Below are 57,671 nucleotides of genomic sequence, written 5' to 3' on the forward strand. Positions count from 1 at the left end.
AGAACAGACAGCTGAACCAGTTGAAACAGCTGTTTTTTGGCTAGGTTGGGGTGGCTAACTTCATTATAGAACTTTCGAAACTAGAAAGTTTATCACCGCCGTTCAATCCGAAACTGCTTGCGTTCGACCAACCGTTTAGACTGCTCTAACTTGCGCTGTTGAATGGTCTGGATAAGGCTCTTTACATCCTTCAACTCCTGATCAGTTGGCAATCCATAGATCTGAAAAGATGGATCTTGCTGCCAAGGATAATCATGGCAAATAACCAGATCATAAGATTGGTCTGATTGGACAGGCTCGATTTGAATTGACCGATTTCGTTCTAAGGACTGACATAAGACATGTAAAATGGGAGAGCTAATGACAGACGGATAACTGGATGCCCACCCAATTTTCACCATGGTTGGCTCCACCTGCATAAAATATGAAAATAATTGTGTCAAAGATAGCAAATGGCTGGTGGCTGGGGCTTGCCTTCGCCCAAAAATCTCCTCAGATACATGGTGCAAGATACTAGAAGCAGCCTCTTGCATGAAAGTATCATAGCTAGCCAACTCATCAAAGCCACTATCGATGCAGGAAGTGAAAAAATAGAGCTGACTAAAGACCTGATTGAGATGATAGAGTTCGCCTTCTTCCACTGTCAAATCTGTCTTCAAGAGAATTTTTACCCGTTGAAAGGCCCAACTAGTTGCTTCCATAATGGGTCCACCGAAGCCCAAGACCTGTTCTAATTGATGGGCTGCCACTATCCCTTGACTAAACAAGAAGGCAAAAACAGACATGGCGTCTCCCTCTTGAAAGGAAGCGGAAGCTTGCTGGCGTAAGGTTAAAAAGAGCTGGCGTAGGTGACGGTAAAATTTATGTTGCTCATAGGGAGCCATTAACTGATAAACTGCCTGGAAATCCAAATCCTTCAATCGCATTCTTTTCTGAACAATCATCAACCAGAGAGCTAACTGATGGGCCTGTCGAGGATTAAATTGTGATTGATAAAAGCGTTCAAAAATCGGCAGATGAGCAAGTTGCTCCCTAAAGACCCGATCTTGTTCTAATTCCTTGAAAGGCCTGGTCAGCCAGAATAATTGATAATAAAAATAGCGAATTTGCAACTCACTACCCCGCAAACGACCGTTCCGTATGCTCACCTGAAACTCTTTCAGGACTTTGTTTAATGTCGAAAGGTGTCTGTTCAAAGTAGCTTCACTCAGCAATAAATCTTGAGCTAGCATGGGGATGGAGCATTCATTTTTATCAAAAAAATAAAGTAAAATCTGGTACTTGATACTAGTTCTAAAGAGATAGGCAAACAGGTCTTGTCTGGATAAATTAGCTCCGCGTTGTAAGACAATTTCTTCTTCTCTAATTTGAAAAACTAGACCAAACTGGCCCTCTTCAACCTCTTCAGAGAAACTTTCTATATAGCGTAACAAGGTAGATTTAGACAGATGGAGCTCCTGGGCAACTTCCTTTATTCCAATAGGTGTAACGGACTTGCGCAAGAGAAGAAAGAGCTGGTAAATAGCGCGTTCACGTTTTTCCAATAAGTCTAGAATATGCACACAATCACCACCTATTCTTGGTCATTTTTTTGCCACAAATACTGATTGGCTGCTTCCATAATGAATGGTTGCAGATCGGTTCTACCAGGCAAACAAAGCCAGGATTCTTGTAACAAGTCCTCAACTGTCATATTTTTTGAAATAGCTAGTGCCAATACATTCATCTGTGCCATGTGGTCAGAGGAAGATACCAATTGACCACCAAGAATACGTCCATCTCTTCGACTGACTACCATTTTAAAGTCTATTTCATGTTTATCCCATTGACTGAATGGATGACGGATGCGAATAGTGTCTGTGTCTAACCACAGGTTTGCTTCCCTTTCTGTCAATCCTACGCTAGTCAGATTATAGCCAAACACATGGGTGGAGACAATGCGTTGAACAGGCTTTAAGCTCTTCTGCTTAACCAGTAGATTTTCAGCAACCAGACGCCCTGTCAACATAGCGTGGTTGATCATGGGCAGGTAGGCCTGCCCAAACATGGTAACAGGCATCCGAATTAAATCCCCTACCGCAAAAATTCCAGCTTGGCTGGTTTCAAGATACTCATCCACCAGAATACTACCATCTGTATGCAGGTCCACTAGTCCTTCCACCAAATCTGTATGGGGTCTAAAGTTGGTACCCAAAAGCACCAAGTCCGAATGATATGTTCCCTGCAAACTGCGTAACTGGACTTGACCTATCTCATCCAAGTTAACTTCATTAACTGTTTCCGAAAAATGATAGTCGAGTCCAATTCGGTCAAACTCTCCCCAGATAAAATCGACCATTTCTTGATCGAAATATTTGGCTAAGGGCCATTCTTGTGATTCAATCAACCTGATCTTAATGGATGAACGACTGAGAGCCTCCAAACTTTCAAGACCAATTTGACCAGCTCCTATGACTGTTACCCTTCCGGCCCCTTCAATCTTTTCGAAACTCTTTTTAGCTTCTCCAATAGATTTACTTGTCAAAATCTTTTCCGATAGATCAACCGACTGGTGTCCCCAAACTTGTTGAGCACCCATAGCTAAAATGAGATAGTCGTAGGATAATTCCCGTATGCTTTCTTCTTTTTTTAGTCTTATTTTTTTAGATACAGCTTCTATAGAAATGCATTCCCATCCAAGTAAGAAATGAACGGCCGACTGCTCTAGCCCTTCAAAATAGCCAACCCTCGCTTCTTCCCAGCTTGAAATTTCCCCTTTTACTTTCCAATTGAGTGCATTGGGAAAGTAGCCTGTACTTTCTTCCTTGTCAATCACATAAATAATCGCTTGTGGATAGCGTTTCTGGCATTCCATTGCAGCTGTCAAACCAGCGAATGAAGCACCAATGATCAAAATATTCATCCCGCTTCCTCCCTTCTCCTCCATTATAGCATTGACAAGGCAAATTCTTATTGAAAAGGTTTACACATCCAAACAAAAAAGCACACCTATTTTATGATGTGCTTGAATAAATTTAAATAAAAGGTCGAAAATGGCAGTTGATGCCCTAATTATCTTTGCTCGGGTTAAAAATATCCCCCGGACATTTTTAATAATCCGGTCTAACAACTCCTGTCACTGTGGCTTTGGTTGCTTCGTAGTCGCCGTCAACGACGACTTTGATAATGCGTTTGGCGTCTTCTTCTGGACAAGGTACCAATGGTAAGCGGAGTGGTCCAACTTCAAATCCCATGTAATTGAGAACTGCCTTGACTGGTGCAGGACTAGGATAAGAGAATAGAGCATTAACTTTGGGAATAAACTTGCGTTGAATGGCTGCGGCTGTTCGGATATCTTGCTGCTCAATGGCTGTGAACATCTCAAACATTTCATCGCCATTGGTATGGGAAGCAACTGAGATTACACCATCAGCACCCAAGTTCATAGCATGGAAGGCATCTCCATCCTCACCTGTATACACCAAGAAATCCTCAGGCTTGTTCTCAATCAAGTAAGCCATATTAGCAAGGCTGGTACACTCTTTAACACCGATAATATTTGGATGCTCCGCCAAACGCAACATGGTTTCTGGCGTCATTTCGACCACGACACGACCTGGGATATTGTAGATAATGATTGGCAAATCAGAAGCATCCGCAATAGCCTTGAAGTGCTGGTACATGCCTTCTTGAGAAGGTTTATTGTAATAAGGAACAATGGCAAGACCTGCTGCAAATCCACCGAAAGCAGCTACTTCCTTAGCGAACTCGATGGAGTCGCGAGTATCATTGGTACCGATACCAGCAATCAAAGGAACGCGACCATTAACGATTTTTTGCACGGCTGCAAACAATTCTAATTCTTCCGCGTGTGTAAGGGTTGGACTTTCAGCAGTTGTTCCTGCCAACAAAATCCCTTCGGTATGATGAGCCAACAAATGTTCGACCAATTCTGGCAACACATCATAGTTAATTGCACCATCTTCTTTAAAGGGCGTAATCATAGCCGTAATGATTTTTACATCTCGTAAATCTTGAATAGACATAGAACCTCCTAATCAATAAATTCGTATCCAGCTTTCTGAAGAACTTCAATAGCTGCTGGGAAATTATTAGCTTTAGTAAGTATGTAATCAGTATTGAAAGTAGATACTGCAAAGATACTGATTTTTGCCTCTGCTAATATTTGACTAATCTGTGAAAGGATACCTACTAATGAAAAGTCAAGTACCCCTACAACACGAAAAGCTATCCAATCTTTGTCCTCTTCTATAACATTATCAGGAACTTCTTGACTCAGACAAACCAGTGAGTTTTCTTCATCCGTTTTACCGATAAAAACATAAGAACTAGTCAAGTTAATCTTTGAATAATCTTCGAGTTTACAAACTGAAAAATTACCTTTAATAATTTTAAGTTTCATTTGTTTATATCTACTTCCTAAAATAGCAAGGATCTGGCTGTTTGGTTAGACAAGCTTGTAACTTGGATAAGAGGTAATAGATGATTTTATTTCAACTCAAATTTCAAGTCTGCAGTTGGACGAACAAGACCACGTTCGTGGAGAGTTTCAGCGATTTGAACAGAGTTCCATGCCGCACCCTTGAGCAAGTTGTCAGAAACAACCCACATGTGAATACCGTTTTCCTTGTCCAAATCCTTACGAATACGACCCACGAAAGTATCACGGCTACCAACTGCGTTGACTGCTTGCGGATAAATTTGGTTGGCTACATCATCTTCTAAAACAGCACCTGGGAAGGCTGCGATAGCTGCTTTGACTTCATCAATCGGTGCAATTTCTTTGGTTTCAATGTAAACAGATTCAGAGTGTGCAGACAAGACAGGGATACGGACACAGGTTGCAGAAACGGCAATGCTGTCATCTTCCATGATTTTCTTGGTTTCTCTGGTCATCTTCATCTCTTCATAAGTGTAGTCATTTTCAGTGAAGAGGTCAATTTGTGGAATCGCATTGAAACCGATTGGGTAGTGCTTCTTATCGCCACCTGAAGGAAGAATATTTGCTTCTACCGCTTTTGGTTCCACGCCATCATTCAAGACAGAACGAAGCTGAGCTTGTGTTTCCAAGATTGCTCCCATACCAGCACCAGAAACTGCCTGATAGGTTGATACGATAATCCGCTCCAAGCCCCATTTCTGACGAACAGGCTCCAATGCAACCATCATCTGAATAGTTGAGCAGTTTGGACAAGCAATGATACCATTGTGGGCATCAAGCGCGTGTGCATTAACTTCAGGAACAACCAACGGTACATCTGGATTTTGACGGAAGTAAGAGGTATTGTCAACCACTACAGCTCCTGCTTTTACTGCGTAAGGAGCGTACTTGGCAGATGTAGAACCACCAGCTGAGAAGAGGGCAATATCCACTCCTTCAAAGGCTGTTTCTGTTGTTTCTTCAATGACAATGTCCTGTCCCTTAAACTGCAAGGTCTTGCCTGCTGAACGGGCAGAAGCAAGGAAACGCACTTTCTCGATTGGAAGTGTTGACTCTTCCAACATTTTTATCATTTGGGCACCAACTGCACCAGTTGCACCAACAACAGCTACTACATAAGCCATAGAAATCTCCTTTAGGTTAATTCTTCAAAATTTTCTAAAAATTTGTTATTTCATAATTATACCACAAATTTCCTGAATGAAAAGCTGGAATGTGCTAAATTTACAATCAATCTGCCGAAAATTCCACACTAGACTGAGTAAATTGTCATACGATTTCGACTTGTGCTTATCACCATTCAAAAAAGACAGAAATGACCCAAAACAAGTCATAACTGCCTTATTGTATTTTGTCCACTTGCATTATCCGACTCTGGAGCAGGTAGGGCAGCCGGTACTTGTCAGTCATACACTTCAAAAACTCGTGCATTTCCTGGGCATGACTCTCCAGAAATAGGTCCAATTCCTTGAAGCGTTCCCTTTCTTCATCACTTGCACACTTTTTAAAATAACCCCAAATATGCTGATAGGCAGTGCGCAAAGTTTTTATACTAGGATTGTGAGCTAAAGCCTCCGCTAGCAAACGTTCAAATTCAAGTTCTTTGTCAACTGACCAAACATTTCCCTTAAAAAGCTGACGCAAGGCATTATAATGATGCTGAGAATGAGCCATGACCAGATATTTCTCTCTTGCCCATCTCTTCTGAAAGTACTTGAGATTTGTCACCCTTGTCACCTCCTCCTATTTGTCAAACCTAGACCATCGCCAGCCACAGACCCAAACAGACCACCATATATAAATAATGCAATCCTATCAGCAAATACACTAAACCTTTGGACAAAATCGTAATATGCCGATGGACGTAGGGCTGCTTTGGCTTAAGTGGATTGTAGTAAACATCGACGCTAGAACCAATGGAAAAAGGTCCAGCAAAGAACTGGACGTTAGACTGAACAGACTATTCTTATTTCGATAAATAATTAAAGAATCTGGTAAATATTTTCTATCTAGCAAATTATATGCTGTCCCGTTACCAAGCATGATAAGGGTGTTAAAACCGTGACGTATCGACAGGATTGGAAATGTGGACCAACAGCCCAATAATAGCTTTGTCTCACCCAGTAGCCACGACAGGCAGGATAAGGCCATTGTAGGACATGAATGAGTAGTCTTTAATACAGCCTGTCACCTTTGCAGTACAGAGTTCACTTTTCCGCTTGCTAAGGTAGTAAAACACATAGATGAGAATGGGGGATAGACTTAATAAAACTATGGTAACAGCTAGTACAATCCAAACAAATAGTTGGCTCCACACTAGTCCTCCTTGCTAATCGGAGCTAGGCTGGCCAAAACTTTTTTCAGACCCATTTCTGGAAAATTGATTTTGAGTTCTTGGTTGCTGCCCGATCCTGAAACTTCAAGTACAGTACCGCGACCCCATTTTCGATGGACAGCAATGTCGCCAACGGACCATGTTGTGGCTGAACTAGATGGATTGGAGCTAGCAAAAGGCATGGTCCCCCCAAATCGAGTGGACTGTTGCACAGAAGATTTCCGACTTTGGAGAGCCTGCTGCAAACTCATCCCTTGTCCAAACTGGGTCGCTTTGCCATTGACATAAGAAGCCTTAAAGCTGGTATTAGCAGGACGGGCCAGACCTTGATAATCCAAGAGATCACTTGAAATCTCACGAATAAAACGACTAGGCTGGTTGTAATTGCTCCGACCGAACAAGAGGCGGGAATTGGCATTGGTCAAATAAAGAATATGCTCGGCACGGGTGATGCCAACGTAAGCCAGACGGCGCTCTTCTTCTAACTCAGCTTCTTCTTCCGCTGCACGACTGAGAGGAAAGACATTTTCCTCCATACCAATGAGAAAGACAACTGGAAATTCCAAGCCCTTGGCCGCATGAAGGGTCATGAGCGTGACTTCCGACATTTCCTTGTCGCCGTCATCTGTATCAGCGATCAGGGCCAAATCCAGCAAGAATCGACTGAGTCTATCCACCCCTGTCTCTTCTTCCTCTACCTCTTTTTCATCGAAATTTTTGGTCACCGAAAGAAATTCCTGAATGTTTTCAATGCGGGCATTGGCCTCAATCGTTCCTTGTACAGCCAAGGCATTGAGGTAGCCAGTCTTATCTAAGACCACCTCGGCCAATTCGGTCACTGTCATCTCATCCAGTCGATTGCGGAGATTGTATAGCAGGGTTGCAAGGTCAAAAACGGCTTGAGCAGCCTTACCCTTGACACCAGACAGCATAATATCCTGTGATGCTTCAAGCAAGGACATGGCATGCGTCGTCGCAAAGTCCCTAATCTTATCGACTGTTCCCGGTCCTACTCCGCGTTTGGGTTCATTGACAATGCGCTCGTAAGAAATATTGTCTGCAGGGTTGGCAATAATATTCAGATAGGAAATCACATCTCGGATTTCCTTACGGCTATAGAACTTGGTCCCGCCCACCATAGTGTAAGGAATATTGGCCTTGAGCAGGGCCTCCTCAATGGTACGAGACTGGGCATTAGTCCGGTAAAGAACGGCGAAGTCCTTATAAGGCTTGCCTTCACGATGGTGTTGGTCAATTTGACTGGCAACATAAATCGCCTCATCGCCCTCATCGCGCGCACGATAGTAGGTAATCAAATCTCCCTGAGCATTTTGCGTCCACAGCTTCTTCGGACGGCGGTTGCGATTGTTCTCAATAACCTCATTGGCTGCCTGAAGGACTGTCTTGGTCGAGCGGTAATTTTCCTCCAGCAAAACCACCTTGCTTTCTGGATAATCCTTCTCAAAATCCAAGATATTTTGCATATCCGCCCCACGCCAGCCATAGATGGACTGGTCCGCATCACCGACCACACAGATATTCTTAAAGCGTGACGCTAAGAGTTTGACCAGCTGATACTGGGCGTGGTTGGTATCTTGGTACTCATCGACATGGATATATTGAAATTTCTGCTGGTAGTAGGTCAGGACGTCAGGATTTTGGTCAAATAGGCGGAGCGTCAACATGATTAGGTCATCAAAATCGACTGCCTCTGACTGACGGAGTTCTTTCTGATAAGCCTTGTAGCATTTGGCAACAATCTGCGTATAGAGATCGCCTGCCTGCGCCTCATAAGCCACATCATCAATCAAATCATTCTTGGCATTGGAAATGGTTGCCAAAATGGTCCGCTCACTCCACTTTTTCGGGTCCAGATTTAGAGCTTTCAAAATCCGTTTCATCAGCGTGCGTTGCTCACCCGGATCTACGATGGTAAAGTTACGGTTATAGCCAATGTGATCCGCATCCCGACGCAAAATCCGTACACACATGGAGTGGAAAGTGGCAATCAAGCAGTCTTGCGTAGCAGGATTGAGCGCATAGGCCCGCTCCTTCATCTCCCGCGCAGCCTTATTGGTAAAGGTAATGGCCAAAATATTCCAAGGATTAACCATTTTTTCATCAATCAGATAAGCAATGCGGTGGGTTAGAACACGAGTCTTGCCTGAGCCCGCACCTGCCATAATTAAGAGCGGACCTTCCGTTGTCTGAACAGCCTCCGCCTGTCTATCGTTCATTCCGTTTAATAAAGGGTTCATATTCTCATACTTTCTCAAAATGTAATTACTCTCCATTATACCAAAATATACTTCATTTACGAAATGTCAGACCAGTAAAAAAGCCCAGAGAAAACTCTGGACCTTATTTTATCAATTAAGCTTATTCCGCACCAAGTGCTGCCATTGTAATGTAGTTGTATGGCTTGTTGAAGTGTGGCAAGAAGAAGAGATCCATCAATGCCAACTCTTCGATTGTCACTTGTTTCATGATAGCAAGTGAGAACATGTGGATACCCATTGACATATCTTCGCGTGATACCATTTGGCAACCAAGAACTACACGTGTATCTTTGTCAAAGACAATCTTGATTGCTACTTCGTGGTTGTTATGTTTAATAAATTCAGGTTTTTGAAGGTCTGTGAATGACGCTACTGCTGCGTTGAAACCAGCATCTTTCGCGCGCTCTTCTGTCAAACCAGTTGAAACCATGTTAAGACCAAAGATTGAGATACCGTTTGAACCTTGAACACCAACTCCTTCCAACTCATGGCCAGTTGCGTTGTGAGCAGCTACGATACCTGTACGAACAGCGTTTGATGCCAAAGCGATATAGCTTGTATCTTGACGAGCATTGTCGTAGATAGTTGCACAGTCACCGATTGCATAAACGTCTTTCATGCTTGTTTCTTGTTTCTTGTCAACGATCCATGCACCGTTACGGAAGGTTTCCAATTGACCTTTAGCAAGACCTGTGTTAGGACGGAAGCCTACACACATGATAACCATGTCAACGTCAAATGTTTCTTTATCAGTCACAAGACGCTCAACTTTACCGTCACCTTCAACAGCTTGAACAGCTTGACCAAGAGCCAATTTCACACCGTTTTCTTCAAGGTTTTTGTTCATCATTTCAGTAAAGTCACGGTCATAGTATGCACCCATAACTGTTGGAGCGATATCAACAAGAACAACTTCTTTACCTTTACGCTTAAAGCTTTCTGCAAGCTCAACACCGATGTAACCACCACCAACAACAGCTACACGGTTAATGTCTGGATTTTCAAGCTTGTTAATAACGTCTTCAGCGTTTTGGTACAATTTAACAAATTGAAGGTTTTCAAGAGTTGCTTCAAAGTCAGTTGAACCTTCTTTGATTTCCACACCTTTGATTGGTGGGATGATTGGTTGTGAACCAGTCGCAAGAATCAATTTTTCGTATGATTCTACGTGCTCTTTACCGTCAACAATTGCAGTAACTTCTTTTTTCTCGAAGTCAATGTCTACAACTGGTGATTGCATGTGAACGGTTGCGCCCATGCTTTCCAATTGCTCTTTATCTGAGTAGAAAAGACCTTCTGGACCATCGATTTGTTCACCGATCCAAAGTGCCATACCACAACCCAAGAAAGAAATGTTTGAGTTTTGGTCAAATGTTACGATTTCATTTTCAGCACCGTAGTTTGACAACATTGTTTTGATACATGCAGTACCAGCGTGGTTTGTACCCACAACGACGATTTTAGCCATAATGGAAAATCTCACTTTCGAAAATATATTTTTTTACACTATCCATTATACACATGACTGTTACCGATTTCAAAAATAATGCTCATAAAATCACAAAAATTTTAAGATTCTTCTTCAAAGGTTCCCGTCACAAACATGGTGAAGCTAGCTCTGACTAATTTTTGACCTTTTTCATTGGTAACAACTGCTTCTACCAACTTGGTTGAACGACCATCGTGAACAATTTCTGCCGTGATAGTCAACTTGTCTCCCAGATGGCCCGCCCTTGTAAAATGAACATTGGACTGGAGGGTCACACACTTGTATCCCTGAGAGAAAACAGCCAGTCCAGCAACATTATCACAAAAGGTAAACAGATAACCTCCGTGGGTCATGCCATAAATATTCAAGGAAGACTCAACTACTCTTGTCTCAATGACCACTCGACCATTTGAGACCTCAACCAACTCATAATTTTCAAACACCAAAACCGGTGGAATATGATATTTATCCATGTTTACTCCTCGTGTTTTTTTCTCCATTTTACGGGAAAAAATCCTTTCTTGCAAATACTTACTATATCAACAATCAACTTTCTACCCATTTTGTGAGGATTGTGCTAAAATATGGAAAACTCAAGGAGAACAACTATGTACGAATTTGTCTTAGAATACGGGTCCTTCCCTGTAAAATTGATTGATGGTTTTGTCGACAACCGTGTCGAAATCCCTGAATGGCTGGAAGGGGATGAGGAGATGGTTGCTAGACTTCATGCCATCAACGAGCTCTTCCACCAACTCTTTCACACCGTAGAATGTAAATTTGACTACATCGGCAAGCAATTCCCTGACAAGATTGAACAACTAAGAGCACTTTATCATCCCCTGGCAGAGGATTTACTGGTCAAGTACGGTGATGCAGTCGAATTGAAGATTGAACCCTTTATTTTGTAAGACAAAAGAGATGACCGCAATCATCTCTTTTCTTCTATCCTGTATTCCAAACCATACTGGTCACGCGACAGGTAGCCGTAGTCCACCAAGTAGCGTCTTAAAATTGCATAGTCATCGTAAATCTCAGCTAGAAAGGCATTGACTTCTTTTTCGGTGAATGTCGAGCCCTTCTTAGCCAATTCCTCCTGTAAGTATGCAAACAAGACCTGCTTACTTTTTAATTTCTTCGGAATGACAAGCAACTTCCCTTCTCGGAAAAATTTTTCTTGAATATCTTGAACATTCATATCACCCTCCCAAAAATCCCAGCCCGCAGGCTAGGATTTCACAATATTTACAAATTAACGAATTTCAGCACCAAGCTCTACCAAAGCCTTACTGATTTTCTCCATGTACTTAGCCACTTCCTCATCCGTCAGGTTATCCGCAGGATTTTGGAAGGTCAGGTTATAAGCCATAGACTTCTTACCGGCCTCAATATTGCTACCCGCATAGACATCAAAGAGGGTCACCTTGGTCAAGCGTTTCACGCCGCCACCAGCAATGGCATCCAAGACATCCTGATGCTTGACATCACTGCTCAAGAGCAGGGCAATATCACGGCTAACCGCTGGGAATTTGGAGATTTCGGTAAATGGCTGAGCAGGCTGGAGGGCTTCTTCAATCGCATCCAGATTGATTTCAGCCACATAGGTTTCAGGAATACCGTAGTCCTTGGCCGTTTGAGGATGTACCTGACCGACAAAGCCGATAACTGCCCCATTCAAATGGATTTCAGCTGTACGACCTGGGTGCAAGGCAGCAATCTCACTAGTCGCCACAAAGTCAACTGCCAACTTGTAATGAGCAAAGATAGCTTCCAAAATTCCTTTGGCATGGAAGAAATCAACGGGCACAGCAGGTGTCTGGAAGTCTTTTTCAGCCACCAAACCAGTCAAGACAAGGGCAAACTTATTGATTTCTTGTGGCAAGTCCTCTTTTGGATTGCCAGACTGTTCAAAGATTTTACCGATTTCGTAAAGAGCCAAGTTCTTGTTCTTACGAGCCACGTTGTAGGCTACTGTTTCCAGCATACCAGACACCATGTTCTGACGAAGGGCTGAGCGGTCAACGGTCATTGGCCACATTAGTTCAGTGACTGTGGTTGGACGAGCCGCAAACTCCACAGCCTTTTCAGGCGTTGTCAAGGCATAGGAAATGATTTCTGTCAGACCTGCACCTTCTGCCAGGCTACGCACTTGGCGACGGATGTTCTGGGTCAGGGTTAGCTCACCTGCTGTTCCGTCCTCTTTCGGAAGAGTGGTCGGTAGATTATTATACCCATAGATACGTGCGATTTCCTCTACCAAGTCTGCTGGAATGCGAATGTCCCAACGGCGACGTGGTACTGCGACAGTAAACTGACTTGCATCGCCAGTTATTTCCATACCTAAACGACGGAAAATATCAGCGATTTGGTCATAATCAAGGCTGGTACCAAGCGAACGGTTGACATAGTTAATAGTCGCTGTAACGGGAACATCAGAGGTGTCCACGCTACCTGCTGAAACGATACCAGACAAGACCTGACCGCCAGCCAGTTCCGCAATCATAGCAGCTGCTGTGTCCATAGCCTCCGTCAAGGTCGCTACGTTGATGCCCTTTTCAAATCGAGAAGAGGACTCAGAGCGAAGGTTGAGGCGACCTGAGGTCTTGCGGATAGACTTGCCGTCAAAAAGGGCAGCTTCCAGCACGACGGTCTTAGAGCTATTGTCAATCTCTGTATTAGCACCACCCATAACACCACCGAGGGCAACTGCCTTGTCCGCAACGGAAATCACGATGTCATCGGTAATCAAGTCACGCTCTTCGCCGTCAAGAGTTACCAGGCTCTCACCCTCTTTTGCCTGACGAGCCACGATTTTCTTATCGTCAAACTTGTCAAAATCAAAGGCGTGCATTGGCTGACCAAAGTAAAGCAAGATATAGTTAGTGATGTCCACTACGTTGTTAAGCGGGCGAATGCCAGCGTTCATGAGCAGATTTTGCAACCATTGTGGACTTGGTGCGATGGTCACATTTTCGATGACACGAGCCGTGTAGGCAGGCACCTTGTCTGACTCAATGGCCACTTCAATCACATCGCTGGCCTTCTTGTCACTTTCCTCTAAGACCACAGGCTTGAAGTTGACCTTGCTGTCATAGATAGCTGCCACTTCATGAGCCACGCCACGCATGGAGAGGGCGTCGGCACGGTTTGGTGTGATGGACAGCTCGATAATCTCGTCGTCAAGGTCTAGGTATGAAAAGACTGGCTCACCCACCACTGCATCTTCTGGCAGGTGGTAGATTCCATCCGCATAGACCTTTGGCACAACTGAGTCGGACACGCCGATTTCGCTCAATGAGCAGAGCATCCCCAAGGACTCAACTCCGCGGATTTTGCCTTTCTTGATCTTGTAGTTGCCAGCGATACGAGCTCCTGGCAGAGCGACGATCACCTTGATACCAGCTTTCACATTTGGAGCACCGCAAACAATTTGCGTGATTTCTTCGCCCACATTGACCTCGCAGATGTTGAGGTGGGTATCTGGAATTGGCTCAGCAGACACAACCTGACCGACAACCAACTTAGAAAGGCCAGCACTCTTTTGCTCAACCCCTTCTACTTCAATTCCTGTTGTTGACATTTTTTCAGACAAGTCATGACTTGTCGCATCAAAGTCAACCAGTTCTTTTAACCATTTGTAACTTACTAACATATTATCCTTTCTGGTGCAAAGGCCGCTTTAATAGCCAATCCACATCAATCTTATCACCGACCGCAAATTCATGCTGGCCATATTTTTCAAATCCGTATTTGGAATAGAATTTCTGAGCCTTGTAATTATGTTCCCAAACTCCCAGCCAGACCCAATCACAGCTTGACTGCTCTGCTTTTTCCAAAGCAAACTCAAAAAGTTTCTTACCCAACCCCTGACCTTGATAGGCCTTTAAGAGATAGATACGCTGGATTTCAAAGGCATTTTCCAACTCCTGCTCCGTCTGGGCAGGACCTTGGTTGAGCTTGAGATAACCAGCCACCTGATCACCAATCCTCAGAAAATAATGCTGGCAATCGGGATCAGACAACTCCCTTGTCAAAACCTCCACGGAATAAGCCTCCTCGAAGAATGCTTCCAGTTCCTCTGGATCATTATCATGGGCAAAGGTTTCAGCAAAGGTCTGCTTGGCCAACTCCTGCAAAACGGAAACCTCTTCCAAACGTATCGAATCTATCTGCATCTCAATGCCTTTCATTATCTAAGTGGACTAGGTAAACCGCTAGAACAGCTACCATTTCTCGTACTGAACACCTAACAAACTACCTAAATTACGACGACTTTCAAGCGGAACGACACTTTCCGCTTGAAAAACTAGTGAGGAAGCTAGGGAAGTCGCATTATAGCGATTCCCGTCTCCTTAATAGCTGACTACGTCAGCAATAAGGAGTACCGAATCAAAATTGTTCACTAAAGCGTACATCGCCTTGATAGAATCCACGGATATCGTTGATTCCGTAGCGGAGCATGGCAATGCGTTCCTGACCAAGACCGAAGGCAAATCCAGAGTACTTGCTTGAGTCAATGCCACTCATTTCCAATACTTGTGGGTGGACCATGCCGGAACCGAGAATTTCAATCCATCCTGTTTTCTTACATACATTACAGCCGTCACCACCGCACTTGAAGCAGGAAACATCCACCTCAACAGAAGGCTCAGTGAATGGGAAGTATGATGGACGTAGGCGAATCTGACGCTCTTCACCAAACATTTTCTTGATGATCATTTCAAGCGTACCCTTGAGGTCACCCATGGATACATTTTCACCGACAACTAATCCTTCAATCTGGTGGAACTGGTGGCTGTGGGTCGCATCGTCCGTATCACGACGGAATACACGCCCCGGAGAAATCATTTTCAGCGCTCCCTTTGAAAAATCATGCTGGTCCATGGTCCGAGCTTGGACTGGCGAAGTGTGAGTCCGCATAAGAATTTCTTCGGTAATATAGAAAGTATCCTGCATATCACGCGCTGGGTGGTCTTTTGGCAAATTCATGCGCTCAAAGTTGTAGTAGTCTTTTTCCACTTCAAATCCGTCAACGATTTGGAAGCCCATACCCAAGAAAATATCTTCGATTTCTTCCGAAGTTTGGGTCAAGACATGACGTTTTCCGACCTTGACCTGACGACCTGGCAGGGTCACATCAATGGTTTCTGATGCTAATTGTTGTTGGATTTTTGCCGCTACAACCTTTTGAGCTGTCTCTTCAAAGGCAGCTGTCAGCACATCACGTACTTCATTGACCTGCTTACCAACGATTGGTTTCATGTCGTTAGACAAGTCTTTCAGCCCCTTCAAAAGGTCTGTCAGAGAACCTTTTTTACCCAAAACTTCGACCTTCAAATCCTGCAAGGCCTTTTCATTTTCATGGCTAATAGCCTTTAACTTTTCAAGTGTAGATTGGCGGAGTTCCACCAGCTGTTGTTCAATAGTATTTGACATCTTTCCTCCAATAAAAAAAAGCATGACACCACCCACATCGGAGCGTTGTCACGCGGTACCATCCGTTTTCATCTGCCTCTGCAGACCTTCATTCTAAGTCCTTGCGTGAGTGAATTCGACCAACTTTCACTGATTGAGCTTGCAGTCACGGCTCAACTCCCTGGGCAGTTTCCATAGGTGTACTAGTCTCACAGACTTCTATTCAATTACTATTCATTCTACCAAAGATTCAGTATTTTTGCAAATAATATTCTATTCGTTAACAGTAATTTCCCCACTGTGGTAGTTGATACTGAGTCCACTCTGAACATTTGGCACAAAGACGTTGAATTCCAGGCTACCGTCTGACGATTTAGCCTCCAGGTGACTTCCTAGAGCAATCAGGTCATCATCATCCGCATAGATCAGTGTGACACGGTAGCGGACACGTTTGTTCTTGTCCAAGGCCCGGCGGACTTTTGTTTCATAGTAGTTTTGCCCAGTAGAATAATCCTCATAGGCCTGATTGGACCAGGCCGTTTGAGTGGCAATATTCTTGGGATTACTGGTTGAGGCGTCAAATCCGTCTAAGCCACCAATCAAGGCATAGCCAAGCAAGTGCCCACGGTCCACCGCATGGTCGTATTCTCCTGGCAAATCATGAACCTGATGCCAACCAGCCGGCGTCCAGGAGGTTCGCCCTTGGCCTGTCTGATCACGGTCCTTGTACTGACGCGTAGATTTAGCCATGAGGGCATTAGCGACAGTTGGAATCTCCTCGCCCTGCACCCGCTTGGTCTTATTATCCGCATAAGGCATACTGGAAACTGACGCATCCAAGTTGGTTTTATTATTATTGATAATGAAGGCACCGGCCCCATTCCATTGGATCGAGCCACCCAGTTGTTTCTTGGCCTCATCCGTCAATACACTGGACGCCAACTCCTTGTCGGGTGTTGATTGACTTGCACTGGACTGATTGACATAGTAGGACAAATCCTGACTTGTAGATGACGGCTGATTAAAAAAGTAACCTCCGCCGACCACCAAAATAGTCACCAGCAGGCTCAGCAAACTAGTCGCCTGTTTTTTCGTTTTATTATTCATCATTTCTCCAAAAAGAAAGTAGGCTACCCTACTTCCCTGTAAATTTATTAATCAATTCCTGCCATTTTTCAGGCGAAAGGACAGACCAAATATTGTCACCATCACCAATGACGCCATAGCCAATCATCAAGCCCACTGCAAACAGAAGGAACATGGTCAAGATGACCAGCAAGACAATCAATAATTGTTTTTTGATATACCCAAACTGTTCTTTATCCATTTTCTACTTCTCCACTCACGCGCTCAATATCTGCTCCCAATCTAGCTAATTTCTCATGGAAACGATAGTAGCCCCTGTCCAGATGACTGAGACGGCCAACAATAGTTTCACCTTCAGCAACAAGTCCAGCTAGAATCAGAGCAGCACTGGCCCGCAAATCAGTCGACATAACTTCAGCACCTTGAATTGGCTGACCACCAGTGATAATCGCTGTATCTCGCAAGATTTCTGAAACAACGTCCATCCGGCGCATTTCTTCCAGGTGCTGGAAACGATTTTCAAAAACAGTCTCAATCATGGTTGACTCACCTTTGGCAACGGCCATCAAAGCCGTAAATTGAGCCTGCATGTCCGTAGGAAATCCTGGATGTGGCATGGTTTTGACCGTCACAGGCTTGAGTTGTTCAATCTGCGAACGCACACGAATACCTGCATCCTCTTCTGTCACTTCCACACCCATTTCAAGCATTTTAGAAATAAGGGGTCGATTGTGCTCCCAGACGGCGTCTTTGACCAGGACATCACCACCAGTAATAGCAGCAGCCACCATAAAGGTACCTGCCTCAATACGGTCCTGAACAACAGGATGCTCTGCACCAGTCAATTCCTCCACACCGTGAATGGTCACCGTTTCCGTACCAGCTCCCTTGACCTTAGCCCCCATCTTATTGAGGAAGTTAGCCAAGTCAACGATTTCTGGCTCTCTCGCAGCATTTTCCAAGACAGTCGTTCCATTGGCTAGAGTAGCAGCCATCATCAGGTTTTGAGTAGCGCCGACACTTGGGAAATCAAGGTAAATCGTTGTCCCCTGCAAACGCTCAGCTGTCGCCTCGATATAACCAGCTCGTTGCTTGATTTTTGCGCCCATGGCCTGCAAACCCTTGAGATGCAAGTCAATCGGCCGGCTACCAATGGTGCAGCCACCAGGCATAGACACCTTGGCATAGCCATTTCGCGCTAAAATTGGGCCCAAAATAACAATCGAAGCCCGCATCTGACTGACGTATTTGTAAGGGGTTTCTGAGCTCAACTTACCGGTCGCATCAATATCGACCGTCTTAGTCTCCTCATCAAACTTAACACGAACACCGAGACCACGAACCACATTATTCATGGTATAAACATCAGACAAAATCGGTACCTGGGTAAAACGAGATTGACCATTTTTTGCTAAAACAGTAGCAGCCAAGAGTGGCAAGACTGCATTTTTAGCCCCTTCGATTTCAACCTGACCCTTGAGAGCAGCTTTCTGACCTCGAACAATAATTTTATCCATGAAATTCCTCTACTTTATGCAAAATTCGTACTGAAAGACCGACCTATGATTACTAACTCCAGGAAGAAGGTCGATACCAGGTAGCCCAGGGCAATTGCAAGAAATAAAATCAGCAAGTTAATTTTTGGCTGATTGTCTCCTGTCACCTTGAGCCAACGTGCCCAATCAACGGTTGTCACCAGAAGATGATGGGCCAAATAGATAAAAAGTATATGACTTAATAATTGTAAAATTGATGTCACCATGTTTCCATTATACCACGAAAAAAGGAAAGAGACCGAACTTAAGTCCAGTCTCCTAGTTATTATTAGTGTTTCCCTACACGGATACGGTTGATAGCCCGTTGGAGGGCAACGGTCGCCCGTTTCTCCAAGTCAGCATTTTGGGTCGTCTGCGCTTCTTGCAATTCACGCTCGGCCCGCAATTTAGCCCGTTCAGCCCGACTAATATCAATGTCCCGCTCCCGCTCAGCAGAATCCGAAACGACCGTAATCTGGTTTTTATTTACCTCGATAATACCACCGTTGACAGCAATCCAGTCAACGTGGTTTTCATCGTCAATACGACGAACCTTGATTTCATCAATTTCCAGTACAGCAATCAGTTCTTCGTGGCCAGGGTAGATACCCATTTCTCCTTCAGGAGTTTTAACCAGAATAAAAGCTGCATGGTGGTCATACTTGATACCATCAGGTGTCACGATTTGAACAGTCATTTGTTCCATAAGCCACCTCTAAAATCTCATTTTAGCAGCCTTGGCAACGACATCTTCAATGGAACCAACATTTCGGAAGGCGTCTTCTGGCAAATGGTCATGTTTACCATCCAAGATTTCCTTGAAGCCCTTGACAGTCTCCTCAACCGGTACATAAGAACCTGGCATACCAGTAAACTGCTCGGCAACGTTGAAGTTTTGTGATAGGAAGAATTGGATACGACGAGCGCGACCAACCAAGGTCTTCTCCTCATCTGACAATTCATCCATACCGAGAATGGCAATGATATCTTGCAGTTCCTGGTAGCGTTGTAGGACACGTTTGACTTCCATTGCTACCTGATAGTGCTCTTCTCCTACAACTTCAGGAGCCAGGGCACGAGATGACGATGCCAATGGATCAACGGCTGGATAGATACCCAATTGGGTCAATTTACGCTCCAAGTTAGTTGTCGAATCCAAGTGGGCAAAGGCTGTTGCTGGAGCCGGATCCGTATAGTCATCAGCTGGTACGTAAATCGCCTGGATAGAAGTAACCGAACCTTTCTTCGTTGACGTAATCCGTTCCTGCAATTGACCCATTTCTGTCGCCAAAGTTGGTTGATAACCAACGGCAGACGGCATCCGACCGAGAAGGGCCGAAACTTCTGAACCTGCCTGCGTGAAACGGAAAATGTTGTCGATGAACAAGAGAACATCCTGACCTTCAACATCACGGAAGTATTCCGCAATAGTCAAACCAGTCAGAGCGACACGCATCCGTGCACCAGGTGGCTCATTCATCTGACCAAAGACCATGGCTGTTTTTTCAATAACGCCAGACTCTTTCATTTCCCAGTAAAGGTCATTTCCCTCACGGGTCCGTTCGCCAACTCCGGTAAATACAGAGATACCACCGTGTTCCTGGGCGATGTTGTGAATCAATTCTTGGATAAGAACTGTCTTACCAACCCCGGCACCACCGAAGAGACCGACCTTACCACCTTTCAAATAAGGGGCCAAGAGGTCAATAACCTTGATACCTGTCTCCAAGATTTCATTGGAAGTAGACAATTCATCAAAGGTTGGTGCCTTCTTATGAATCGGTTCACGTTCTGCATCTTCTGCAAATGGCTCATCCAAATCAATGGTATCACCAAGAACGTTGAAAACACGACCCAAGGTTTCCTTACCAACTGGCACAGAAATGGGACGACCAGTGTCCAAGACTTCCATACCACGAGTCAAACCATCTGTCGACTCCATAGCGATAGTCCGAACAACACCATCGCCCAACTCCAAAGCAACTTCAAGCACAACTTTCTGTTTGGAGTCATCATTTTTATATACAACCAGTGCGTTGTTAATCTCAGGTAGTTTGTCCTCAGCTGCAAACGCAACGTCTACAACGGGTCCGACAACCTGAGTAATTTTGCCTGAACTCATCTTATTTCCTCTATTTCTATTCTTTACCCAAATCAATCAAACACAAACTAGGTTCCTATCTAGTCGTCTACTGAAATTTGATTTGTCCGAGTAAAACTACTAAAGGGCTGATGCGCCTGCTACAATCTCTGTAATTTCTTGCGTGATTGCAGCCTGACGAGCCCTGTTGTATTGAATGGTCAAATCATTGATGACATTTTTTGCATTGTCTGTCGCAGTTTGCATGGCTGTCATACCAGCCGCATTCTCAGCCGTCTTAGCATCCAAAATAGCACCATAAATGGTTGATTCTGCATACTGGGTCAAGAGCTGTTCCAAAATCACTTCACGATTTGGCTCTAACTCAAAGGTAGCTGTGTAACCATCTGTTTCATGATAGTCCAAATCTTCTACTGGCAACATCTGCTGCACACGAACCTGACTGGTCAAGCTATTGACATGGTGGTTGTAACAAACATACAATTCATCAAACAGTTCATTTTTGTACATTTCAACAGACTTGGAAATGATTTTTTGAACTTCTTCAAAGCTAGGATTATCAGCAATTCCCCGCAATTCAAAGACAGGATTGATACCACGCGCACGGAAAAAATCCGCACCCATACTGCCGATAGCAATAATGGCATACTCATCCGGTGAGTCATGGTCTTGATCAATCATGCCCATAACAGCCTTCAGGATACTAGAATTATAAGATCCTTTGAGGCCGCTATCGGATGTAATGACGATATAGCCTGATTTTTGAATCGGACGGCGGAGCAACATAGGATGGCTAGTATCAGATGCAACCAATTCACCATGCAACAAGTCCGTTGTAATCTGACGAACCTTGCTAGCGTAAATCTGGAAGGATTGGGCTAGTTGCTCTGACTTAGCTAATTTTGAGGCCGAAACCATCTGCATGGCACCTGTGATTTGACTGGTTTTCTTAGTTGATGTAATTTTTGACTTGATTTCATTGAGAGAACCTGCCATATTTCACTCCTTTACTTAAAGACAGACTGGTCTTTGAAGGCTTGAATGGCCGCATTCAACTCATCTGTATCTGGAAGATCCTTGGTTGACCGAATAACTTCCAAGAGGTTATCGTAATGCAAATCAAAATAAGCATACAATTCTTCTTCAAAGGTCAAAATATCATCAATCGGCACTGAATCCAAATAACCATTAGTCAAGGCGTACAAAATCAAGACTTGTTTTTCAACAGGTAATGGTTTGTGCAATGGTTGTTTGAGAACCTCGACTGTACGACGACCACGGTTGAGTTTAGCCTGCGTAGCCGCATCCAAATCCGAACCAAATTGCGTAAAGGCCTCCAATTCACGGTAAGATGCAAGGTCGATACGGAGAGTACCAGCCACCTTCTTCATCGCCTTGATTTGAGCCGAACCGCCGACACGCGATACAGAAGAACCTGCATCAATGGCCGGACGAATACCTGAGTTGAACAAGTCATCTTTGAGGAAAATTTGTCCGTCGGTAATAGAAATCACGTTGGTGGCGATATAGGCTGAAATGTCTCCTGCCTGCGTCTCGATAAATGGCAGAGCTGTAATCGAGCCTCCACCCAACTCATCAGATACCTTAGCCGAGCGCTCTAGTAAGCGACTGTGCAAGTAGAATACATCCCCTGGATAGGCCTCACGACCTGGAGGACGACGGAGCAAGAGAGACAATTCACGGTAGGCTACCGCTTGTTTTGACAAATCATCATAGACAATCAAAACGTGCTTGCCTTCGTACATAAATTCTTCCGCCATAGCAACACCTGCATAAGGGGCCAAGAACAAGAGCGGAGAAGGTTGCGATGCAGAGGCTGTTACAATAATTGTGTAGTCCAAAGCACCGTACTGACGAAGGGTTTCTACCTGTGTACGAACCGTTGATTCCTTCTGACCAATGGCCACGTAGATACAAATCATATCTTGGCCTTTTTGGTTGAGAATGGCGTCAATAGCTACAGACGTTTTACCCGTCTGGCGGTCACCGATAATCAACTCCCGCTGGCCACGACCGATTGGTACCAAGGCATCAATGGCTTTCAAACCTGTTTGCAAAGGCTCTGTAACAGATTTACGTTGCATAACACCGGGAGCTGGGTATTCAACTGGACGTGTCTTTGTCGTACGGATTTCTCCTAAGCCATCAACCGGTTGACCGAGCGGATTGATAACCCGACCAATCAAGCCTGAACCAACTGGTACTTCCATGATTTTACCAGTCCGACGGACCACTGAGCCTTCACGGATGTCTGTAAAATCTCCGAGAATGATGATACCAACATCATTGGTCTCCAAGTTTTGAGCCATACCAATAGTATCGTTTTCAAAAATCAGAAGCTCGCCACTCATGGCATTATCTAGACCCTGAGCACGAGCAATTCCGTCACCGATATAGGTCACTACACCTGTCTCAGTATAGTCAAAATCAGGCTGAAAGCCCTCTATTTGTTGTTTTAGTAAAGCGCTAATTTCTTGTGCATTAATCACCAAAAGAACACCACTTTCTATTTTCTAAAGTTTTTTCCTAACGTCATTCAACTGACTGCGTACACTGGCATCAATGACCTTGTGGTTGACCGTCACAATAAAGCCCCCCATCAAAGTATTATTAAGCTCTTCAACAATACTACGAACACGAAGAGAAAAACGTGTTTCTACCAGTCGACGAAGACGCTCTTTTTGTTCTTCTGTCAGCGGATAAACTGAAACCACATGGGCCTCAAATTCATTTTTAAACTTACTAATTTGTAGCTGAGCACGTTCCAGCGTTTCCAGGAGCAAATCAGCATGCCCATCTCGAATCACATCTTCGATAAGGTCATTGATTTGCCAAAAACTGGACTGACGCACAGTCCGAACGAATTCAGCCTTCTCTTCTTTAGAAACAGTCGCTGACAACAAGAGACGATTGAGCTTACTATCATGAATAATGGAAATCAAGGCTGAAATTTGGTCATACATTTCCCAAATCTCTTCATGATCACTAACTTTTTCAGCAAATGATAGAGCATACTTTTGCACCAGGGCATTTTCTCTAGCGTTCATCTACTTGTCTCCTAGTTTATCCAAATAACGATCAATCAATTGACTATGGGCCTGCTGGTCCAAATCTTCCAAGATAATCTTTCCAGCCAAATCAACTGCCAACTCCGCTACCTGTACATGCAGGTTTTCTTGAGCTTCGCGTCTTTCTGCCTCGATTTCAAGCTGAGCCTTTTGTTTCAAACCTTGAATTTCAACATCAGCTTGTTCCAACAAGCGCTTCTTATCTAATTTTGCACGTTCAACAGCATCTTGAATGATTTTTTGACCTTCGATACGGCCTTGAACCAACTCATCTTCTCTCTGTTGTACAAGCTTAGAAGCCTGCGTTAATTTTTCTTCCGCACTATCAATATCATTGGCAATCTTAGTAGCACGTTCTTCAAAAATTCCAGTAATCTTGTCCCACGCAAATAGGCGAATTAAGACGAGTAGGACAGCAAAAGATGCTGTTACCAGAATAAAGTTCCCCAAAACTGTACTTGATTGCATTGCAATAAGTGTTACCATCTTTTCATATTCCCTTTCTTACTCTGCCTCACCACTAATTTTCTTGTTCAAATACATAGACACCAGCATGACAAATACATAGGATTGCAAGCAGGAGATGAACACAGAAAAAGCTGTCCAAATGACGTTTAAGCCAAATGCGATAGGATAAACGAAGGCGCCTTTTTGAGATAATTGCAAGAGGAGAGAAACCAGTACTTCCCCCGCATAGATATTCCCATATAAACGGAGTGCAAGAGAAGCCAGATTGGTCACTTCTTCCAAAATATTCATTGGAGTCATAGCCCATGGCGTTACAAATGCTTTCAAATACTCCTTAAATCCGCGACGACGAATACCTTCGACATGACAAAATACCGTTGCAACGGTAGCAAGACCAAAGTCGTAGGCCATATTGGCTGTTGGAGAGGTCCATAGATTCTGTCCTTGAGCGGTTTCAATCTTTGTCATCAAACCAAGGTTATTGGCAACCAAAAGAAATGTGAAGGCTGTAAAGAAGAAAAGTGCATAGCGTTTTGCATTTTCATCACCCAAATTTCCCTTAGTAAAATTGATAACTAGTTCATACACGTACTCCAAAACATTCTGTTTTCCTTTTGGCTTCAGTTCCATTCGACGACTGGCCCAAAAAACAAGTAAGAAAATAACGGAAATGGTTATAATAGAAACCAATACCATGGTCAGGTCAAAGGTTATGGGACCAAGGGTAAGGGTTGGACTTAAATGTTCTTCCAATGGAGGTTCCCCCCTTTTCTATTTCTCTATTTTCTACTATTTCAAGACAAACATCATAGCCAAGGTTACGAAGAACGTTCCCTCGATAAAGGCAACACCCAAGAATACACCAGCCATTAACTTGCTTTGCATTTCTGGTTGACGTGCAGTCGAACTAAGGTAAGAAGCTACCAACAGTCCCTCACCAATACTTACACCAAGACAGGCTAAACCTAAAGCCAATGCGCCTAAATTCATAACGAATTCTCCTTTTAAAATTTTAATACCATGTAAGGATACTCCTAAAACATCTATTTGTCAAGAAAATACCGTCATTGGAAGCGTTTAATTCGCTTTAATTAATCAAAAAGAAAAGACACTTTTGTCCTTTCTTCCTATTTAATTGACACTTCAAAATGATTTGTTTCCTCAATAAATCGCTGTGCCATTTTTTCACGATTGATTTGTTCAGTATCCAGGGTAATAGCATGGTCTGAAACCAAGTCCGTATCCGCAAAGAATTCGATATGATTGGCCAGATTGTATAAATGAACCGGAGCATCTCCACCAAACTCTCCATCTAGGTTGAGCAAGAGGCGACTGGAATTGTCCAAGTGCTTGATAGATAAGCTCCTGGTCTTGATATACTCGACCAAATTGCTATCTACATGCTTGCCACCGTCCAAGACCTGACGAATCAGATGTAGAATTTCAAAGAGATTGCCTGTTTTCACCATGAGTAAGGTAAAATTGCCGTCATCCAGCTTGGCATCCGGTACAATTTGCTCAAATCCTCCGATAGAATTGGTCAGGGCCACAAAAATCATGGAGACAGACCCTTCAAAAATCCCCTTGTCATGTTGGACACGAACCGGTGTAAACTGGACCTGCGGCAATAACTCTGCCCCTTTGACCACATAGGCCAGGTAGCCAAACATGGTCTTGAGCTGGCTAGGCACACTATAAGTCAATTCAGTCAAGGTGCCCAGGGCAGCAATATTGATAAAGTAATGCTCCTGGGAATAGCCGTTCTTCACGTTCTTAGCCAGACCAATATCCATTAAAATGGTCTGATTTTTTCCAATCAACTTGGCTGCCTCAACTGGATTCCCCCGTGGAACCTTTAGGGCACGGGCATAGTCATTGGTCGTGCCTGTTGGAATAATCGCCATACGAGGTCGTTTTTCAAGCGGAGCAATGCCATTGACTACTTCGTTAATAGTGCCGTCACCACCAGCAGCAATGACCAAGTCAAATCCAGCCAGGGCTGCCCGTCTAGCCTCGTTTTTAGCTGAATCTTTTTCTGGAGTAGTCTGAAAGGCAGAGGTTTCATAACCAAATCCTTCCAAAACATTCAGCACTTCTGCTACATTTTTCTTCATGATTTCTTGTCCCGAGGTCGGGTTATAGATCAATCTTGCACGTTTTTGTTCTTCCATGATTTCCTTAGAGGCTCTCTAACCAGACCTCGTCTCTTATTTCAATTCCTAATTCTTGGGCCTTGGCCAACTTACTTCCAGCATCTGCGCCAGCGACGACTAGATTGGTTCTCTTGGAAACAGAGCCAGCTACATTAGCACCCAAAGCCTCCAGTTTGGCCTTTGCCTCACTGCGTTTCATCCGTTCCAACTTACCTGTCAAGACAACCGTCATGCCAGATAAAGCTGCATCCGTCGCTACTTGTTGACCTAAATAGGCTAGATTGACACCGGCTTCTTTCAGTTCGCTCAGCAATTTCTGCGCACCTTCGCTAGAGAAATAAGTTACCAGCGATTGGGCGATGACCTGTCCCAAACCTTCTAGGCCAGAAATAGTTTCTAAGTCAGCCTGTGCCAGATTTTCCAAATCACCCAAGGCCGTCAGCAAAATCTTACTAGCCTTGCTACCAACGTGGCGAATACCCAAGCCGAACAGCAAGCGCTCCGCTGAATTGTCTTTCGATGCCTGAATAGCCTGATAGAGTTTTTCAGCTGATTTTTCCTTGAAACCTTCCAAGGTCAGCAAATCTTCAACTGTCAGCTTGTAGATGTCTGCCACATCATGGACCAGACCAGACTGGTAGAGTTTTTCTACAATCGAAGTCCCCAAGCCGGCAATATTCATGGCATCTCGGCTGGCAAAATGCTCTAGCTTGCTCATGAGCTGGCTTGGGCAAAGGGGATTGATACAGCGTAGGGCCACCTCGTCCTCATAATGCTGCAGGTCACCTGAACAGCTTGGACAAGCAGTTGGTATTGGCATCGGTTCTTGGCCATTTCGGTATTTGTCCACGACTTTGAGGACAGCTGGAATGATGTCACCAGCCTTGTAGACGATAACCGTATCGCCGATTCTGATATCTTTTTCAGCAATATAGTCGACATTGTGGAGTGTGGCGCGGCTAACAGTGGTTCCTGCCAATTGAACTGGGCTGAGGTTGGCTGTCGGTGTTACCACACCAGTCCGGCCGACTGTCCAGTCGACAGACAGGATTTCCGCCTCTTTTTCCTCTGCTGGGAACTTATAAGCCACCGCCCATCGGGGCGCTTTGACAGTGAAGCCCAATTCTTCCTGGACAGCTAGGTCATTAACTTTGATAACGATACCGTCTATCTCATAGGGCAAACTGTCTCGCTGCTCTGCCATTTTTTCAATAAAAGCCCAAACAGCGTCCATATCAGCCGCCAACTGATAGTCGTGGTTGGTCACAAAGCCAAGTCTGTCCAGCTTGTTAAGGACCTCCGACTGGCTGGTCGCCTCTGTCGGGCTGGCCTCCTGGTAGAGGAAGGTCGCGAGTCCGCGCTGGGCAACGACACCTGTATCCAGCTGGCGGAGAGTTCCTGCAGCAGCATTGCGAGGATTGGCAAACTCAGCCTCACCAGCCTCCTGCCTCTGGGCATTGACCCGTTCAAAGGAAGTTTTAGGCATGTAGCACTCGCCCCGAACAGTCATGTCGATAGGCTCTGCCAGGGTCAGCGGAATATCCGCCACACGCTTGAGGTTTTCCGTGATATTTTCACCGACACTGCCGTCTCCACGGGTAGCACCGACCACCAGCTGGCCAGCCTCGTAGGTCAGGGAAATGGATAGACCATCAATTTTCAACTCACAAATATAGCTGGCACCTGGAAATTCCTTGCGGACACGCTGGTCAAAGGCGTCCAACTCCTCACGAGAAAAGGCATCCTGCAAGCTAAAAAGGGGATAAACGTGGCTGTATTTTTCAAAACCGTCCAAGATTTTTCCGCCGACACGGTGGGTCGGACTGTCTGGCAAAACCAGTTCTGGGTGGGAACTTTCTAATTCCACCAATTCACGATAAAGCTTGTCATATTCAGCATCGGACACGCTTGGTTTATCAAGTTGATAATATTCTTTGGCATACTGGTTGAGGATGGCAACCAGCTCTTCAATTCTTGTTTTCATAATCTATATTATAACACGATTTTAATCATTGTAACTCAAAAATGAACAGGACAAAATAGAATTGATTGAACAAGTTTAGCAGTGCATTACACATTCTACATAGAGAAAGAGAAATGAAAATTGAAATTATAGACTATCACCAGAATATAAGGATTATGGTCACTTTGAATGCTCATCTGAATAATAACTAATCAGTAGGATATTATTAAAATAGGCAGTATTATTATAAGTCTTCTAAATAAACGAAGGATTATCACTTTTAATTTATCCATTAAAACTATATAATAGGTATTAGAATGGAGGTCTTACATGGCTATTACGTATAAACGACAAGATGAACTTGATACTTTATTTGAGCAATTTGCACGTATTGAACAATTCGATGACAAAGAGGATGTAAATTCGGTTGCTCCTAAACAAAAAGAAATTCAAGTGAAAGATTGAATTTTCTGACAATTTTAGATATAATAGATGTTATATTCAACAGATAGGAATGAAATTATGTCATCACATGTATTGTTTACAATTTTTGGTGCTAGTGGCGACCTTGCCAAGCGCAAACTCTATCCATCCCTTTTTCGTCTTTATAAGGCAGGCCATATCCGAGAAAATTTTGCAGTAATTGGTACAGCTCGCAGACCTTGGACCAAGGAATTTTTTGAACAAACTGTCATTGAATCACTAGGTGATTTGCCTGACACACCGCGACAAGCTCATGAATTTGCTAGTCATTTCTACTACCAAAGCCATGATGTCAATGATACGGAACATTATGTAGCTCTTCGTAAATTGCAGGACGACTTGTGTGAAAAATACGATACCCAGCACAACAAGGTCTTCTTCTTATCCATGGCTCCTGAATTCTTCGGAACCATTGCCAAACATCTTAAATCTGAGCAGATTGTTGATGGACAAGGTTTTGAACGCTTGATTATTGAAAAACCTTTCGGAACTAGCCTTGCTACAGCTACCAAACTCAATGATGAATTAGCAGCAGCCTTCAATGAAGACCAAATCTACCGTATCGACCATTACCTAGGTAAGGAAATGGTGCAAAATATCTTTGCGGTTCGCTTTGCCAATATCATTTTTGAGCATATCTGGAACCGCGATTACATTGACAATGTCCAAATCACATTTGCTGAAGCGATTGGTGTTGAGGACCGTGGGGGCTACTACGACCATTCTGGTGCCTTAAAAGACATGGTGCAAAACCATGCCTTACAAGTCCTTTCACTCTTGGCAATGGATAAGCCAGCCAGCTTCAAGGAGGAAGATGTCCGAGCTGAAAAAATCAAGGTCTTCCAACACCTTCGTCAGCCTTCTGATGAAGATCTCAAACGCAACTTCATCCGTGGTCAATATGCAGCAGGTTCCATCGACGGAAAAGACTACGTTAGCTACTTGGATGAACCAAATATTGCTGAAGCTTCTCAGACGGAAACCTTTGCTGGAGGGGTCTTCTTCGTTGATACTGACCGTTTCCGTGATGTACCTTTCTTCTTCCGGACAGGTAAACGCCTGACAGAAAAGGGCACGCGCGTGACCATCACCTTCAAGCATGCGGAAGATATTTTTGGTCAGCCTTCTGAAGCCAATGTCTTGACCATCTTCATCCAACCAACTGAAGGCTTTATGCTCTCTATCAACGGTAAGGAAGTTGGTTCCCACTTTGCTCTTACTCCTGCCAAACTCAACTTCCGCCACAATGCAACGGCACTTGGTAATTCACCTGAAGCCTACGAAAAACTATTTTTCGATGTGCTAAATGGTGATTCTACTAACTTTAGCCATTGGGAAGAAGTGAAAGCAAGCTGGAGCTTGATTGACCGCATTGTTGATTTGTGGGCAAATAACCAAGTCTCACTCCACACCTACCCAGCAGGAACCATGGGACCACAGGCTGCCTTTGATTTACTAGAAAGTTACGGCTGCAAGTGGGTTTGGACACCAGATGTCTGGTATCGTGAACGTGGCTTATTGAAATAAGATATAAAAACTGGAGTAATCCAGTTTTTTTCGGAGATATTTATGACTGAACTAAACACCATTCTCACCCAACTTGAAGCAGCCAGTCATGCTGGCACCCTCAAGCGCTATGAAAAAATTGGCGAAACCAAGCCCTACTACGGCGTTCCAATGGGAGCTATTTCTGGTATTGCCAAGGCCTATAAAAATCGACTGGACTTGTTTGCCCCACTCTGGCAAACGGGGGTCCTAGAGGCACAATATTTAGCAATTCAAATTGCAAAAAATAAGCCTGACCAGCTTCCCCAAGCTGACCTAGAGAATTGCCTCAATGAAGAAGTTTCTGTCAATGTCTTAGACAAGCTGGCTTCTATCATTCTCAGCAAACGAAAAGACAGCAGGGATTGGGAAGAAACCTTGCTTGCCCAAAAACCAGCCATCTTTCAACGCCTAGGCTGGTTCCTTCGCGCCAAATACTTTGCTGGCAAATCCGCTTCAAATCAAGAAATTGAAGAAACTCTAGACCAAATTCGCCAGCATTTGCAAACCGCTGACCCGCTTGTCCAATGGACCATGAACCAATGCTTGGTGGAGATTGCAGTTGCCTATCCTGACTATCTGGAGCAAGGTCTTGCAATCGGTCAGGAACTCGCTGTCTATTCCGATATGAAGGTTCCAAAAGGCTGTACTTCTGCCTACGCACCCGACTGGATTGAGGCATTGTTGAGGAGGAAATAAGATGCAACATAAAGGAACTCAGGTATTAGAAACCCAACGCCTAGTCTTACGCCCTTTTCAAGCAAGCGATGTTGAGCCTGTTTTCCAAAACTGGACTTCAGATGAAAAGGTTACCACCTATCTGACCTGGCCAACTCATCAGACACTCCAAGATACTGAAGACTATGTCCAGTTCTGTATCCAATCCTATTCACAGGAAAAAACATACAGGTGGGTAATCGAGCTCAAAGAAAGTAAGCAACCCATTGGAGATATTTCCGTCGTCAATCTAGATGAACGGGTACAGGCTGCTGAATTAGGTTGGGTGTTAGGTAGTAGGTGGTGGGGACAAAATTACATGCCCGAAGCGCTTGAAGCAGTCACTCAATTTCTACTGGAAGAAGTTGGTTGTTTACGGATTACGGCTGTTCACGATAGTGAAAATCGTCCTTCTGGTCGCGTCATGGAAAAAGTCGGTATGGCCTACGAAGGAACTCTCCGCCAAGCCGCTCGAAACAATCGTGGCATTGTGGACATTGCCATTTACTCCCTACTGCATACAGATAGAAAAAGTCGCTAGTTTTTCAACTAACGACTTTTTTCAATATTACACCAATCCTTCTAAGAGTCCACGCATGAACTCTTCAGACCTGAATTCTCCGATGTCATCGATTTTCTCACCGAAACCGATTAACTTAACTGGAATATCTAGTTCCTGACGAATAGCAAGAACGACGCCACCTTTTGCAGTACCGTCTAGCTTGGTCAAAACAAGACCTGTCAATGGAGTAATTTTCGCAAATTCCTTGGCTTGACTAAGGGCGTTTTGTCCTGTCGAGGCATCTAGTGCTAAGAGGGTTTCATGCGGTGCATCAGGCAGAGTCCGTTTGATAATGCGACCGATTTTTTCCAGCTCTGCCATAAGGTTTTCTTTATTTTGCAAGCGACCTGCTGTGTCAATCATGAGAATATCCACGCCTTCTGCCACGGCACGTTTGACCCCATCAAAAACCACACTAGCTGGGTCTGACTTTTCAGGTCCTGTGACCACTGGCACATCGACACGGCGACCCCACTCGACCAGCTGGGCTACCGCACCCGCACGGAAGGTGTCCGCTGCGACCAACATGACCTTCTTGCCAGCCTGCTTGTACTTGTAGGCCAACTTACCGATAGAGGTGGTCTTCCCAACCCCGTTGACACCGACAAAGAGCATGACTGTCAAATCATCTTGGAAATTGATCTGCTCGCTAAACTGATCATCTTTTTCGTAGATATCCACTAACTTTTCGATGATAACTCGGCGGAGTTCTTCCGTCTTTTTAGCCTTCTGTAGCTTGGCTTCATAGCGGAGCTCCTCTGTTAGCGTAGAAGCAACCTGCACCCCTACGTCTGACAAAATCAGCATTTCTTCCAACTCTTCGAAAAATTCCTCATCAACCGAACGGAAGTTGGCAAAGAACTCATTGAGCCTTGCCCCAAAGCCTGTGCGGGTCTTTTTCAAGGTCCGCTGGTATTTGTCCTGCTCACTTTCTTGCTCTACTGGAACAACTTCCTCAACAGGCTCTTCTTTGGCCTTGGTTTGAATAGCTGGGTCAAGCCCCAGCTCCTGTGCTTCTTTGACACGGGCCGCAGCAGCCTCCTTGGCAGCATAATACTGGGCCATCATATCCAAAGTCCGTTGTTTTTGAGCTTCTTGCTCTGCTGAGAGGTCTGCATTCTCCGCAGATTCCTCTGCAACAGCAGTTTCTAGAGCAACTGATTCAGTTTCAGATACTTCTGTATCTTCACTAGAATCTAACTGTTCCGTCTCCACTTCCTCAACAAGAGAGACTTGCTCTTCTTGTTTTTCTTGTCCAAATAATCGATCAAATAATCCCATACTAGTCCTCGTTTAATACATAATGTTCGATTGCCCAGGCAATCCCATCCTCATCGTTGGTTTTTGGCAGAACAAGCTTGGCCGCAGACTTGATTTCATCAGTCGCATTAGCCATGGCAACACCCAAACCTGCCCATTCGATCATAGACAAATCATTACCTTCATCACCACAGGCCATGACTTCTGACTGGTCAATGCCTAGATGAGCTATCAACTTAGCCAAACCATTTGCCTTGTGAACACCTTTGGGGCTCCACTCAAGCAAAATATCGCGTGATTTGAAAATCTCGAAACGATCGTACAATTCCGCAGGAATTTTTGGAATTTGTCCATCTAGAAATGCTGCATCTATTGCTGAGACTGCCTTATTGTAGACAAAATCTTCTGGCAGGTCCTCATCAGTCACAGGGATTTTATTCAAAAGTGGATTGGCAGTCAGATAGAGAGATTCATGGGCTGCCGGAAGAGAATAGACATCCCCACCATAGAGAACATCCAAAGGCAGGTCCAACTGATTGGTCACCTGACGAATGGCACGAACATCGTCGATGCTAAAGCCTATTTTATCCAAAATGCGGCCTGTATTTTCCTGAACCAGACCACCGTTAAAAGTGATAGAATATTGATTTTCTCCAAGTAAATCTAGTTCTTCTAAGAAACCTCCAATAGCTTGCAAGGGACGACCTGTGGTCAGAACCACATAGACACCACGCTCATGCGCAGCTTGCAAGGCCTTTTTATTTGCTTCTGAAATCCGTTTGTCAGATGTCAGTAGCGTTCCATCCAAATCCAATGCAATCAACTTAATTGCCATATACTACCTCCTCCAAATAGGTCAAAACTGCATCGTCATTGCAGTGACCGATAATCTTATCTGCGACTGCCTTGACTTCAGGGCGAGCATTCTCCGTCGCAATGGCCAGGCCAGCAAATTCCAGCATTTCCAGGTCATTTTGATTGTCCCCGAAAGCTGTTACATCCTCTGCCGTCAATCTAAGATGCTGACAAAGATGACCAAGACCGACCGCCTTGTGCACACCTGATAGGATAATGTCAATAGAGGTAAATCCTGTCGTTACCGCTGAAAGATTGCCAAAATGCTGGTTGATCCAATCCTGGGCCTGCTGGCGTTTTTCCTCCGCAACATAGATGTTGAGCTTGATGACCTCCTCCGTCACCTGTTCAAAAGAAGCTATCAGACGAATATCTTGATAATAGCCCGACAAATCACGCAAAAGATCGTCCTCAACAGCTTCCAGCATATAAGAACCCGACAAACTAGACAGGGTGACATGGTGAGCTTCCACAATGCCACTGGCCACCAGCTCCTCAATCAGCCTCAAATAAACCGAGCTCGGAATAGGATTGTCCATAAAAATTAGCTCATCCTGATAGGACACAACCGCCCCATTTTCCGCCACAAAGGCGATACGATGTTCAAATCCCGCAAAAACTTGCTTCAAGCTGGGGTAGGACCGACCGCTGGCAGCCACAAAAAGATAATCCCTATCCTCAAAAGCATCCAATAGCCGGCCAAACCGCTCCTTATCAAAGCTATGGTCCTCTCGCAAAAAAGTCCCATCCATATCACTAGCAAATACTTTCTTTATCATAGTTTCTCCACATCTTTCAGTTTGACGGACACAATCTTGGACACGCCCGACTCCTGCATGGTCACACCATACATGGCATCCGCCGCCGCCATGGTCCCCTTACGGTGGGTCACGACGATAAACTGACTCTCCTTATCAAAGCGATTGAGATAATCCCCGAAACGCTTGACATTGGCCTCATCCAAAGCCGCTTCTACCTCGTCCAGAATAACAAACGGGATGGTCTTGACACGGATAATGGAAAATAGCAGAGCGAGAGCCGAGAGGGCCTTTTCGCCACCAGACATAAGGTTGAGCGACTGGATTTTCTTCCCCGGAGGCTGGACAGAAATTTCCACCCCCGCAGTCAAAATATCATTGTCCGTCAGTATCAAATCCGCAGAACCTCCGCCAAACATCTGTCTGAAAGTCTGCTTGAAACTACCGCGAATTGCCTCAAAGGTAGCCTTAAAGCGTTCCTTGACCTCGTCATCCATCTCATGAATGGTCTCCAGCAGTAAATCACGCGCCGACAAAATATCTGCCCGTTGCTCATTAAGGAAAATCAAGCGACTGTTGACTTCATCATACTGCTCAATAGCATCCAGATTGATAGGTCCTAGCGCTCGAATAGCTCGTTCCAAATCCTTGAGCACCTGCTCAGCCAGTGGCAAATCCTCAACAAGTCTTGCCTGAGACTGAGCCGCCTCAAAGGTCAGTTTGAATTGCTCGGTCAGATTGGTCAATAAATGACGCAATCTGTCACCGACTTGCTCCACATCGGCCTCCAACTTGGCCTGCTTGCGAATGAGGTCGTCATTCTTGGCACGCGCCTGTTGCAACCGCCCTTCCAAATCCTCAAATTGCCCCTCAATATCTTCTAATTCAAACTTGAGGCGGATGAGAATCTGATTGGTATCAGTCTGCTTGGTCGTCGCAGCCTGCAATTGTTCCTCCAGAACATCCAGACTGGTATCTTCCAAGGCAACCAATTTTTGGTCAATGACATCCTGCAACATCAGGATTTCCTTTTCAATCGCCACTTGTTCGTCCTGCAAACGGCGGAGATCCGTCTGTTCAAAGCGCAGTTGACTGGTCCATTCCGTCTGTTCCAAGGTCAACTGACCCTTCTGATTGCGCAGGCGCTCCAAACTTTCTTGGATGCTGTCGCGATCGTCCCGCACCTGTTGGATTTGCTCTTCTAATTGTGCTTTTTTCTGGTTTAAACTATCAACCAGTGTAATTTCCTTGTCCGCCTGCTCCTGCAATTCTGAGAGGATTTCTGGACTGACTTGGCTGATTTGCAAGTCATAGCGCGCTCTTACCTGCACCAAGTGTTGCTCGGCTTGTTCCAGATGGATCTGAGCAGATTGTTGGGCCAGACGCGCCTCCTCACCTTGAGATTTAATTTCTTCAAGTGTAGATCTTGTCTGGTCCAAATCTTCTTTTCGGCTGGCAACAAGGCCTTCCTGCTCCTTCTGCTTACGAGACAGCTCTGCTATTTCGCCCACAAGGGCATCCAATTCCGGCTTGATAAAGGTCGTATTGTTGTTGCGGTTGCTACCCCCGGCAAAGGCACCACCGGGACGGATTTCAGAACCATCCATAGTGACTATCCGCACCTGAAACTTTGTCGCTCGCGCCGCTTGATTGGCTTGGTCAATGGTCTCAAAAATGGCAATGGTCCCCAGTAGATTTTGGAAAATATTTTCCAAATGCGCTTGGTAGGTCACCAAATCACTGGCCATGCCCAAAAAACCGGGTGTCGCCTGCAAAATTGCCAGCTGCTGATTCGCCAAACTACGAGGTTTAATGGTCGTCAAGGGCAGGAAGGTCGCCCGACCCTGACGCTTGTCTTTCAGATAAGCAATCGCCCGCTTGGCAGTCGACTCATCCGCTACAATGACGTTCTGGCCGGCACCACCCAAGGCGATTTCCAGTGCCGTCTGATAGCGTGTATCAAAGGTCAATTGCTCGCTGACCGCACCAATAATGCCACCGATAGTCGGCGCTGCCTGCAAGACCGCCTTGACACCTGCATAAAAGTTCGAATGATTTTTTAAAATGGCCTCTAAACTTGACTGGCGCGCCTGCTTAGACTTAATCGCATCTAAGAGGTCGAACATGGCCGACTGTTGCTCCTTGTAAGCTTGCTCCGCTTGGCTCACCTGCATTTCTGCCTGACGGTAATCGGTCAAGATGTCTCGCAAATACTGTTCGGTCTCGGCTAATCTGGTCTGACCGGCTGCCTGCTCTTTCTCTGCTGTCTCTTTTTCAGCCTGCAAGCGGGTCAATTCCTCCGACTTGCTTTCTGATAGGCTGATTTGATTGGCAATTTCCTGCTGCAATTTGGTCAATCGGTTGGACGCCTCCGCCTCCGCCTGCATAAGGGCTACATATTGCTCCCGCAGATGGTCCAAGACTTGGTCTGGATCTTCTGAAAAATAAGAAATTTCCTTGTCCACGGCCGCAATCTCTGCCTTTAAGGCAGACAATTTTTCTTCCAACTCTATCATGGCCGCAGTCTTTTTCGCCACTTCTTCTCTTACCGTAGCCAATTTGTCCTGCATGCTTTGCAGACGGACTTCTGCCTCTTGGCGACTGGTTTCATTCTGGCTGGACTCCAACTTATGGACTTCGATTTTTCGTTCCAAGTCACTGATTAACTTGGTCAAGTCCAAGAGGACAGCCTGTTCCCGCTCCATTTGCTGGGTCAAAGCATGACGATGTGATTTCAGTCGCTGATTTTCCTCTTCCAGCTGGTCACGCTGTTGGTAATAGGTGGTCAAATCCGCCTTGACCTGTACCAATTCTTCTTCCTTAGCTGTTAATCTTTCCTTGCTCCCTTTGAGCTGGGCCACCAAGACATCCAAATAGAGCTCCTTGCGCTCTGCATCCAATTCCAAAAATTTCTTGGCCGTCTGCGCTTGTTTTTCCAAAGGCTTGACCTGATTGTCCAACTCATAGATAATATCGTCCAAACGATCCAAATTTCCCTGAGCCTGGGCTAACTTGCTCTCGGTTTCTTTCTTTCTGGTCTTGTACTTTAGGACACCAGCCGCCTCCTCAAAAATAGCTCTGCGTTCTTCCGGCTTGGAATTAAAAATCGCCTCAACCCGACCTTGGGAAATAATAGAAAATGAATCCCGTCCCAGACCAGTATCCATAAAAAGGTCATGCACATCCCGCAGGCGAACTTTTTTCCCGTCAATCAGATACTCGCTGTCGCCCGACCGATAAATCTGGCGCTCCACCTTGATTTCTTTTTCCTTCCCAGCAATAAAGCCAGAAGAATTATCCAGCGTCACCGTCACCGATGCGTAATTGAGCGGCTTCCGATTTTCCGTCCCTGCAAAGATGACATCCGGCATCTTGCCACCGCGTAGGCTCTTAGCAGATGACTCACCCAGTGCCCAACGCAGACTTTCTGTAATATTGGATTTGCCTGAGCCATTGGGACCGACAACGGCCGTCACTCCACGGTCAAAAACCACCTTGGTCTTGTCCGCAAAGGACTTAAAGCCCTGCATTTCAATTGATTTCAGATACATACTTATCCTCTAGCCTCCACAGCATTTTTTGCGGCGGCTTGTTCAGCTAATTTCTTGGATCGACCAGTACCTCGACCGATGACACGACCGTCTGCTGATACTTCGACTTCAAAGGTCTTGTCATGAGCAGGTCCAGACTCCGCAACGACTTGGTAGGAAATCACAATCTCTCCGTTGACCTGCAAGAGTTCTTGCAAGGTTGTCTTGTAGTCCGTCACCCGCTCGAAATTCCCCACTTCTAGGCGCGGTATCATCACCTTGTGCAGAAATTCCTCTACGGTCTTTTCGCCCTTATCCAATAGCAGAGCTCCTAAGAAAGCCTCGAAAGCATCCCCAAGAATGGTGTCGCGATTGCGTCCACCAGACTTTTCTTCCCCCTTGCCCAATCGTAGGAATTTATCAAAGCCACAGGCCCGTGAAAATCCTGCCAAAGACTCTTCCCGAACAAAGGTCGAACGCATCTTGGACATCTCGCCCTCCGGACGATCTGGATATTTCTTGTACAAATATTTTGAAATCATTAACTGAAGAACAGCGTCTCCTAAAAATTCCAAGCGCTCATTATGTGAAATTTTTAGAAGGCGATGCTCGTTGGCATAAGATGTGTGGGTAAATGCTGTTTCCAATAGGCTCAAATCTGAAAAATCAATCTCGTAATCTGCCAGTAATGTTGCGTGTAACTCTCGCATGATGTGCTCCTTTCCGGCCTCCTGACCACAGAAAACCTATTCTATATTATACCATAGATTCCACATGTAGCGGGAAAGCAACCTTGGAACCAAGGCATAAAAAGACCTTGTACTCTCTCAGTACAAAGTCCTACTAAATACCCGTTGTGCTAGTTAATTCTAGCCAAATAAAAAAACTTTGCGTATCATAAACTCAAAACAACCACGAAATGAGGGAATGATATGCAAAGCCAACATTATTATCTCGCAAATCCCAATTAAACACATGTTATTTTTTCAAAAATCTTTACCCAAGTTCTCGCTTTATATGAGCGATTTGTTCCCCAGGAGGTTCGAAATCGGCGAAACATCCACCTACAAAAACAGTCTGATGTCGTTATTATCGCTAATTATCTTTGGGCAATTCAAGAGGGCTGCCGGACGGCAAGTGCTATTTACCGTGCGATTCGTCATAATCTCTTCCCTGACAAGTTCCCAGAATACTCTCGATTTTTCCGTATCTGTCAAAATCTTGCTCAAAGTATTCAACGTATGCGCTATTTTATGGTCTTAGATCTTTGTCAAACCTGCTCGTTCGGCTTGATTGACAGCTTTCCTTGTGCCCTATGTCACCCCATTCACAACATGAGAGCTACATTGTTGTCAGAGGTGGCAGACATTGGCCATAATGCAACTAAGAAAATCCATTATTATGGCTTGAAATTTTCAGTTCTTGTCAGCAATAGTGGGTTTCCTATTGATTATGTTGTCACACCCGCATCTATTTATGATGGCGATGTTGCTTTGGAGCTACTTGAAAATAGCCCATTTCCAATCGTTTATGGAGATAAAGGATATGTGGATAGACAGACAAAGGCAGCGTTAGCAGACTGTGATATCCAGTTAATTTCTCAACTCAGAAAAAACATGATGGATTATTCATGGCTAGAAAATTACAAAATAAGTCGATTGAGGAAACCAGTGGAGACCGTATTTTCTAGCTTAGAGCAGTTTGGAATGGAGGCTTTACGTTGCCGAAACATTCAGGCGCTCAAAGTTAAGACAGAAGCTATATTACTTGTGTACTGACCCAAAAAAGTTGGACAAATAATTATTGAAAGGATTTAGTTCTGTATTGGACAGGACTAAGTCCTTTTAATTTTGCTTTGATTCGTTTGTTGTTGTAGTAAAAAATATAATCTGTAATAGCTTCCTCAAGCTCGTCAAGTGATTGATAAGATGTCTCGAGTCCATAAAACATTTCAGATTTGAGAATGCCAAAGAAAGACTCCATCATCCCATTATCTGGGCTATTCCCTTTGTGGGACATGGATGGTCGAATGCCTTTGGTTTCCAAAAAGTAATGGTAAGACTGGTGCTGGTATTGCCAACCTTGATCGCTGTGGAGAATAGTCCCACTGTATAAATCTGCTGGAAAAGCCTTCGCAAGCATGGTTTGAACCTGTTTCAAGTCAGGTGACCGAGACAGGGTAAAATCAATAATCTCACTATTATAGCCGTCAAGAACAGGCGATAAGTAGAGTTTCCCTTCAGGCAAAGCAAACTCCGTCACATCGGTATAACATTTTTCATAAGGCTTAGATCCCTCAAACTGACGTTTAATCAGATTATCAGCCTTCTTACCCACCTCACCTTTGTAAGAAGCATACTTGCGCTTACGACGAATACGAGCCGCTAAGCCCATGACTGTCATCAAGCGCTGCACCTTTTTGTGGTTGATGAAGAAACCTCGATTTCTGAGTTCTAAATAAATCCGACGATAGCCGTAATTCCCTTTATGGTCATCATAAATGGCTTGAATTTCAGCCTTAATTGCTTTGTTCTTGTCGGGTTTATCCAGTTGCTTGACTTGATAATAATAAGTTGAGCGAGGCATTTTAGCTGTCGCAAGTAGGAGGTCTAGTCGGAATCCTCCTTGGACCATATCTCTAATTGTTTCTGCTGTTCGCGCACTAGTGCTTCGTCCCTCAAGCGAAGTTCTCTCAACTTTTTTAGGAAGGCCACCTCAGTTCGAAGACGTTCATTTTCCTCTTGAAGGCGCTCTAATTCCGTCATCTCTTCCCAGGTTTTCTTGCGTTTGCGTCCCATCTTGCTCGGTCTCCCTCTTGGTTTTTCAAGAATAGTATACCCGTTTTTCTTGTATTGTGCTATCCAATTGGGAAGCATTCCTCGATTTGGCAAGGCATAATCAAGGGAAACTAAGAGTTGAGAACATCCATGAATCAAGACCTTATCCATTATTTCTTGCTTTAGTTCAGGTGAATAATACCTATTTTTACCTTTTTCAACGATTTCCACGCCATATCGATCCATGAGTTTTATCATGTATGCGAGATTAGCAATAGTGACCTTGTATATCTGGCTAAGGTTGACCCACGACATGCCACTCTTTCTAAGCAAATATATTTCTAGTTTATCTTCATAACTTAATTTCATAAGAAAAACACCCCAATCGTTAGATTTTGTGTCTAACTTTTGGGGTGCAGTTCACTTATCTATTCTCTTTTGCTTAAAAGCAGTCATACTGAATTTGGTATTAGCTTAAAATATTCCCTTGCTTACGCTTGATTAACTAGCACAACGGGTATATATACTCTATTTTGCATACTTATTGATTGGACAAGTCAATTGTTTTTGAGCAAGGCTAGTCCCCCTTAAAAAAGAAAAAGAAAACGAACAAATCATCGGCTCTTGTAATTCCAGATGTTTGTCCGTTTCTGATACTAATTCTTAAGCAAAATCCATTCCGCTTTATTCAGCTTTTTTGCGACCAATCCAGAAACTAAAGCCTAGGGAGGCAAGTAAGAATCCTAAAAGACTTAGATTGTTTCTCTCCCCTGTTTCAGGTAAACGATTGGAAGTTGACATGTTTGAATTGCTACTTGTCAAGGTGGCACTTAACTGGCCTGCCTGCTTCTTAGATACAGCTACCAACGGTAACACAGCTGGCTTGGTCTCCGTATTTTTCTGCCGTTGCTGTAACAATGAGACGGCTGGCATTGCCGGAGTATAAACTTCACTTCTTGTTACTGTTAGAGGCAAGGTACCACTTGGAATAAAATGAGTAACCCCCTTGCCTTTTGCAGTCACCAACGGTTCTAAAATGCCTTCCGGTAATTCATGACGAACTCCACCTCCATTTGCCGTTTCAAGTGGTGGAAGAATACCGACTGGCAATTCATGACGAACTCCACCTCCATTTGCTGTTTCAAGAGGTGGGAGAATTCCGACCGGCAATTCATGAGTAACTCCCTTGCCTTTGGCAGTAACCAACGGTTCTAAAACACCTGCTGGCAATTCATGACGAACTCCACCTCCATTTGACGTTTCAAGAGGTGGGAGAATTCCGACTGGCAATTCATGGGTAACTCCCTTGCCTTTTGCAGTAACCAACGGTTCTAAAACACCTTCTGGCAAGCTATGTTTGACAACTTCTCCATTTTTTATTGTGAGAATATGAAGGGGAACTACAAGCTCTTCATGGCTGAGGTCATCATAGACCACACGAACAGTCATGGAGTGGTCGCCACTAGACTGTGGAAGTGGAGTGACTACTACAACATCAAATTGACCTACTTCTGCTGGTAGACTGATTTGCTTCACAATTTCATCTGTTGTTTCCTCACTATTGCTTGCCGGTAGGACACGGGCTTCCCCATTAACGTGTGGCTGGTAGCGATCCGCTTTAGGAAGAACTCCTGCTGGCAAGCTGTGTTTGACAACTTCTCCATTTTCTATTGTGAGAATATGAAGAGGTATTACAAGCTCTTCTACGCTGCGATCATCATAGACCACACGAATAGTCATAGAGTGGTCGCCACTAGACTGTGGAATTGGAGTGACTACTATAACATCAAATCGACCTACTTCAGCTGGTAGACTGATTTGCTTCAAAATTTCAGCTGTTGTTTCCTCACTACTGCTTGCCGGTAGGACACGGGCTTCTCCATTAACGTGAGGCTGGTAGCGACTTGCTTTTGATAGAACCAAGACTACTGGAATCTCAATCGTTTTACTACTAGTGATAGCTGTCAACGCTGTTCTGTCAAAGTTTGGATCCAACTGATAGGTTCCCTCTGTCGCACTAGGCAACTCGTTCTCCACACCAGTAATGGACTGCCCATTATCAACTTGCACCTGCTTCTCTTTTACCAACTTACCTGACTGTGTGAAGTGCAAAGTTACTGTATGAGTTTGAACAGGCTGTTTTAGCTCTACCAAGCGATAAACAATTTCATCTTTAACCAGGCCAAAACGATTATAGCCTTTCTCCAAGGTAATACGAGCTGTAGGAGATAACAGTCCCTCAACCCTTACATATTCCTTGTCTATATTCTTGGTCAGATCTTGTTCAAAGCCTCTGACAAGAACTTGAACATTATCTTGAATATCTCCTGTTACCTGCAAGCTAGAGCTAACTGGGATAATCAGTTTTCCATCTCCAATCAGTTCACCGACTTCAAGATTCTGATTCATAGCCAGATTGAGAAGGCTATCTGTTCCCAACTCAAGTCGTGTGGTGATGCTAGAAACCTTATCAGACAGGGTAATATCTGCACGTTCACTCAGAGTCAATTCCTGAACATCCACTAATTCTACTCCAAATATACGAGCCGCCTTCAGAGTAACATGGTTGTCTGAACTATTTGTCGCCACAACCTTCTTGATATTGCTAGAACTACTCTCCAAGGTAACCCGATCAATAGTTGGAGATCCATCTACACCACCTAAGTCAATCCCTTGATCAACCATGGCAAATTCTGAGTCTATGATAATCTCAACCGGAATCAAACTAGTCCCTTGGGCATGGCCCGCAAAAATTTTCTGGAAGCGAGTGTCTGAGGAACCACCAATAATCGAGATCCGAGAATGGCTTCCTGAAGGGGTGTCAGTTGGAGAACCTGCAATCAAGGTAGGACGAAGATCGACTTGGGCCTGACTGATGGTCGTTGACACGTTATTAAAGGTCAGATGGTTACCATCCGCATAAATCTTCGGTTGCTGACCACCATCAGGGATCATCTCGAGCTTGAGATTACTTAGGGTCACATCTTTTGTCGTTAGCAAATTAAGACCACGAAGATTTAATTTATACCCACGACCATCAATTGTCACCGCCTTATCAATGACAAAATTCGTTGAAAAATTTTGTCCATCACGATGGATGATATCACTAACCAATTTAATAGTATCACCATCTTTAGCTTGGGAAATAGCATAGGACAAACTTTGATATGGATGAGTTTCTGTTCCCTGTCCCTCTTTAGATGTTTCAGCACCTTTGGTGACATAGAGCTCACGCGCCTTCGGTTGACTGTAAATACTTGTACGGAAGTCATCTGTATCCTTCAAATAAGCCTGGAAGATGCTCTTTTTCAATTCTTGAACAGCTGAAACTCTAGTTGACAAGGCTACCCTGTTGGTTGCATTACGTTTCATCTGTTGCAAATCTTTGACAATGGCCGCATCCATCAAACTCTGAATAGCAGCGAAATCGCTGGCTACACTAGTGGATTTTAGCTCAGTAACCTTGGCGATGCGACGGTCAAACATAGCCTTCTTAAAGGTTGCTAGGTCTCCTCCATATTCTGGCATAATGGCATTCAAAGCTGCCTGATCATTGGCATATTGGCCAGAAACATAGGCTACCATTCCTTTTTCATAACTATATTCTCCCAGAATATCATAGGCATTTCTTCTAAAGCTAATGTCACCTACTGTTCCTGCATTGTTTTGCAGACCTGCATAGATAGGCTCAAAGAGAGGAATGGTGTAGTAAGAATTGGTCCGAGCTGTTCCTGTGGTATTGAGACCGTCAAACTTGTAGCGACCTGAAATCAATTGCTTATCTACAAAATCATGGACAGATTGCAAACCTGCTGCTAAATCTCTCGAAATTGGTTGAGCTTGATCTGTCTGACCACCATTAGCACTTGCGACAAGGCTCAGCTGATTAAGTAGGACTGCCCTATCTTCAGGTATCTGACCCAAGATAGACTGAGCTTCTGCGTAGTCTAAAGTGTACAAGACGTCCAAAATACCCTGCATATAGGTCTTAAGGTCATCACTTGTTTGGAAACGGTCTGGACTAGCATTTTGTGTCCGATTGTCCCCCATACGATAGGCTGTATTGATAATAAAGCTTGGGTCTTGATAGGGTGTTTTAGCAACATCCATAGACTCAAACATTCCTCTGGCAAAAACTTCTTGTAACTGGCCAGATCGTCTATCATAGCCATTTAACCAAACGTTCTTATCCAGCATATGGGTCAATTCATGGGTATAAACAGACTGACCAGCCTCAGACAGGGATTTTTTCAAGAAGAGGTTTATGGAAGTATTTCCATTGGCCTGACCATCAGCTTGTAAAAAGTTGGCATAAAGGTTGAGCGGTCTGATAAATTTCTCGACCCCTTCTAAAACTCCTGAACTATATTTTGGTGAATAAAGTTCTTGAACGCGCTGAGTAGCTGTCCCTAGTTTCTGCGGACTATCAACCACAATAATGGCTTCATGATTGGCTAGAATATCCCTGTTCTGACTGATGCGATGCCAGAATTTCAAAAAGCTTTCCTGGTCATCAGCATAGGATTGTAAGTTAGCTTTAAATGTTGCCAAACCGGTCTGGTCACCTGGTCGGACATAGGATTCCGTTAAACCGTAGTTGACTGTGTTTGAAGTGCTAATGACATATACGAGATCACTAGGTAGGGTCAGGAGAGGAATGAAATGGTTGTTCAGACGTGCATTGCTCTTTAATTTCTGATAGAGCGAGGAATTTCCATAAGGAGATTGGGACTCTGCCAGATGAGCCTTGCTAGTCTCCTTAAACCATTGCTCCCCTGTTTTGCCTGGCTCAAAAAGGCTAACGCCCTTCTCCACAAAGGAGAAAATATCAGCTCGATTTGTAATTGGAGCTAGTTTGGCTTGGTAAGTAGTCGCTGACTGTCCTAAGCCCAAATCACGATAGGTCAAGGTATTCAAGATAGTAAGAGTTCCAAGGGGACTCCCGCCACCACCAAAAACCTGAGGGTGATACAAGATCAGATCCTGAGCCTGATGGGGACCAAATTCAAAGGAATATTGACGATCCAGATAGGAAAGACCTGCTAAAATCTTCTCCTTATTACGACGGATATCCTCTACATTGACCTGACTTGATTTCTCAAAAATACCTGTCAGAGTCGTTTCAATCTTAGCTTTTACTCGCTCAAAACTCTCTCTCATATCCAGCATATCCATATAGGCTATCTGCTTGAGAGACTGTAGCTGGTCAGCTGACAGAGCATTTCCCCCATTTTCCTTCCGAATGGCTGTCTCTAGAGCAGTTTTTTCAAGAAAACTTTCCTGATGAGATAAGTGTGGATAGAGCGATTCGTAGGTCACAGCCGCAAAGTCATCTTTCAGCGAAGCGACCTGTTGAGCAACTATTTCACTGGTCTGGCTTGTAATTGGCTGAGTCGTCGCAGGGACTATCTGACTACTACCATCCGAATAAACCACTTGAAACTGCTGAACTGTTTTTCCATTGACAGAGGTCATAAGCTCCCCTTGGTCATCTAGTGGCAATTTAGCAACTTCATTGGCAGCTACACTACGAGCCATGGGCACTGAACGAAGGACAGGTTGAACTACTCGTTCTTCTGCTGCTTGGGCAGTCTGAGCAGATTCTACTGCTGCTGTTTCTGCTACCAGATCTGTTGTAGCTGGCTCTACTGGGGTTTCAACAACTGTTTGAGGACTTTTTGTCCCTACACTAGGTTCACTTGCATTCTCTTCCGACAGGGATTGAACTGAGTTTGACTTTTCTTGATTGAGTGTTGTTGGTTGATTTTCTTGGATAACTGGGGTCTGTGAGACGATTGAATCAGTTTGAGTAGGTTGTACTACTGGAGACAAAGTCTCTGTGAGAACTGGTTCTGTCAACTGAGTTCCCACCATCTCTGAAACCTGATTACTTGTTTGCTCATGACCTGGCTCATCTGTTACTGCCTGACTCATTTGCTGGCTACTAACAGGAGTTTGGCTTACCTCTTGGGCAGCCGCAACCTGCCCTCCAGCAACACTAAAGCTAATTGCTAAGGCAACAGATACGACACCGATGGAAAACTTACGGATTCCAAAATGGTGCTTTTTTTGTAAAAAATGTAAATTCATTAAAATATAGTCTCCTTTTTGAGCCAAATAAAAAATCCACTATAATTATATAAGTAAAAAGTATGAAATGCAAAGAATACGCCGTCAATTTTATCGCACAAAAAAAATTTCCCAACAATAGGCGTTAGGAAACTTATAAAAATAATTTTATTGTAGTAAACAGTTCGAACTTCATTCCCTCACCGTCTCCACCGTCCATTCTTTCCAACCTCGGAAGCGGATTGCCCCTTGCTGATTGGTGCGATACCAAACAAATTTTAAGTGAATTAAAATGGTTCTAGTGAAAATTTTTGTTTTTTCACTGTCCACTATAAGGGGAGTATATCACCTTGATATGCATAGGGTTGGGGAGGTTTTTGTCGTTTCAAACTGCCAAAGATGGGATTATACCATAGATTCCACATGTAGCGGGAAAGCAACCTTGGAACCAAGGCATAAAAAGACCTTGTACTCTCTCAGTACAAAGTCCTACTAACTATAATTCAAAATCACTCTTCAGCTTGTCTATCATCTGCCGCAGCAAATCTTGATTGACACTGTATTTGACATCGCTATTTTTTGTATTGAAGAGAAGCAAGTCACCGTTGATCAGCTTTTGAGTGTGGAAGGATACGGCTGCTCCTGTGATATTGAGCCGCTCTGCGATATCCTTGCTCTTGGCATGGGGCTTGGTCAGTTCCACTAAAACTTGGTAGCGCGTGCTATCGCTGATGACTTTAAGAGCCGTTGTCAAATCATCCAGATCCAGCTCGTCATTTGACAGCATCATCTGATCAATTCGACAGGATGCTAAAAGAGCGACTTTCATATGGTCAAATTCTTCATTGCCATAATAAGCAAACCAATAATTCCACGGACTGAGAACGAAGAATTGGGCAGTTTCTACACCCAAGCTATCCAAGCTGGTCATGGCTAACTGCTTGGATTCTCTGTAGAGTTGTTCAATGTCAAAGTCTCTAGCAAAGGCTTCCCGCTCTGCTCTTGCCCCTTCAAAGTAAGGCTGATAGATTGGGAGCATCTTATCCAAGAGATGGACAGACCGCTCAACTGTTTCTAAAGGATTGCGGATAGCCAGTGACCAGTACCACTTATCTGCCGGCTTTTTATCTGTCTTTTCCAAGAGTTCCATGAGACTGAGGGTCTTCTCACGGTGACCATCATTTTCAGACGCCAACATGGTTCGCATGGCATCTTCTACTTCTGCTTGAGACAGCTTTAAAATCAATTGACAAGCTTCCTCAACTGTCTTTGGATCCTGCCCATCATTCAAGATATAGAAATAAAGACTATGCAAAATGTTAAAAATATGTCCCCAGACAAAGACTTGATTGACTTCCTGACGAAAATCTGCCAACTTTTCTTCAATCTCATCACGAATGTCCAAGGCATCTTTGAGAATGTCTTTTTCTTTCTGTGAAAAATCCGCCTCAATCGGTTCCTCACGTTCCGTAACAATTAAAGGAATAAAGAATTTTTCGACAATCTCGCTTCTATAATCTCGGTAATCTAATTTCATACGCATACTTTCTAAGCTTTAACAACTACTTCATTTTTGGCCTACGCCCCACAAGAATAGTATAGCTTACTAGTCCCACAGAAAGCAAGAGGAAGATGAGGGAAATGCTTGTAACAGATAAGATTGTTACCATAAGGGCGACCAAGGCTTGACCTGAAACCATGCCAATATTAAATATGGTCCCCATTCCTGCATTAATGGTCGCCAATTTATCCTCTGGTAGTTCATTCATTATCAGGGCATACAATTTTGGATTGATAATGCCAGTCGTCATGGTAGTGACTAAGATAGTCGCCATCACAATATAAATATTATGAAAATAAAAACCAACAAACAGGATAACCGACAAAACTGAACAACACTTGAGCAGATTGGGCAAGCTGATATGTTTGAAGAAAGCCATGCCGAGACTTGAACCAAGAATATAGCCAACTGAGAAGAGATTAAAGACCAAGGCAAGAGTTATGCCAGAATTGACAATCACGAATTCTGAAAACTCCTTCATAGCCAGGATAACCAAGGGAGATACGGCACTGCCAACCGTATTGATACCTGCAATAGTCAAAATCGAAGCCTTTAGTACAGGGATGTTTTGAATGGCTTGATAAGATTCTTTAAGGCTCTGACCAATTCCCTTGACAAGTCCTGCTTCTGTTTCGGTTTGTTCAGCCTCTTGGATAGGATTTTCTTTCAACAACTTGGTAAAAGCTGGACGCAAACCTGCCATAATCGCAAGGCTGACCAAGAAGGTCCCAGCATTGAAAAAGGCAAGATTCTGGTAAGACATAAAGCCGATGAGAATAGCACCGCTGGATCGAAAGACAATCATCAAGATGCCGCCCACGGTATTCTTAAAAGCCATGGCTGTTTCACGGTCTTCTGCCTCCAAGACCCGCAGGCTAAGTGGCATATAAAGACCATTTTCGTATTGCCCAGCCAAGTCAGATAGGAAATTGACCACACAAACGACCGCTACAATCCACAGAGCTGGTGTAAATCCCATTAGTAAACCAACGAGGGCATACAGGCCGACACGTACGACCAAGGTAGCCAGAATGGTATCCAATTTATTTTTTGTCCGATCAGCCCAGATTCCCATAAAAAGGCCCGACAAGATTGGCAGGGTTTCGGAAGCAGTAATCATAGCTAGGGCAAACTTAGTATCTGGCAGAAATAAGACATAGTTCATCAAAGCTAGGTAGTAAAGCGTGTCTCCAAAGTTGGAAATTACATCCGCTAGGTAGCTTGATAAGAACAATTTATTGCTGAGTATCTTTTTCAAAGTAATTCTCCTTCTAATAGTCAGAATTTTCTTTCTAAGCACTAGCTACAATCTTTTCAGGATTATTTCCTGTAAAAATGCTATAACCCAAGAGCCCTACAGAAAGCAAGAGGAAGATGAGGGAAATGCTTGTAACAGATAAGATTGTTACCATAAGGGCAACCAAAGCTTGACCAGCAACCATACCGATTTGACAGAAAGAATCAATCCCACCACCGACAGTTGCCAATTTATCCTCCGGCAATTCATTCATAACAAGAGCACTCATTTTTGGATTGAAAATTCCCAATGTCACTGCCGTTACGAAGATCACTGCCAGTACCACATAGATATTGTGAAGGAAGAAACCTGAGAAAAGTAAAACAGGCATCAATGTAGAGAATTTGAGGAGATTGATCAAGCTAACATTTTTGAGCAAAGCCATACCGATACTTGACCCCAGGATACTACCAACTGAGAAGAGAATGGAAATCAAAGCCACTGTTGTCCCCGCATTGACAATCATAAAGTCTGAGAACTCCTTCATATTGAGAATAACTAATGGCGAAAGTGCAGTGAAAATGGCATTCAAGCAAGCAATGGTAATAATTGACGCTTTGAGAACTGGAATATTCTGAACAGCTTGGTAGGATTCTTTGAGACTGTTGCGCATGCCCTTGATAATGCCTGCTTCAGTTTCCACTTGCTCAGCTTGCTGGATAGGATTTTCCTTCAGTAGCTTGGCAAGAGCTGGACGGAGGGTTGCCATGATGGCAAGACTGACCAAGAAGGTCCCTGCATTGAAGAAAGCGAGATTCTGGTAAGACATGAATCCGATCAGGATAGCACCGCTGGCTTGGAAGGCAATTTGCAAAAGTGATCTCACCGTCATCTTGAAAGCCATAGCTGTTTCACGGTCTTCCGCTGCCACAACCCGCAAGCTGACTGGCATATAGAGACCGTTTTCGTATTGACCAGCCAGGTCTGATAGAAAGTTAATGACACAGACCACCGCCACAACCCAGAGGGCTGGGGCAAATCCCATCAAGAAGCCAACCAAGGCATAGAGACCAACACGAACCAATAGGGTCACTAGGATGGTATCCAATTTATTTTTAGTCTTGTCCGCCCAGATTCCCATAAAGAGACTAGCCAAAATCGGCAAGGTTTCAGATGCGGTAATCATAGCCAAGGCAAACTTGGTATCTGGTAGAAGCAAGACATAGTTCATCAAAGCCAGATAGTAAAGCGTATCGCCAAAGTTAGATATCAAATCCGCTACAAAGCTGGATAGAAATAATTTATTGTTGACTAGTTTTTTCATAAACATCTCCTTAAACAGATATTAAACATTTGTTTAATATTATTTTACACTTTATTTTAATAAAGTCAATACTTAATTTTGTAAAAATTAAATATTTTTTAAATACTTATTTAATTTTTCTTCTATCTGACTTATTCTTGACAAGATTAGCACAGTTTGTTATAGTATTGTTCGGGCACCTCTTTTGAGAGGTCGGAGAAAAAGCTCCCTAGTTTTAGGGAGCTATTTTTGTTTTTCCCGAAGTTTAATACATAATCGGAGGACTTATTGGATGAAAAAAATTGCATTTGATTCAACTAAATACTTGAATTTGCAACGTGACCACATTTTAGAGCGTATTGCCCAATTTGAAGGCAAGCTTTATATGGAATTTGGTGGAAAAATGTTGGAAGATTTCCACGCAGCCCGTGTTTTACCTGGCTATGAACCAGATAATAAAATCAAGCTCCTCCAAGAGTTAAAAGACCAAGTAGAAATTGTCATCGCTATTAACGCTAGCAATATCGAACATTCCAAGGCACGTGGCGACCTAGGCATTTCTTACGACCAAGAAGTCTTCCGCTTGATTGACACATTTAATGATATTGATATTTATGTTGGTTCTGTGGTCATTACCCAGTACCGCAATCAACCAGCCGCAGACGCCTTCCGCAAACAGTTGGAAAAACATGGTATCAAGTCCTATCTCCACTACCCAATCAAGGGCTATCCTTCAGATATTGACCATATCATTTCACCAGAAGGTATGGGTAAAAATGACTACATCAAAACCAGTCGCAATCTCGTCGTTGTCACCGCACCTGGACCTGGTTCAGGTAAATTAGCGACCTGTATCTCCCAACTTTACCACGACCAACTGCATGGCGTAACATCAGGCTATGCTAAGTTTGAAACCTTCCCAGTTTGGAACTTGCCACTCCACCATCCCGTTAACTTGGCCTATGAAGCAGCGACTGCTGACCTGGACGACCTCAACATGATTGACCCCTTCCACCTGCAAACCTACGGCAAAACTGCGGTCAACTACAACCGTGACATCGAGGTCTTCCCTGTTCTCAACCGTACCTTTGAACGTATTTTGAACAAATCACCATACGCCTCACCTACTGATATGGGGGTTAACATGGTCGGCTATTCTATCGTGGACGAAGAGGCTGCGATCGAAGCATCCAAGCAAGAAATCATCCGCCGCTACTACCAAACCTTGGTTGATTTCAAAGCGGAGCGGGTTAGTGAACAAGCAGTCAAAAAGATTGAGCTCCTCATGAACGAGGTAGGTGTGACACCAGCAGATCGTAAGGTTGTTGTCGCTGCACGCGAAAAAGCAGAGCTGACAACTAGCCCTGCCCTAGCCATTCAGTTGCCAAATGGTGAGATGGTAACAGGTAAGACATCTGACCTCCTCAAGCCAACTGCAACTGTCCTTCTCAATGCCATCAAGCAAATTGCTAAAATCGATGACGAAACCCTTCTCATCGAACCAAACTACATCCGTCCAATTCAAGAATTGAAGGCAGATTATCTGGATAAAAATAATACTCGTTTGGATGCCAGCGAAATCCTTAACGCCCTTGCTATCACCGCACAAGACAGCCCTCTTGCTGCACGTGCCATGAAAGAATTGGGACAATTAAACGGTAGCGAAGCCCACTCAACCGTTATCCTATCTGACGAAGACAAGAGTGTTCTCCGTAAACTAGGTATCAATTTAACCTTTGATCCTATCTATCAGCACAATAAGTTTTATCAGAAAAACTAAAGACAAAAATAGACTTGCCTCGGCAAGTCTATTTTTGTTATAGAAAAAACAAGAATAATTCTACCCTTGTTTTCTCATCTTATCTATTAGTTGAAATCAACATACTCTTTTTGAAGTTCAAGAACTTCTTCTGCCGTAGCACATTCTGTCAAGGCACGGTGAGCATATTCTTCCATCTTAGCTGTGTCAAGTCTCTTCATGAGGCTACGCGTACGAAGGACTGATGTCGCACTCATAGAGAACTCATCCAAGCCCATTCCGACAAGAAGTGGAACAGCTTGTTGGTCACCAGCCATCTCACCACACATACCAGCCCATTTGCCTTCTGCGTGTGCAGCCTTGATAACGTTGTTGATCAAGCGAAGGATAGATGGGTTGTAAGGTTGGTAGAGGTATGAAACTTGTTCGTTCATACGGTCTGCTGCCATTGTGTACTGGATAAGGTCGTTTGTACCAATTGAGAAGAAGTCAACTTCTTTAGCAAATTGGTCAGCAATCATTGCTGCTGCAGGGATTTCAATCATGATACCCACTTGGATATCATCTGCAACTGCTACACCTTCAGCCAAGAGTTTCGCTTTTTCTTCTTCAAGGATTGCTTTTGCTGCACGGAATTCTGTCAACAAGGCAACCATCGGAAACATGATACGGAGTTTACCATGAACTGATGAACGAAGAAGGGCACGCAACTGCGTACGGAACATTTGGTTACCAGTTTCAGAGATAGAGATACGAAGGGCACGGAAACCAAGGAACGGGTTCATTTCATGTGGAAGGTCGAAGTAAGGAAGTTCCTTATCACCACCGATATCCATTGTACGAACTACGACTGGTTTGCCGTTCATGCCTTCAAGAACAGCCTTGTAAGCCTCGTATTGCTCATCTTCCGTTGGGAAGTCTTGTGAATCCATGTACAAGAACTCTGTACGGTAAAGACCAACAGCTTCTGCACCGTTATCATTTACACCTTCAACATCTTTAGGTGTACCAATGTTAGCTGCCAATTCAAAGTGTTTGCCGTCAGCTGTCACTGTTTGAGCATCTTTCAAGAGTGCCCACTCAGCCTTTTGTTTAGCATAGGCTTCGCCAGCTGCCTTAAATTCTGCAATCACTTCTTCAGATGGGTTGATAACAACTTCACCAGTGATACCGTTAACAGCGAGGACATCACCATCTTTCACGATTTCAGTAATATTATTTGTACCCAATACAGCTGCAATTTCGAGTGTACGAGCCATGATAGCTGAGTGACTTGTACGTCCACCGATGTTTGTTACAAAAGCTTTAACAAATTGCTTATTCAATTGAGCCGTATCAGAAGGTGTCAAGTCATGAGCAATCACGATAGACTCTTCATCAATTGTTGCTGGGTTTGGCAAACGAACACCAAGCAAGTGAGCTAGGACACGTTTAGCAACGTCGCGGATATCTGCTGCACGCTCTTGCATGTATGGGTTATCTTCCATACCTTCAAAGATAGCGATGAACATATCCGTTACTTCTTTCAAACCTGTTTCAGCATTTGTTTTCTTAGCACGGATTGTTTCCTTAATCTGACCAATCATTTCTGGGTCAGCAAGTACCATCAAGTGTGCATCAAATACGGCTGCGGCTTCTTCACCTAGGCTAGCTACTGCATTCTCACGAATAACAGAAAGCTCGTTTTGAGACGCTTCAAGAGCTGCATCCAAACGAGCTTCTTCTGCATTTGTATCTTCAACTGTAACAGTTTCAAAAGATAAATCGGGTTGAACCAGTAGATATGCCTTAGCAACGGCAACACCGTCAGATGCTGCAATTCCTTTAAGCATTTCTGTCATGTTCTTATGCCAATCCTTCTTTTTCCATTGTTTCTGTGATTGCTGCGATTGCGTCGTCAGCATCTGCACCTTCAGCAGAGATTGTTACGTCAGCACCTTGGCCAACACCAAGAGACATAACACCCATGATGGACTTAAGGTTTACAGATTTTTCTTTGTAATTCAAAGTGATGTCTGAAGCGAATTTGCTAGCAGTTTGAACGAGCAAAGTTGCTGGACGTGCGTGGATACCTGTTTCTGCCACGATGTGGAAGTCTTTTGAAGCCATATTTGGATTCTCCTTTTTGTTTTACAAAATTTGGGCTATTATGATAACCCTTACAAGGAGGATTATACCACTTTTTGAAATCATTTTCAAGATTTTTTTGCATTTCTTTCATTTTTCTAAGAAAAAGACCTGCCTGGTCGCAAGGCCTTTCTATCTTAAAAATATTGAATAAGAGCCGTAACAAATTGACTAGTAGATAGGGGTTCTACTCCCAAATCCTTTGCAAAGTCAACAGTTACCTGTTTATTTTCAAAAGCTTTTTCGAGTCCAGAAACAATAATCTCTGCTGCTTCTTTCCAATTCATATAATCCAACATCATACAAGCAGACAATAGAACGGAACTTGGATTAGCCTTGTTTTGGCCAGCAATATCTGGCGCTGTTCCATGAGTAGCTTCAAAAATGGCATGTCCTGTTTGGTAATTGATATTTGCACCTGGTGAGATGCCGATTCCACCAACCTGGGCCGCTAGAGCATCTGAAGCGTAGTCTCCGTTGAGATTGGTGAGGGCCACCACATCGAACTTTTCTGGAGCAAGTAAGATTTGCTGAAGGAAATTGTCCGCAATAATATCATTGACAACCAAGTCACCTGACACAAGTTGCTCTGCATATTCTTCCTGGGCCAATTCATAGCCCCATTTACGGAAACCACCTTCCGTGAACTTTTGAATGTTGCCCTTGTGGACCAGGGTTACATTTTTTAGGCCATTTTCCAAGGCGTAATCAATAGCAGAGCGAACCAAGCGCTTGCTGCCTTCCTCAGAAATCGGCTTGATACCGATACTCGATGTCTCAGGGAAACGAATTTTACTAACTCCCATCTGGTCCTTCAAGAAAGCAAGCACCTGTGCTACTTCAGCAGTTCCAGCATCCCATTCGATACCTGCATAAATATCTTCTGTATTTTCACGGAAAATCGTAATATTGGTCTTTTCAGGCTCTTTGAGCGGGCTAGGTACACCCTTGAAATAGCGTACCGGACGTACACAGGCGAAAAGGTCCAACTCCTGGCGCAGGGCGACATTGAGCGAGCGATGTCCCTTACCGACTGGCGTTCCCAAGGGCCCCTTGATAGCCAAGAGGTGGTCCTTAATGGTGGCTAAGGTCTCGTCTGGTAAGGAAGTTCCTGTTGTTTCATAGGCCTTTTCACCGGCCAATACTTCCTTCCAGACAATCTGACGCTGGCCATTATAAGCCTTTTCAACTGCCGCATCAATCGCAGACTGAGCCGCTGACCAAATATCCTTACCGACACCATCCCCCTCGATATAGGGAATAACGGGTTGGTCAGGAACCAGCAACTTTCCATTTTCAAATCTAATTTTTTCTGCCATACTTATCTCTTTCCGATTGGGATATAGGTCAAATTCCGTCCACCTAGATAGGACGAACGAGGACGGATGAGCTTATTGTTCTTGCGTTGTTCCTGTACATGGGCAATCCAGCCGGCCATACGACTCATGGCAAAAATCAAGGTGAAAATATCACTGTCAATGCCCAAAACATGGTATACCGTCGCCGAATAGAAATCCACGTTCGGAATCAATCCTTTTTTGTGCTTGATAAAGTCCTCTACTTCTTCGGACAAGCGATAGAAGGCCTCATCATCCGTTCCCATTGTCAAATCACGCGCCATTTCCTTCAAATATTCTTGACGAGGATCCACCGTTTGATAAACCCGGTGACCAAAGCCCATAATTTTTTCTTTTGAGTCCAATTTTTGCTGCAAGTAACCTTCTGTATCACCAGATTCACGGATTGCCAGCAACATATCGAAAACCCGCTCATTAGCTCCGCCATGTAGAGAACCCTTGAGCGTTCCAATAGCTGTCGTCACGCAAGAATAAATATCTGTCAGGGTGGAGGCGGTCACGCGCGCCGCAAAGGTCGAGGCGTTGAGTTCATGGTCAGCATGGAGGACCAGTGCCTTGCTAAAGGCCTTGACTTGCAAATCTGTCGGCTCCTTCCCATTGAGCATATAGAGGAAATTAGCCGCAAAGCCCAGATCCTCACGAGGCTCAATCGGCACCAAGCCCTTCCGCAGACGAGCAAAGGTTGCAATGATTGTCGGAACCTTAGCCATAATCTGAATCGACTGGTCATAGAGGGCCTCCAGCGAACTTTCCTCAGCCCGAACATTGTAAACACCTAAGAGTGACACCGTTGACCGCAAGACACTCATCGGGTGCAGGTGTCTGCGTGACTGGATGAGAATGCACTGCTCCACCGCATCAGAAATGGCATACTCAGCCCGCAAGGCTTTTTCAAAATAATTAAGCTCAATCTGCGTCGGGAGGTGCAAGTTCCAAAGCAGGTAAATGACCTCTTCAAAAGACGCATTATTGTCCATTAACTCTGAAATATCATAACCAGCATAGGAAAGGCGGTCATTTTCAATCGCACTAATGCGCGTATCGCAGGCAATGGCATCTTTCAATCCATTTGTTTCTGTCATAGTTGACCTCCTAGTTTCTTTCTCACCACCATTGGCAAAATGCCTCCGTGACGGTAATAACGAATATCAGCCTCCGCATCAAAGCGAGCCAGAGCCTGAAATTCCTTGGTTTCATTTTCCGAAATAGCCCGAACAGCTACCATCTGACCGACCGTCACATCCTCCGGCAAATCGATAGAGTAGGTTTCCAAACCAGTCAAGCCCAGACTGTCTGCTGTCTGCCCCTCAAGGAATTGCAAGGGTAGGACACCCATCATGACTAGATTAGAGCGGTGAATGCGTTCAAAGGATTCTGCCAATACAGCCTTGACACCCAAAAGATTGGCCCCCTTGG

The 57,671-nt window shown here is 44.2% G+C and carries 49 protein-coding genes (1 of these 49 running past the window's edge); 7 read left to right on the top strand and 42 right to left on the bottom strand.

Going from position 1 to position 57,671, the window contains the following annotated elements; all coding sequences use genetic code 11:
- Positions 1-92: 92 nt before the first annotated feature.
- The 9 genes from ACHBGV_RS01365 to ACHBGV_RS01405 form a co-directional block, all read right to left on the bottom strand.
- Positions 93-1,562 carry a helix-turn-helix domain-containing protein gene (locus tag ACHBGV_RS01365; protein ID WP_394735489.1) on the bottom strand — a complete coding sequence of 490 codons (1,470 nt, stop codon included), beginning with the start codon at positions 1,560-1,562 and terminating at the stop codon, positions 93-95.
- A gap of 11 nt (positions 1,563-1,573) precedes the next feature.
- Positions 1,574-2,902: an FAD-dependent oxidoreductase gene (locus tag ACHBGV_RS01370; protein WP_394735490.1), complete on the bottom strand. Its 1,329-nt coding sequence runs from the start codon at positions 2,900-2,902 to the stop codon at positions 1,574-1,576.
- 187 nt (positions 2,903-3,089) lie between these two features.
- Complete coding sequence (dapA, locus tag ACHBGV_RS01375) at positions 3,090-4,025, bottom strand: 4-hydroxy-tetrahydrodipicolinate synthase (protein WP_394735491.1); 936 nt, start codon at positions 4,023-4,025, stop codon at positions 3,090-3,092.
- A gap of 8 nt (positions 4,026-4,033) precedes the next feature.
- Entirely contained in the window at positions 4,034-4,402 is a 369-nt protein-coding gene (locus ACHBGV_RS01380; protein WP_172073506.1) for an ACT domain-containing protein, read from the bottom strand.
- 86 nt (positions 4,403-4,488) lie between these two features.
- Positions 4,489-5,565: an aspartate-semialdehyde dehydrogenase gene (locus ACHBGV_RS01385; RefSeq protein ID WP_394735492.1), complete on the bottom strand. Its 1,077-nt coding sequence runs from the start codon at positions 5,563-5,565 to the stop codon at positions 4,489-4,491.
- A 217-nt stretch (positions 5,566-5,782) separates the two neighbouring features.
- Complete coding sequence (locus ACHBGV_RS01390; protein ID WP_257105035.1) at positions 5,783-6,115, bottom strand: YbgA family protein; 333 nt, start codon at positions 6,113-6,115, stop codon at positions 5,783-5,785.
- A gap of 642 nt (positions 6,116-6,757) precedes the next feature.
- A complete protein-coding gene (gene pcrA / locus ACHBGV_RS01395) occupies positions 6,758-9,034 on the bottom strand; it encodes a DNA helicase PcrA (RefSeq protein ID WP_394735493.1) in 2,277 nt (758 codons plus the stop codon).
- A gap of 121 nt (positions 9,035-9,155) precedes the next feature.
- Positions 9,156-10,523 (bottom strand): H2O-forming NADH oxidase, encoded by a 1,368-nt coding sequence (gene nox / locus ACHBGV_RS01400; protein ID WP_105112006.1) that lies wholly within the window; start codon positions 10,521-10,523, stop codon positions 9,156-9,158.
- A gap of 101 nt (positions 10,524-10,624) precedes the next feature.
- Positions 10,625-11,017 carry a PaaI family thioesterase gene (locus ACHBGV_RS01405; protein WP_105112007.1) on the bottom strand — a complete coding sequence of 131 codons (393 nt, stop codon included), beginning with the start codon at positions 11,015-11,017 and terminating at the stop codon, positions 10,625-10,627.
- Between the two features lie 135 nt (positions 11,018-11,152).
- Between ACHBGV_RS01405 and ACHBGV_RS01410 the strand changes: the two genes are divergently transcribed.
- Positions 11,153-11,455 carry a hypothetical protein gene (locus tag ACHBGV_RS01410; protein WP_394735494.1) on the top strand — a complete coding sequence of 101 codons (303 nt, stop codon included), beginning with the start codon at positions 11,153-11,155 and terminating at the stop codon, positions 11,453-11,455.
- Between the two features lie 20 nt (positions 11,456-11,475).
- On the opposite strand, the gene ACHBGV_RS01415 is transcribed toward ACHBGV_RS01410, so the two are convergent.
- The 18 genes from ACHBGV_RS01415 to ligA all read right to left on the bottom strand — a co-directional run bounded on the left by ACHBGV_RS01415 (position 11,476) and on the right by ligA (position 28,375).
- Positions 11,476-11,742, bottom strand: coding sequence for a DUF2087 domain-containing protein (locus ACHBGV_RS01415; protein WP_394735495.1), 267 nt, complete (start codon positions 11,740-11,742; stop codon positions 11,476-11,478).
- 54 nt (positions 11,743-11,796) lie between these two features.
- Positions 11,797-14,196, bottom strand: a complete 2,400-nt coding sequence (gene pheT, locus ACHBGV_RS01420; protein WP_394735496.1) for a phenylalanine--tRNA ligase subunit beta — start codon at positions 14,194-14,196, stop codon at positions 11,797-11,799.
- A 1-nt stretch (position 14,197) separates the two neighbouring features.
- The gene (locus ACHBGV_RS01425) at positions 14,198-14,719 is read right to left on the bottom strand and encodes a GNAT family N-acetyltransferase (protein WP_125265549.1); all 522 of its coding nucleotides are present in this window, start codon (positions 14,717-14,719) and stop codon (positions 14,198-14,200) included.
- Between the two features lie 214 nt (positions 14,720-14,933).
- Positions 14,934-15,980: a phenylalanine--tRNA ligase subunit alpha gene (gene pheS / locus ACHBGV_RS01430; RefSeq protein WP_105122208.1), complete on the bottom strand. Its 1,047-nt coding sequence runs from the start codon at positions 15,978-15,980 to the stop codon at positions 14,934-14,936.
- A gap of 252 nt (positions 15,981-16,232) precedes the next feature.
- Positions 16,233-17,066, bottom strand: a complete 834-nt coding sequence (locus ACHBGV_RS01435; RefSeq protein ID WP_105111684.1) for a DNA/RNA non-specific endonuclease — start codon at positions 17,064-17,066, stop codon at positions 16,233-16,235.
- A gap of 28 nt (positions 17,067-17,094) precedes the next feature.
- Positions 17,095-17,286 (bottom strand): DNA-directed RNA polymerase subunit beta, encoded by a 192-nt coding sequence (locus ACHBGV_RS01440; RefSeq protein ID WP_394735497.1) that lies wholly within the window; start codon positions 17,284-17,286, stop codon positions 17,095-17,097.
- Complete coding sequence (gene murA / locus ACHBGV_RS01445) at positions 17,279-18,562, bottom strand: UDP-N-acetylglucosamine 1-carboxyvinyltransferase (RefSeq protein WP_394735498.1); 1,284 nt, start codon at positions 18,560-18,562, stop codon at positions 17,279-17,281. The genes ACHBGV_RS01440 and murA overlap by 8 nt, the downstream gene beginning before the upstream one ends.
- Positions 18,563-18,576: 14 nt before the next feature.
- Positions 18,577-18,807 carry a DUF1146 family protein gene (locus tag ACHBGV_RS01450; protein ID WP_105111681.1) on the bottom strand — a complete coding sequence of 77 codons (231 nt, stop codon included), beginning with the start codon at positions 18,805-18,807 and terminating at the stop codon, positions 18,577-18,579.
- Between the two features lie 62 nt (positions 18,808-18,869).
- Positions 18,870-19,286 carry a F0F1 ATP synthase subunit epsilon gene (locus ACHBGV_RS01455; RefSeq protein ID WP_105111680.1) on the bottom strand — a complete coding sequence of 139 codons (417 nt, stop codon included), beginning with the start codon at positions 19,284-19,286 and terminating at the stop codon, positions 18,870-18,872.
- A gap of 9 nt (positions 19,287-19,295) precedes the next feature.
- Positions 19,296-20,702: a F0F1 ATP synthase subunit beta gene (gene atpD, locus ACHBGV_RS01460; protein WP_105111679.1), complete on the bottom strand. Its 1,407-nt coding sequence runs from the start codon at positions 20,700-20,702 to the stop codon at positions 19,296-19,298.
- A 99-nt stretch (positions 20,703-20,801) separates the two neighbouring features.
- Complete coding sequence (locus tag ACHBGV_RS01465) at positions 20,802-21,677, bottom strand: F0F1 ATP synthase subunit gamma (protein ID WP_105111678.1); 876 nt, start codon at positions 21,675-21,677, stop codon at positions 20,802-20,804.
- Between the two features lie 11 nt (positions 21,678-21,688).
- Positions 21,689-23,194, bottom strand: a complete 1,506-nt coding sequence (gene atpA / locus ACHBGV_RS01470) for a F0F1 ATP synthase subunit alpha (protein WP_105111677.1) — start codon at positions 23,192-23,194, stop codon at positions 21,689-21,691.
- A gap of 21 nt (positions 23,195-23,215) precedes the next feature.
- Entirely contained in the window at positions 23,216-23,749 is a 534-nt protein-coding gene (locus ACHBGV_RS01475) for a F0F1 ATP synthase subunit delta (RefSeq protein ID WP_105122206.1), read from the bottom strand.
- Complete coding sequence (atpF, locus tag ACHBGV_RS01480) at positions 23,750-24,256, bottom strand: F0F1 ATP synthase subunit B (RefSeq protein ID WP_394735499.1); 507 nt, start codon at positions 24,254-24,256, stop codon at positions 23,750-23,752.
- An 18-nt stretch (positions 24,257-24,274) separates the two neighbouring features.
- On the bottom strand, positions 24,275-24,991 hold the full coding sequence (gene atpB, locus ACHBGV_RS01485; protein WP_105111674.1) for a F0F1 ATP synthase subunit A: 717 nt from the start codon (positions 24,989-24,991) through the stop codon (positions 24,275-24,277).
- A 36-nt stretch (positions 24,992-25,027) separates the two neighbouring features.
- Complete coding sequence (locus ACHBGV_RS01490; RefSeq protein ID WP_105109681.1) at positions 25,028-25,228, bottom strand: F0F1 ATP synthase subunit C; 201 nt, start codon at positions 25,226-25,228, stop codon at positions 25,028-25,030.
- Between the two features lie 137 nt (positions 25,229-25,365).
- Positions 25,366-26,409 carry a diacylglycerol kinase family lipid kinase gene (locus ACHBGV_RS01495; protein ID WP_105111673.1) on the bottom strand — a complete coding sequence of 348 codons (1,044 nt, stop codon included), beginning with the start codon at positions 26,407-26,409 and terminating at the stop codon, positions 25,366-25,368.
- 7 nt (positions 26,410-26,416) lie between these two features.
- Entirely contained in the window at positions 26,417-28,375 is a 1,959-nt protein-coding gene (gene ligA, locus ACHBGV_RS01500; RefSeq protein WP_394735500.1) for an NAD-dependent DNA ligase LigA, read from the bottom strand.
- 309 nt (positions 28,376-28,684) lie between these two features.
- On the opposite strand from ligA, the gene ACHBGV_RS01505 reads away from it, so the two are divergent.
- The 4 genes from ACHBGV_RS01505 to ACHBGV_RS01520 are packed head-to-tail and all read left to right on the top strand — an operon-like array spanning position 28,685 to position 31,640.
- Complete coding sequence (locus ACHBGV_RS01505; RefSeq protein ID WP_394735501.1) at positions 28,685-28,819, top strand: SPJ_0845 family protein; 135 nt, start codon at positions 28,685-28,687, stop codon at positions 28,817-28,819.
- 57 nt (positions 28,820-28,876) lie between these two features.
- Complete coding sequence (gene zwf, locus ACHBGV_RS01510; RefSeq protein ID WP_394735502.1) at positions 28,877-30,364, top strand: glucose-6-phosphate dehydrogenase; 1,488 nt, start codon at positions 28,877-28,879, stop codon at positions 30,362-30,364.
- Positions 30,365-30,406: 42 nt separating this feature from the next.
- On the top strand, positions 30,407-31,081 hold the full coding sequence (locus ACHBGV_RS01515; RefSeq protein WP_394735503.1) for a DNA alkylation repair protein: 675 nt from the start codon (positions 30,407-30,409) through the stop codon (positions 31,079-31,081).
- Position 31,082: 1 nt separating this feature from the next.
- The gene (locus tag ACHBGV_RS01520; RefSeq protein WP_394735504.1) at positions 31,083-31,640 is read left to right on the top strand and encodes a GNAT family N-acetyltransferase; all 558 of its coding nucleotides are present in this window, start codon (positions 31,083-31,085) and stop codon (positions 31,638-31,640) included.
- Between the two features lie 27 nt (positions 31,641-31,667).
- On the opposite strand, the gene ftsY is transcribed toward ACHBGV_RS01520, so the two are convergent.
- Genes ftsY through rnc form a run of 5 tightly spaced genes read right to left on the bottom strand, consistent with a single transcriptional unit; the run spans position 31,668 to position 38,774 of the window.
- Complete coding sequence (gene ftsY, locus ACHBGV_RS01525; RefSeq protein WP_394735505.1) at positions 31,668-32,942, bottom strand: signal recognition particle-docking protein FtsY; 1,275 nt, start codon at positions 32,940-32,942, stop codon at positions 31,668-31,670.
- Between the two features lies 1 nt (position 32,943).
- Positions 32,944-33,756 (bottom strand): Cof-type HAD-IIB family hydrolase, encoded by an 813-nt coding sequence (locus tag ACHBGV_RS01530; protein WP_394735506.1) that lies wholly within the window; start codon positions 33,754-33,756, stop codon positions 32,944-32,946.
- On the bottom strand, positions 33,746-34,555 hold the full coding sequence (locus ACHBGV_RS01535; protein ID WP_105111665.1) for a Cof-type HAD-IIB family hydrolase: 810 nt from the start codon (positions 34,553-34,555) through the stop codon (positions 33,746-33,748). The genes ACHBGV_RS01530 and ACHBGV_RS01535 overlap by 11 nt, the downstream gene beginning before the upstream one ends.
- Complete coding sequence (smc, locus tag ACHBGV_RS01540) at positions 34,552-38,085, bottom strand: chromosome segregation protein SMC (protein ID WP_394735507.1); 3,534 nt, start codon at positions 38,083-38,085, stop codon at positions 34,552-34,554. The genes ACHBGV_RS01535 and smc overlap by 4 nt, the downstream gene beginning before the upstream one ends.
- A 2-nt stretch (positions 38,086-38,087) precedes the next feature.
- Positions 38,088-38,774 carry a ribonuclease III gene (gene rnc, locus ACHBGV_RS01545; RefSeq protein ID WP_394732308.1) on the bottom strand — a complete coding sequence of 229 codons (687 nt, stop codon included), beginning with the start codon at positions 38,772-38,774 and terminating at the stop codon, positions 38,088-38,090.
- Positions 38,775-39,152: 378 nt separating this feature from the next.
- Between rnc and ACHBGV_RS01550 the strand changes: the two genes are divergently transcribed.
- Positions 39,153-39,842 carry an IS982 family transposase gene (locus ACHBGV_RS01550; RefSeq protein ID WP_269088163.1) on the top strand — a complete coding sequence of 230 codons (690 nt, stop codon included), beginning with the start codon at positions 39,153-39,155 and terminating at the stop codon, positions 39,840-39,842.
- Between the two features lie 22 nt (positions 39,843-39,864).
- Here the strand turns inward: ACHBGV_RS01550 and ACHBGV_RS01555 are convergent.
- From ACHBGV_RS01555 to ACHBGV_RS01575, 5 genes are all read right to left on the bottom strand, one after another.
- Positions 39,865-41,210, bottom strand: a protein-coding gene (locus tag ACHBGV_RS01555) for an IS3 family transposase (protein WP_394735508.1) whose coding sequence is annotated in 2 segments (ribosomal slippage) — positions 39,865-40,769 and positions 40,769-41,210 — 1,347 coding nt in all. Because the reading frame shifts where the segments join, the coding sequence is not laid out codon by codon here.
- 315 nt (positions 41,211-41,525) lie between these two features.
- Positions 41,526-46,931: a ZmpA/ZmpB/ZmpC family metallo-endopeptidase gene (locus tag ACHBGV_RS01560; RefSeq protein ID WP_394735509.1), complete on the bottom strand. Its 5,406-nt coding sequence runs from the start codon at positions 46,929-46,931 to the stop codon at positions 41,526-41,528.
- Positions 46,932-47,406: 475 nt separating this feature from the next.
- The gene (locus tag ACHBGV_RS01565) at positions 47,407-48,447 is read right to left on the bottom strand and encodes an ArsR family transcriptional regulator (RefSeq protein ID WP_394735510.1); all 1,041 of its coding nucleotides are present in this window, start codon (positions 48,445-48,447) and stop codon (positions 47,407-47,409) included.
- A gap of 25 nt (positions 48,448-48,472) precedes the next feature.
- The gene (locus ACHBGV_RS01570; RefSeq protein ID WP_394735511.1) at positions 48,473-49,729 is read right to left on the bottom strand and encodes an MFS transporter; all 1,257 of its coding nucleotides are present in this window, start codon (positions 49,727-49,729) and stop codon (positions 48,473-48,475) included.
- Positions 49,730-49,763: 34 nt separating this feature from the next.
- Positions 49,764-51,032, bottom strand: coding sequence for an MFS transporter (locus tag ACHBGV_RS01575; protein ID WP_394735512.1), 1,269 nt, complete (start codon positions 51,030-51,032; stop codon positions 49,764-49,766).
- 271 nt (positions 51,033-51,303) lie between these two features.
- Between ACHBGV_RS01575 and ACHBGV_RS01580 the strand changes: the two genes are divergently transcribed.
- Positions 51,304-52,791, top strand: a complete 1,488-nt coding sequence (locus ACHBGV_RS01580; protein ID WP_394735513.1) for a DUF1846 domain-containing protein — start codon at positions 51,304-51,306, stop codon at positions 52,789-52,791.
- Between the two features lie 86 nt (positions 52,792-52,877).
- On the opposite strand, the gene ptsP is transcribed toward ACHBGV_RS01580, so the two are convergent.
- The 5 genes from ptsP to acnA form a co-directional block, all read right to left on the bottom strand.
- On the bottom strand, positions 52,878-54,611 hold the full coding sequence (gene ptsP, locus ACHBGV_RS01585) for a phosphoenolpyruvate--protein phosphotransferase (protein ID WP_394735514.1): 1,734 nt from the start codon (positions 54,609-54,611) through the stop codon (positions 52,878-52,880).
- Positions 54,612-54,615: 4 nt separating this feature from the next.
- Positions 54,616-54,879 carry a phosphocarrier protein HPr gene (locus ACHBGV_RS01590; RefSeq protein WP_002936050.1) on the bottom strand — a complete coding sequence of 88 codons (264 nt, stop codon included), beginning with the start codon at positions 54,877-54,879 and terminating at the stop codon, positions 54,616-54,618.
- A gap of 155 nt (positions 54,880-55,034) precedes the next feature.
- Positions 55,035-56,216: an NADP-dependent isocitrate dehydrogenase gene (gene icd, locus ACHBGV_RS01595; protein WP_394735515.1), complete on the bottom strand. Its 1,182-nt coding sequence runs from the start codon at positions 56,214-56,216 to the stop codon at positions 55,035-55,037.
- 2 nt (positions 56,217-56,218) lie between these two features.
- A complete protein-coding gene (locus tag ACHBGV_RS01600; protein WP_105160054.1) occupies positions 56,219-57,337 on the bottom strand; it encodes a citrate synthase in 1,119 nt (372 codons plus the stop codon).
- Positions 57,334-57,671: the final stretch of an aconitate hydratase AcnA gene (gene acnA, locus ACHBGV_RS01605; protein ID WP_394735516.1), read on the bottom strand. Its footprint extends 2,428 nt past the window's final position; 338 of the gene's 2,766 nt are visible here — the last part of the coding sequence; the start codon falls outside the window, past its right edge; it ends in the stop codon at positions 57,334-57,336. Before acnA ends, ACHBGV_RS01600 begins: the two co-directional genes overlap by 4 nt.

Source organism: Streptococcus sp. A34 (assembly GCF_043674115.1).
Taxonomy (GTDB): domain Bacteria; phylum Bacillota; class Bacilli; order Lactobacillales; family Streptococcaceae; genus Streptococcus; species Streptococcus suis_V.

Coding starts and splice junctions, on each gene's coding strand:
- ACHBGV_RS01370 (WP_394735490.1), bottom strand. CDS start 2,902: ATGAATATTTTGATCATTGGTGCTTCATTCGCTGGTTTGACAGCTGCA.
- dapA (WP_394735491.1), bottom strand. CDS start 4,025: ATGTCTATTCAAGATTTACGAGATGTAAAAATCATTACGGCTATGATT.
- ACHBGV_RS01380 (WP_172073506.1), bottom strand. CDS start 4,402: ATGAAACTTAAAATTATTAAAGGTAATTTTTCAGTTTGTAAACTCGAA.
- ACHBGV_RS01385 (WP_394735492.1), bottom strand. CDS start 5,565: ATGGCTTATGTAGTAGCTGTTGTTGGTGCAACTGGTGCAGTTGGTGCC.
- ACHBGV_RS01390 (WP_257105035.1), bottom strand. CDS start 6,115: ATGGCTCATTCTCAGCATCATTATAATGCCTTGCGTCAGCTTTTTAAG.
- pcrA (WP_394735493.1), bottom strand. CDS start 9,034: ATGAACCCTTTATTAAACGGAATGAACGATAGACAGGCGGAGGCTGTT.
- nox (WP_105112006.1), bottom strand. CDS start 10,523: ATGGCTAAAATCGTCGTTGTGGGTACAAACCACGCTGGTACTGCATGT.
- ACHBGV_RS01405 (WP_105112007.1), bottom strand. CDS start 11,017: ATGGATAAATATCATATTCCACCGGTTTTGGTGTTTGAAAATTATGAG.
- ACHBGV_RS01410 (WP_394735494.1), top strand. CDS start 11,153: ATGTACGAATTTGTCTTAGAATACGGGTCCTTCCCTGTAAAATTGATT.
- ACHBGV_RS01415 (WP_394735495.1), bottom strand. CDS start 11,742: ATGAATGTTCAAGATATTCAAGAAAAATTTTTCCGAGAAGGGAAGTTG.
- pheT (WP_394735496.1), bottom strand. CDS start 14,196: ATGTTAGTAAGTTACAAATGGTTAAAAGAACTGGTTGACTTTGATGCG.
- ACHBGV_RS01425 (WP_125265549.1), bottom strand. CDS start 14,719: ATGCAGATAGATTCGATACGTTTGGAAGAGGTTTCCGTTTTGCAGGAG.
- pheS (WP_105122208.1), bottom strand. CDS start 15,980: ATGTCAAATACTATTGAACAACAGCTGGTGGAACTCCGCCAATCTACA.
- ACHBGV_RS01435 (WP_105111684.1), bottom strand. CDS start 17,066: ATGAATAATAAAACGAAAAAACAGGCGACTAGTTTGCTGAGCCTGCTG.
- ACHBGV_RS01440 (WP_394735497.1), bottom strand. CDS start 17,286: ATGGATAAAGAACAGTTTGGGTATATCAAAAAACAATTATTGATTGTC.
- murA (WP_394735498.1), bottom strand. CDS start 18,562: ATGGATAAAATTATTGTTCGAGGTCAGAAAGCTGCTCTCAAGGGTCAG.
- ACHBGV_RS01450 (WP_105111681.1), bottom strand. CDS start 18,807: ATGGTGACATCAATTTTACAATTATTAAGTCATATACTTTTTATCTAT.
- ACHBGV_RS01455 (WP_105111680.1), bottom strand. CDS start 19,286: ATGGAACAAATGACTGTTCAAATCGTGACACCTGATGGTATCAAGTAT.
- atpD (WP_105111679.1), bottom strand. CDS start 20,702: ATGAGTTCAGGCAAAATTACTCAGGTTGTCGGACCCGTTGTAGACGTT.
- ACHBGV_RS01465 (WP_105111678.1), bottom strand. CDS start 21,677: ATGGCAGGTTCTCTCAATGAAATCAAGTCAAAAATTACATCAACTAAG.
- ACHBGV_RS01475 (WP_105122206.1), bottom strand. CDS start 23,749: ATGAACGCTAGAGAAAATGCCCTGGTGCAAAAGTATGCTCTATCATTT.
- atpF (WP_394735499.1), bottom strand. CDS start 24,256: ATGGTAACACTTATTGCAATGCAATCAAGTACAGTTTTGGGGAACTTT.
- ACHBGV_RS01490 (WP_105109681.1), bottom strand. CDS start 25,228: ATGAATTTAGGCGCATTGGCTTTAGGTTTAGCCTGTCTTGGTGTAAGT.
- ACHBGV_RS01495 (WP_105111673.1), bottom strand. CDS start 26,409: ATGGAAGAACAAAAACGTGCAAGATTGATCTATAACCCGACCTCGGGA.
- ligA (WP_394735500.1), bottom strand. CDS start 28,375: ATGAAAACAAGAATTGAAGAGCTGGTTGCCATCCTCAACCAGTATGCC.
- ACHBGV_RS01505 (WP_394735501.1), top strand. CDS start 28,685: ATGGCTATTACGTATAAACGACAAGATGAACTTGATACTTTATTTGAG.
- zwf (WP_394735502.1), top strand. CDS start 28,877: ATGTCATCACATGTATTGTTTACAATTTTTGGTGCTAGTGGCGACCTT.
- ACHBGV_RS01515 (WP_394735503.1), top strand. CDS start 30,407: ATGACTGAACTAAACACCATTCTCACCCAACTTGAAGCAGCCAGTCAT.
- ACHBGV_RS01520 (WP_394735504.1), top strand. CDS start 31,083: ATGCAACATAAAGGAACTCAGGTATTAGAAACCCAACGCCTAGTCTTA.
- ftsY (WP_394735505.1), bottom strand. CDS start 32,942: ATGGGATTATTTGATCGATTATTTGGACAAGAAAAACAAGAAGAGCAA.
- ACHBGV_RS01530 (WP_394735506.1), bottom strand. CDS start 33,756: ATGGCAATTAAGTTGATTGCATTGGATTTGGATGGAACGCTACTGACA.
- ACHBGV_RS01535 (WP_105111665.1), bottom strand. CDS start 34,555: ATGATAAAGAAAGTATTTGCTAGTGATATGGATGGGACTTTTTTGCGA.
- smc (WP_394735507.1), bottom strand. CDS start 38,085: ATGTATCTGAAATCAATTGAAATGCAGGGCTTTAAGTCCTTTGCGGAC.
- rnc (WP_394732308.1), bottom strand. CDS start 38,774: ATGCGAGAGTTACACGCAACATTACTGGCAGATTACGAGATTGATTTT.
- ACHBGV_RS01560 (WP_394735509.1), bottom strand. CDS start 46,931: ATGAATTTACATTTTTTACAAAAAAAGCACCATTTTGGAATCCGTAAG.
- ACHBGV_RS01565 (WP_394735510.1), bottom strand. CDS start 48,447: ATGAAATTAGATTACCGAGATTATAGAAGCGAGATTGTCGAAAAATTC.
- ACHBGV_RS01575 (WP_394735512.1), bottom strand. CDS start 51,032: ATGAAAAAACTAGTCAACAATAAATTATTTCTATCCAGCTTTGTAGCG.
- ACHBGV_RS01580 (WP_394735513.1), top strand. CDS start 51,304: ATGAAAAAAATTGCATTTGATTCAACTAAATACTTGAATTTGCAACGT.
- ptsP (WP_394735514.1), bottom strand. CDS start 54,611: ATGACAGAAATGCTTAAAGGAATTGCAGCATCTGACGGTGTTGCCGTT.
- ACHBGV_RS01590 (WP_002936050.1), bottom strand. CDS start 54,879: ATGGCTTCAAAAGACTTCCACATCGTGGCAGAAACAGGTATCCACGCA.
- icd (WP_394735515.1), bottom strand. CDS start 56,216: ATGGCAGAAAAAATTAGATTTGAAAATGGAAAGTTGCTGGTTCCTGAC.
- ACHBGV_RS01600 (WP_105160054.1), bottom strand. CDS start 57,337: ATGACAGAAACAAATGGATTGAAAGATGCCATTGCCTGCGATACGCGC.